The following is a 57,671-nucleotide window of genomic DNA, read 5'->3' on the forward strand; positions in this document are numbered from 1 at the left end:
GTGCCGCTCTGCCCTGCGAGCGCCGCACCTTGCCGCTCAGGAACCTGTGCAGGCGGACGGGATCGTCCTCGAGGAACTCGTACACACGCTGCAACTGCGCCTCGGTCAAAGGCTGGACGCCGCTGTTCAGGGCCTCGGGTGTGCCGGCCGCGAGCGCGGTGTCGACCAGGACGTCACCGGGTGGTGGGGTCGGCTGGCGCAGTAGGTCCAGCGCCTGGGCCACCAGGGACCTTTCCCCCGCCTCGTCCGCGAGGACGGCCGCCAGCGCGGCCGGTGTGGAACTGCGCCGGGGGTCCAGCCGTGCGTGCAGCAGGAGCAGTTCCACCGCGGCGACGGGCATGTCAGCCATCTCGCGGTCGGTGAGCAGTCCGGCATGGGCCAGCAGCTGGTCCTGGTCGGAGTACCAGACAGGTGAGACGGAGAGCAGCCTCACCGCCTCGGCGTATTCACGACGGGCGCAGGCGAGGTACACGAGGACTTCCTGTCGGTCCTGACGGGAACCGATCAGCGACGCGACCGTACGGGCCTCCTCGTCCCGCTCCGCGTTGATCAGGCAGACCGCGGCCACCGTTGAGACGCGTGCGTAGCGGGGCTTCCTGGCGACGAGCTCCAGGGCGTGATCCGAGGCGAGCTCCCATTCCTCGTTCGCGGCCGCTTCCAGCAGATCCTGCGCTTCCTCCTTCGCCCAGCCGGGAAGCTGGTTCCTCAGGGCCGTCGGGCTCGTCGGGGGCTGGAACCGTGCCAGCGCCCGTACCCGGAGGTCGTCCAGGGTGGATTTGTACTCCTTCTTCAGCCTGCGCACGGTCTGCCGCCGGTCCAGACCCTGGTCGACGATGTCCCGCACTACCCGGTCAGCGGCCCGGCCCGGTGAAGGGAGAGGACCGGCTGCTTTGCGCAGGATCGCGGCCTCGGCACAGGTCGGGTTGCTCATCAGGGCCAGTTCGGCATAGCGGCCCAGGTCCTCCCGGGCTCCCAACTGCTGGGAGAGCTTCGCCAGGGAGAGATGGAACTCGAAGTGAGCGTCGTTGGAGTGGTAGGGCTCCAAGAGGGCACGCAGCTCCTGTGCACGCCCGAGCACCCTCGCCACGCGGACCGCCGGGGCGAGCAGCTCGAAGTTCGCCTGGGTCCTCTCGATCCATTCCGTCAAGAGTTCCCAGGCGGGGCCCGGACGCTGCGCCGCCTCCAGGACCATCGCCAGGCCGGCTGCCGTGGCGGCGTCCGGCGTGAGGGAGAACAGTTCCCGCATGATCGGCACATAACGCCCGGCCTCCTGGACGTCACCCAGGCGCATCGCCTTCCGCACCGCGTCGGCCGCGTTGCGGAAGGCGCTGACACTGGGGGCGCTGCGGCATTGCGCGATCAGACGGGCCGCCTCGACCTCCGCCTCGGCGAGAGACCGGTGCTGGACGGAAGGGGACGACGAGGCCGGACGTGAGGAGGCGCTGCCCCGCGCATCGTCCGGCTGCGCGATGGTGCGCCGTCGGACAGAAACCAGTCCCGTCTGCTCGGGTACCTTACGGCCGATCTCCGTGAAGAAGTCGTCGAGGGCGGCCTGCTGGTCCGGCGACGGCTGACGGGGCAGCACGCGCAGACAGTATTCGAAGGTCGTGGCAGCGGCGTGGAGCTGGCCTGTGGCCGCATAGGCGCATCCCAGGTTCCAGGCCGCTCCCGCCGTGAGCCACAGGGTGTCGGCCCACTGGTCGTGCAGGTGCAAAGCGTCTTCCGGGCGTCCGGCCAGGACCAGGTAGCCCAGCGCGTTCGCGAGGGCGACCGGATGATCACGGACTGCAGCCGCCCACGCGTCGGCGATGTAGTCGAGGGTTGATCCGGGCGGTGGCTGCTGGGCCAGACGAATACCGGGCTCGGTGGCCACCGGGCCGCTGATGGTCGCGGTCCTGGGCTTCAGTTCTCGCCGGGCGGCCGGCTGTCGCGCTCCCGCTTCGCGCATGCGCGGTGGCCTCTTGGGCAGCAGCTCGTTCGGCATCCCGGCTTCACGCGCCGCCCGGTCACGGAGCAGCAGCATCCGGGGAAGCTTTTCCGGTGGCGTCCATGACACGCACCTCTGCAGGAGTTCGGCCGCTTCCCCCGCCCTGCCGCCGTCAAGCAGCCAGTAGGAGACCTCACGTACCAGATAGTCGTCGCCTGTCCCCTCCACGTCCTCGAGGAGAACCGCAAAGGGCAGTCCGTTCGGAATCGGTGTCTGAGTGTTGCGGAGCCCCGACACGATGTCGGAGATCGTGATACCTCCCTGTCCGGACGTGGCACGGGCCTCCCACAGTGCGTCGAGCAGACCGCCGGCGCGGAGCCTGTCCTCCAGGGTCCGGAAGACGAGGGTTTCCCCATGAGCGGTTTTCGGGTCACCGGTCCCCGTTGTCACGACCCCTGACCCAGCAGCGGGCGACGAACTACCCGAGTCGGTCATCGCGCGGAGGCGCTGCTCCAGAGGGCCGGTCCATGTGTCCGGCGCTCCCAGGGCACGCGCCTGGTTCAGCACATTTCGTGCGACGACGGTGTCGAGGCACCGCGGATCGAGCGCCGTACGGGCCAGCTCGACGTAATGCCGCCAGACGAGCGCGCCCGGCGTCTCGCCGATCCGGGTGATCACCGCCCGCGCGCGCGCCAGGTCACCCGACTCCCGGCAGATGCGCAGCATGAGAAAGGCCCCTGGCGACGAAGCGTTCTCGCCGAGCACCTGTTCCAGCAGACGGGCCGCGTCCTCCGTCCGCCCCGACTCGTACAGATGCTTGGCCAGCGACTCGCTGGTCTGGCTGCCGCCGGCCGAGTGCTGGACGGTCGGCTGCGGAGCGGCAGCCGCCAACGGCGACTGGACGCCGTGCTGGGCACAGAACGAGGTCACGGAGTCCAGCTGCTCGCGCGACATTTTCCCGGGCAGGATCCGGTACATGACCTTGAGGGACTCCACGGCGTGGCCCACTAGACCGACCGCCGCGTACGCGCAGGCGATGTTCCAGGCCGCGGACGCGTTGAGGTACTGGCGGCGCCCGTAACGGCGGTAGACGTCAAGTCCTTCAGTCGAGCGTCCGGCCAGCACATGCCATCCCACGGCCGGCCCCAGGGCCGACGTGAATCCCGCCGCCCGGGCCTCGGCGTAGGCACGGGCCGCCCGCGGCGCATCGTGAAGGGCGACGGCGTCGATCAGTTCCGCCATGGCGGGTCTTTCGGCGAATGAACGGGGTACCTTGCCCAGTCGTGGTTCCAGAGGGAGGATCCCGGCCTTGGCGGCGTACAAGGACAGGTGCTCGGGCGGCAGAGGCGGATGGCCGAGGTGGAACACCTTCTCGGCCCGGGTGTACTCGCCGCAGGACTGGAGCGCCTGTTCCAGCAGATGCCAGGTCATCGGGCGCAGCGCGGCCGCGAACCGCAGCTCGGAGCGTTCCAGCAGTTCGGCGGCTGCCCGGGGGTCGACCTGCAGCAGCTGCCGAGCAGTGCGGTGCACCGCCTCGTCGTCGCCGGACTGCGCGAGTTGGTGCAGGGCCTGCTGAGCCTCGGCCACTATCGCCGGGGTGGCGTCGAACCGCCTGCTGGCCAGGATCCGCGTCCTCAGGGCCTCGCTCGGATCGTCGACGACCGTGTCGGAGGCCCGCAGACGGGTGTCGAGAGTGCTTCCCGCAACGGTTTCGTGGTACGCGGACGTCGTCCCCGACGGAACAGAATCCTCAAGGGGTGGCGGCGGTGTTCCGGCAGGTCCGCCGGCCTGGCCCGCGGCCGGCCCCCTCTCCCGGGGCGCCGACCGGCCGAGGCGCTGCTCAACGGCGTTCAGATAGCGCGCGGCCGCACGCAAGTCCCTGTCTTTGAGGTATCTTTCGGCGGTTCGCAGATCAAGGTCTTCTTCGGTCTGATCGCTCAGCGTTTCACGGCATGTCTCGAGTCGGCGGGCGAGATCCATCTCCTCCCGGGCCTCGGCGAGCATGTCGATCCCCTGCTCGGCGTCCTCCAGATCCCCGCGTGCCAGTGCCTCCATGACGAGAGAGCGCAGGGGGAGCAGATCCTCGGAACCCGGTCCTTCGCCGGGTGACGCCAGAGCCCGCGCCTGTTCCCGGAGTCCTTCCAGAGGCGCCAACGCCTCGTTCAACACATGACGAGGGATGCCGGAATGCCGGACCACCAGGGCGACCCGGGGGCGGGCGAGCGGATCGGCCTCCTCGAGGACCCGCTGCGCCAGAAACGGCAGGAGGGAAGCTCCGTCGTCCGTACGCGGCGAGTCGATTTCGGACTGGTCCAGCGCTGCCGTGAGCACGGACGCGAGCGTCGCGTCGAGGCCGGTTCTGAACAGATCCTCCGGGCGGGGAATCCGCGGCGCTTCCCAGGGAAAGGCGTCCGCTAGTTCGAGCAACCGCTCAACCTGCGCGACCACCTCGGTCGTGGCCTTCACCAACTGCCGGTGGCGGAAGGACTGCTGGTCCTGCTGGAAACGTACGACCCCGGCGACCAAATCCTCCGGGCTGTGGGACAACAGCCCGTAGTCGTTAAGCCGACCGTCGGCCACGTCGCTGAGCAAGTTGGCAACTGGCTGGACGAACAGGCCTTGGGTGACGGCGCGGTCGGTCCCCGCCAAACTCTGGGTGAGATCGCGCAGCTTCTCGGCCTGCTTCCTCAGCAGGCCGGAACCGAGGGAGTTCAGCAGGGTCCCGGACGACGTGCCGTCAACCGTCTCCGCTAACTGGTGTGTCAAAGGCGCCGGGAGAGCCTGGACCGTACGGAACAGATCAGTACGGCCGCGCCCCTCCCACGCTTTCGACGACCAGTCCAGAAGCTGTGCCAGCGCCAGGTCGCCGGACTCGAGTGCCGCTTCCGACAGCCACGACCCGAGCTCCGCACCCGGACCTCCGTCGACGATCCTTTCCGGCCGTTCGGCGGCGGCTGACGAAAGGATGGCGATCCGGCGCTGCATCAGCACCACGAACGGAGCCGTCGCCCGGAGATGCTCGACAGGCCAGGGCGTCTCCCGCTCACGGTGGCTCGCGATGAAACGGACAAGCTGACGGGCTGTCTCCTGGGAGGTCCCGGCCACGGACGTCTCGAACGACCCGCTGCTCTGCACCGTCTTACACCCCCGTGATACCTGGCAAGTCATGCGTTACTCACGGAGTATCGAGGCTTTTCCGGGGTGCCTCCACTTCACGGGTGTCCCCGGATCCGCGTTGACACCGTTCTGTGACAAGGAGAGGACGGTCGGAGCCGTTACGGCCGGTGGTGATGGTCCCGGTGAGCCTTGCAGAGCGGCATCGATCCGGTGACGGCCTGGGTGCCCGCGACCTCCAGAGCCGCCGTTGGCGTGGTGTTCGAAGCCTCGACCTGCCGACCCAGGAGCGCCTGGATTTCCTGTCCTTCCCTCTTCTTTACAACTGCGGGCATGAAGCACCTGGCCGGCTGGCGCCCGGCCAGCTCAAGACCCAGAAACGAGGGCCCTGGACGCAACATCGCCCTGCTCTCATCGTCCCCAGGTCATCCGCCCGCACCGAGCGCGGCTGGGACGGCGTCCGGTACGAGCGTCTGTTCCCAGAGTCGCCCTAAGTCGCGCAGTTCCCTTGGACAGCGGGCATCGCCTACTCGCGGGGGCTGGCCGTCTCGGAGCACGGCGGTTTGGCCGACGAGCCGGACCGTTCGCGTAGTCGGGTGCGGGTGCGAAGCGACTCGGGCCTGCGCCATCGAGATCGGTCCTGTTGACGCTGATCTGGTCGGCCGGTGTCTCAAAGTGCTCAGCACGGGATCACCGGGTCCTAGGGTCGGATGCGTCGTGTGATCTCGGAGGAGCCGGAACAGCTGTGACTGACGGACGAGTTGTTGTCGTGACCGGTGGAGGCTCGGGCATCGGGGAGGCCACCGCTCGGCTGTTGCGCGAAGGAGGTCACCATGTGGTCGTCTCGGGCCGGCGGAGCGAGCCGTTGCGACGTCTCGAACGGGAGATCGGGGTGCTTGCGCACCCCTCCGATGTGAGGGACCCGGAGGCTGCCGACGGTCTTGTCCAGGCGGCCCTGGACGCGTACGGACGGCTCGACGGACTCGTGCTCAACGCGGGCATCGGGCGCGGTGGGACCGTGGGCGACCTGTCGTTGGAGGACTGGGACGAGGTGATGCGCACCAACGTCACCGGTCCGCTGCTGCTTCTGCGCGCTGCGATCCCGCACCTGCTGGAGGCGAGAGGGGCGGTGGTCGCCGTCGCTTCGGTGTCCGCCTTGCGCAACGGCGCGAGCAACGCCCCGTACGCCACGTCCAAGGCGGCCCTGCTTCAACTCTCCCGTTCCGTCGCCGTCGACTACGGGCGTCAGGGGGTGCGGGCCAACATCGTGTGCCCGAGCTGGGTGAGAAGCGAGATGGCCGACCGCCGCATGGCGCGCTTCGCGGCCGAGGCGGATCTGCGGGGTGAGGGCGTGGACGGCGCTTATGAGGAGGTGACCGGACTTCTTCCCCTGGGGCGTCCGGGTGAGCCTCGTGAGATCGCGGAGACCATCGGCTGGCTGCTGTCCCCGGCGGCGTCCTATGTGAACGGAGCCGTGCTCACCGTCGACGGCGGGGCGACCGCCCTGGATCCCGGGACGCTGGCGTTCGACTTCCGTGTCGCGCCCCGCCACGACGAGGCGCCTGGCACTCCTCGGTAGCGGCCCGGACCCGCGACCGCCGTGCCGCCCGCCCGTCACTCGCGGTGGGTCGGTGCTCCCGCGTCGACGGGCTCGTCGTGCCAGGGCAGCGCGTCCGTCATCGACGGCCATGTCCGGGCGATCCCCAGCGGGGTCGCGGGGCCGCCGTGCTCCACGCCTGGCAAGGGGCGGGGGACGGGGGCGCATCCACGAGCTTGGCCGTCGGGCCTGGCTCAGTGCGCCGTCCAGTGCGGCGTCGGCGAGGCGACAGGCGCCAGGTGACGCGCAGGGCGCTCCGTGACTGGAGGGGAACGGGAGCCCTCAGTGGATCAGTTGGCACCTTTTCATCCGCCGAGTACGGGGCGGCCCGGCCGTTCGTGGCCTCACGGTGCCTGAGAGTGGGTCTCCGCCAGGGCTTCCGTCTCGTGCGTGCGGCGGGTGCCGGCGGTGAACTCGTGCGTGTACGTCGCCTCGCCCATCGTCGTGCGCAGGCGGGCCGTGATGCGTTCCACGTCGCCCCGTTCCGCCGGGGGGTGCGGGGCGCCCGCGCGTTCCCGGGTCGCCGCCGCCGTGCCGAGGAGGCGGGTCGCGCGGTGCGGGGCGCCTGCCAGGGAGTAGGCACCGGCCAGGCCTTCGAGGGCCAGGGCGACCGAGCGGGGGTCCTTGGTCGTCGCGGCGGCGGCGAGGCCGTCCCGGTGGTGGGCCAGGGCCCGGTCGGCGTCGCCGCGCTGTTCGGCGATGAAGCCCAGTTCGGCCAGGACCAGCGCGAGGCCGGGGCCGTCACCGCGGCGGCGGTTCCAGGCGAGCCAGGGACGCAGCCACTCCTCGGCGGTGTCGAGGCTGCCCTGGCGGCGGGCGCTCAGCGCCAGGCCCAGCGCGGCGAACTGCTCGGCCGGCTGGTTGCCCTGCCCGACCGCGATCCGCAGGGCGCGGGTGTGCAGGTCGTCGGCCTCGTCGTAGCGCTGGGTGAGCAGGGCGATCCTGCCGAGACCCGACAGTTTCGTAGACATCTCGGGCCAGGCCTCCAGGGCCTGGGCGATCCGCAGGCTCTCCCGGTGCAGCTGGGCCGCGAGGTCGTAGTCGCCGTTGATCTCGGCGAGCCTGCCGAGCACGTCCGTCGTCTTCAACCGGCCCCATAGATCGCCCAGTTCCGCGAAGTGGGCGCGGGCCTCCTCGGCGTTGCCGCGCAGCGACTCCAGGTCACCGCGGGCCAGGGCGAAGCACGCGCGGGTGGTCAGCGCGGCGGCGGTGCCCCACGCGTCGCGCAGGGTACGGAAGCGGACCAGGACGCGCTCGACCCGCTGCTCGCCCTTGGCCAGGGCCCCCACCGTCCACTGCGCGTGCGCCAGGAACCACTGCGCTCTGGCCGACTCCACGGTGGACTCGGGCGGGTCCTCCTCCAGGACGGCGCACTCCCGCTCGTGCTCGCCGAGCAGCAGCCGGATGCCCGTGTACCAGAACTCCGCCTCCATACGCTCCTCGGGCGCGGCCTCGCCCGCCGTGTCCAGGGCCGTGGCCAGCGCCCTGCGGGCCTCGCCGAGCCGGCCGCGGACGTACCAGTACCAGGTCAGCGAGTTGACCAGGCGCAGTGCCTCCTGCGCGGCCCCGGCCCGGTCGGCCTCGGCCAGCGCGCGCTGCACATTGGCCGCCTCCAGGTCCAGGTACTGGAACCAGCGGGACTGCTCCCGTTCGTGCAGATGCGGCCGGGCCCGCTCGGCGAGGCGGACGCAGTGGCGCAGGTGACGGGCGGCGGTCGCGGCGTGCTCACCGGACTCGGCGAGCTTGTCACGCGCGTAGACCGCGACCGACTCCAGCAGCCGGTAGCGCGGGCCCTGCGGTCCCTCGGTGCGGACGGCCAGCGAGCGCTCCACGAGCAGGCTCAGCGCGTCGAGGACCTCGGCGGGGGACACGCCGCCGCCGGAGCACACCTCCTCCGCGGCCCGCGGCCCGCACCCCTCGCCGAACACCGACAGCCTGCGCAGCACGGTCCGTTCGCGCTCGTCGAGCAGCCCCCAGCTCCAGTCCAGCGTGGCCTGCAGTGTCCGGTGGCGCGACGGGGCGTCCCGGTAACCGTTGTTGAGCACTTTGAAGCGGTCGTCGAGCCGGTCGTGCAGCTCCCGGATGCCCAGCGACCGCACGCGCGTGGCGGCCAGTTCCAGAGCGAGCGGGATGCCGTCGAGACGCCGGCACACGTCGGCGACCAGGGGGGCGGTGGTGGCGTCGAGCACGAAGTCGGGGTCCGTCGCCCGGGTCCGGTCCACGAAGAGACGTACGGCGCCCGCACCCGCCAGTGCGTCCAGGTCCGGATGGCCGTCCTCCGGGGGCAGCGACAGCGGCGTCACCGGGTACACCGTCTCGTCCCGCGTGCGCAGGGGTTCCTGGCTGGTCGTCAGGATGTGCAGGTGGGGGGCCCGGCCCAGCAGCAGGCCCGCCAGCCGCGCGACGCCCTCCACGACGTGTTCGCAGTTGTCCAGCACGAGCAGCAGACGTCGCCCGGCCAGGGCGTTCGCCAGACGGTCCGCCGGGCCCCTGGCGTCGTCGTCCGAGGTGTTCTCCCGGATGCCCAGCGTCGCCATCACCTGCTCGGCCAGCGCCTCCGCACCGGCGAACCGCTCCAGGCCCCCGGCGTCCGCCAGCTCCACGAGCCAGGTGCCCCCGCCGAACGCGCCCGCCAGACTCTCCGCCGTCGCCTGAGCGAGCCGGGTCTTGCCGACGCCGCCCGGGCCGGTGAGCGTCACCAGGCGCCGCTGTAAGAGCAGGGCCCGGACCGCCCGCAGATCCTGCTCGCGGCCCACCAGAGGCGAGGCCGAACCGGCGGGACCCGGACCCGCATGCGCCCCGGCGGGTCCGGGTCCCGCACTCACCTGCGACCCGGCGGCGGACGGCGCCGGCGGCTCCGGTCTCGCCAGGAGCGGGTCGTGGCGCAGGACGGCCCGCTGCAGCGCCTCCAGGGACGGGCCGGGGGTCAGCCCCAGCTCCTCGTCGAGCCGGCGCCGCAGATCGTTGAAGCAGTCGAGTGCGTCGGAGGAACGCCCCGCCTGGTACAGCGCCCACATCAGCGCGCCCCGCAGCCCCTCGCGCAGCGGATGCTGCTCCACCAGCTCCGTCAGCTCGCCCACCAGCAGGCTGTGCTCACCCAACTCCAGCCGCACCGCGGCCTGTTCCTCCACCGCCGTCAGGCGGTCCTCCTCCAGGCTCGCCGCGGCCGGCCGCAGGGACGGCTGGTCGGCGAACTCGGCGAAGGCCGGCCCGCGCCACAGCGCCAGCGCCTCGGTGTACAGCGCCGCCCGTGTCACCGGGTCCGCGCCGGACCTGGCCCGGGTGACCAGTTCGCGGAACCGGCCGGCGTCGAGCGCCGCGGCCGGGACGTCCAGGACGTAACCGGGCGGCCGGTGCGCGATCAGTTCACGGCCGCCCGCCTGCGCGTCCTCCAACACCCGCCGTAACTGGGAGACTTTGGCCTGGAGCGACGCCGTCGGCCGGGCCGTGAACGTCGAGCCGCCCCACAGGTCCTCGATGAGCCGCGCCGCCGGGACGACCTGCCCGTGGTGGGCGAGCAGATCGGCGAGGAGCATGCGCACCTTGACTTCGGGGACCCGCACGACACGACTCCCGTCCGTGCGCACCTCCAGCGGCCCCAGCACCCCGAATTCCATGATCTCAGCGTAACCGGCCGACGACCGGCGCGACGTGGGACGAAAAGGGCTCGGCCACCGGCGCCGAAGAGCACCCCCGCAGCATGTCCGAAGTCGTCCGAAGCGAATCCGAAGGAGCGAATGCCAGGGTTCCCCGAGGAACGCGGTTCGGCGCCGGGGCGGAAGGCGGGGGCAGGTGGCCGAGAGGGAACGACTGCGGCTGGTGATCATCATCGGCAGCATCAGGAAAGGCCGGTTCGGGCACGTCGCGGCGGAATGGCCGGCCTCGCGGGCCCGGTTGCGGCCCGACTTCGGCGTGGACGTCATAGACCTCGCCACGGCCTGGCTGCCCGACGTGATGTACGCCGACCCCTCGGCGCCCCGGCCCCAGGCCGTCAAGGACCTCGCGCCCTCGCTGCGGGCGGCCGACGCGTTCGTGGTGGTCACCCACATCAGCGCCGTCTTCCTCTGAGTCGACGCCCCGGACCAGCCCTTTTCACCGGCGCGCGCCCCGCGTGCCGCCTCGCTCAGCACACCACTTTCGTACTGGAGGAACTGATTCATGGGTGACAACCACACCTCGGTGTCGGTGCTCGGCCTCGGCCTGATGGGGCAGGCCCTGGCCGCCGCCTTCCTGAAGGCGGGTCACGCCACCACCGTGTGGAACCGCTCGGCGGACAAGGCCGACGGCCTCGTCGCGGACGGCGCGGTCCTCGCGGCGAAGCCCGCCGACGCCGTCGCCGCGAGCGACCTGGTGATCGTCTGCGTGTCGACGTACGACGTGGTGCACGACGTCATCGGCTCGCTCGGCGACGCCCTGCGCGGCAAGACCGTCGTCAACCTGACCACGGGCTCCTCCGAGCAGGCCCGGCAGACCGCCGAGTGGGCGGAGAAGAACGGCGCCGGGTACCTCGACGGCGCCATCATGATCACCCCGCCCGGCATCGGCGCCGAGACCTCCGTCCTCTTCTACGCGGGCGACCAGGCCGTCTTCGACGCGCACGAGCCCGTGCTGAAGCTGCTCGGCGGCGGCACCACCTACCTCGGCACCGACCACGGCAAGCCCGCCCTGTTCGACGTGTCGCTGCTCGGCCTGATGTGGGGCGCCCTCAACAGTTTCCTGCACGGCGTGGCCATCGTGGAGACCGGCGGCGTCAAGGCGCAGGAGTTCCTGCCGTGGGCCCACATGTGGCTCGACGCCATCAAGATGTTCACCGCCGACTACGCCGCGCAGATCGACGCCGGTGACGAGAAGTTCCCGGCCGCCGACGCCACCCTGGAGACGCACCTGGGCGCGCTCAAGCACCTCGTCGAGGAGTCCGAGGCCCTCGGCGTCGACACCGGACTGCCCAAGTACTCCGAGGCGCTGATGGAGGGCATCATCGCCCAGGGCCACGCCAAGAACAGCTACGCCAGCGTCGTGAAGGCGTACCGCCGCCCGAACCAGTGAGCACCGGGCCCGGTATGCGCTTCACCCCTGCGCGACTCGGACCTGAGCAGCCGCAGCTGGGCGGCCGAGGCCCCGCAGGACCAGTGATGTCAGCCGGGCGGGAGGCCCGGGAACAGCGCCGGGACGCGCTCCGTCGTGTCCCGGTGACGGCCCCGCCCGATTGCCGTGCCCTCCGGGTATGCGGTTGGATCACCGGATCGGCTGAACGAGGCGGCGATCTTAGGAGAGTTGATGGCAGCGGAGGGGGAGCGGCCGGAGGACACGTCCTTGGGCCTGACCGGTGAATCGACCGCGCATCTCACGACCGGCGGCGCGTGGGTCCCTGTCCCCGTTCCGCCCCTGGACGAGGACACCCGTGAACTCCTCGCCGTCCTCGGGGAGGTGCGGTCCGACCTCGCGCGTCTGCAGATCACCAGCGAGATCACCGCGCTCCGGGACGAGTGCGACGTGGCCGTGGAGGAGATCTCCCGGACCGGTCGCGTCGCGCCCGACCTCGTCGCCCGGCTCCGGGACCGGCTCGCAGCGGCGGGACCGGCCCCGTCCGCCCTGGCCTCGGGCGTCGCTCTCGCCCGGTCGCTGGAGCTGATGGACGCCCGGCTGCGCACCCGGCGTCCCGCGGCGGAGTCGGCGCAGCAGGCCAGGCCCAGGCCCGCCGGCCGCGCCCGCCCCGGCGCGTCCGGAACCCCGGTCGGCCTCACCCCGCCCGGCCACACCCCGCCCGGCCCCAGCACCGGTTCCGACGACGACGAATGGCCCGACCCGGCCGATGGGTGACATCGCCAAGGGCGTGTTGGGCGGCGCCTGGACACTGCTCGTCGGCTGGATCCTGCCCACCGCGCTGAACCTGGCCGTCTTCCTGCTCGCCGTCGCCCCGAGCCTGCGCGGTCTCGGCCCGCTCGAACGGCTGCGCGGCGTGAGCGGACTGGGCACCGGTCTCACCCTGCTCACCGGGGCCCTGCTGCTCGGCCTGGTCGCCAACGCCTGCCAGAACGCCCTCTACCGGCTCCTGGAGGGGTACCTCCTGTGGCCGGCCCGGGCCTTCGAGGCGGGATGCCGGCGCAGCCGCCGGAACAGGGCGTTCCTCGCGGACCGGCTGACCGTGCTCCGCCTGGAGCGCCGGGCGGCCCAGCAGGGGCCGCTGGGGACCGGGGACGCGGAGGAACTCGCCCGGTTGCTGGCCGACCCGCGGCTCGCCCGGGCCGCCGCGCGGGACCGGCGTCGCACCGCCGTCCAACGCGGGCTGCTGCGCGAGCGGTTCGCCCGGTTCCCGATCGCCGACGACCAGATCGCCCCCACCCGGCTCGGGAACGCCATCCGCCGTTTCGAGGAGTACGGCTGGGACCGCTACCGCCTCGACACCCAGCTGCTGTGGAACGAGCTCACCGGCTGCGTCCCGGACCAGATCCGCCGCCAGAGCGAACTCGCCCGCGCCAGCGTCGACTTCTTCGTGGCCCTGCTGTCCGGCCACGTCGCCGTCGCCCTGGCGGCGGTCCTCGCCCTGGCCGCCGGCAGCCGGCCGGACCGCCTCGTCCTGGTGAGCACCCTCGTCGTCCTCACCCTGCTCGTGCCGGTCTGGTACCGCTCGGCGGTCACCGCGACCGACGAGTGGGCAGCCGCCGTCCGCGCCCTGGTCAACACCGGCCGCAAACCCCTGGCGGCCTCCCTCGGCCTCGCCCTCCCGCAGACCCTCGCCGCGGAGCGCGACATGTGGACGATGGTGTCCCGGCTCTCCCGCATCCCGTACCACGAACGCGCCGCCGCCCTGGACCCCTACCGCGCCGAACCCACCCCGGACCCGGCTCCCGCAACGTCATAATCGCGCCGAATTCGCGGACACGGCGCAGGGCGAGGTGAGCGGCGGGGTGAGCGGGCAGAACATGGTCAGAGGCGGGCGACCAGCCGCGAGCACCGGCCCGCTGCCTGTACGGGCAAGCTCCGGGATCAGGCACGCTCCCCAGATGATCGGACCGTCTTCAGACCGGCACCCACGGGCCGGAACGGAGGACAGACTCATGGCCACCCCACTCACCGCCGCCCGGCTCGTCGCCGCGCTCAAGGCCGAGGGCTGCGCCGTCCACGAGGTTCCTGGATGGCGCACGAACAACCGCAACCACAAAGGCCCTTGGGGCCCCGTGCACGGCGTGATGATCCACCACACCGTCACCGGCCCCGGCACGGACGTCGTCGGCCTGATCTTCAACGGTCACAGCGCCCTGCCCGGCCCCCTCGCGACCGGCTGCATCACCAAGGACGGCGTCGTCCACCTCACGGGCAACGGCCGCGCCAACCACGCCGGCGGCGGCGACGGCGACGTGCTCAACGCCGTCATCGGCGAGTCGTACGGCACGTATCCGCCCCCGACGCACAAGCACGACGGCTCGGCCGGCGCGGTCGACGGCAACGCCCGGTTCTACGGCTGGGAGTGCGAGAACAAGGGCGACGGCAAGGACCCGTGGCCGCCCGCCCAGTACCTCGCGATGGTCAAGGCCACCGCCGCGATCTGCCGCGCCCACGGCTGGGGCCACAAGAGCGCCATCGGCCATCTGGAATGGAGCGACTGGAAGGTCGACCCGCGCGGATTCGACATGGCCGGCTTCCGCCGTGACGTCGCCGACGCCCTGGCCCGTCCGGCGGGCCGGTGGGAAGGAGAGGACCCCATGCCCCAGTACGTCAACCTCGGTGTCGCCGCCCAGTACCGACTCGCGCCCGGCGCCTGGGACTCGGTCGAGTTCACCGCGGAGTGGACCGACGAGACCGGCGACCACGCCACCGGAGGAAGCGTCTTCGCCCGCGGCCCGGCCCGCTTCAGCGGAACCCTCGGCCTCCACCTCGACGGCCTGCCGGCGGGCGCGGTCGTCCAGGCGCGCATGTCGGAGTACGAGGGCGACCAGCACCGTACGGACCACCCGATCCACGAGATCATCGGAACCGGCGGCGGCACCTTCGCGGTCCTGCCCGTGACCAAGCGGCTCGCCTCGGGCCGCGGCATGCGGGTACGGCTGCTGAACCAGGCCGCCGTCCCGGTCACCGTGGCGAGCGCCGTCCTGACCGTGCTGGTGTGGAAGGAGACCTGAGCCGGGAGACGAACGCCCGTCCCGGCACGTATACCCGGGCATGAACCGAAGCGAGCCGCACCCGTTACGAGTTGAACGACAGGACGGCCCTGTGATTAGGGTGCGGGCGATGTTCTGCGCACCCTGATGACCCTGGCCGCCTTCGGCTGCTCCCTCGTCCTGGCCGGCTGCTTCCTCGCCTGGGTGCCCGGGCGCCGGACCTGGTTCACCGCACTGGGCGCCGGCACCCTGTCCGGCTATCTGCTGCACGGTTTCGTCGCACAGGCCGCGAAGTACGGGGGCTGGTACGAGCCGGCCTGGGTCCGCGGACCCGCCGGTGTGATCACCGCCGGCCTTCTCGCGGCCCTGGTCGTCACGGCCCTGTGCACACCGTCCGTACGGCGGGTCTTCCGCGGTGTGACGGAGCCCGGCATGGCGTGGGCCTTCGGCGACAGGGGCGGCGGCGGTCGGGCCGGTGCCCACAAGCCGTCCGCGCTCAAGAAGAAGTCGGCGTATCCCGGTCCCGGAGCGTACGGCTCACCGGTGACCCCGCCTCACGTCCGCCGTTCCGCGGGACGCACGGCCCGGTAGTACAGGTCCAGGCACATGAGCAGTTCGGTCTGTTCCACGCCCGGCAGGGTTCTGATCTCGGAGTCGATCAGCCGCATGACGGCCTGGGCGTCGCGGCAGACGGCCTCGGCGAAGATGTCGAAGCGGCCGGCGCAGGCCACGACATAGGTGATGGACGGGATCTTGGTGAGGAGCTGGGCGAGGGCCTCGATGCCTTGGCCCGGGCGGCCGCGGATGGCCACCCAGACCTGCATCCCGAAGCCGAGGCTGCGCGGGTTGGCGATGGCGGTGATGCGCAGGACGCGGTCGCCGAGCATGCGGGTGACCCGCTTGCGGACCTGGGACTCGGAGATGCCCACCGTCTCCGCGATGCCCTGGAAGGGGAGCCGGCCGTCCAGGCTGAGTTCCCCGATGATCTGCCGGTCGGTGGCGTCGAGTGAGGCGGCCTGCGTGCTGTCGCCTTCCTCCGTCCGCTCCGGCGCCGCCTTGTCCTGGGCGACGTCCCAGGCCGGTTCCTGGTAGTGGAGCTGGAGGTAGGGGAAGACCTCGGCCGATCCGACGCCCGGTGTCCGGGTCAGGGTGTCGTGGACGACGGTCAGCAGTTCCGCCGTGTCACGGCACAGCACCTCCACGAGCGCGTCGTAACGGCCCGTGGTGACGACGGCGTAGTCGACGGCGGGCAGCTCCGCGAGGGAGTTCATCAGCGGTTTGACGGCCTGTCCGCCGTCGAAACCGAGGCCGACGAGGGCCATCACCGGAAAGCCGAGGAGGCCGGGGTCGGCGACCGCCGTGATCTGGATGACGTTGTCGTCGAGGAGCTGGTTGACCTTGCGGCGGACCGTCTTCTCCGGTACGCCCAGGTCGCGGGCCATGCCGGCGAAGGAGCGACGTCCGTCCGCCTGGAGGAGGCGGATGAGCCGGCGGTCGAGTTCGGTGAGCCGGGAGTCCACCTCGTCCTGGTCGGGCAGCGGCAGCGAGCCGTCGAGAAAGCTCGAGACGAGGTGGGAGGGGCCGCGCATGGCAGTCATCGTATCGGTGCGGCTTCGTGGACGAGGCGCCCGGCGAGATACACCTCGTCGACGCGGACGTCGAGCAGTTCGTCCGCCGGGCAGGCGAAGGGGTCGCGGTCCAGGACGATGACGTCCGCGTGCTTGCCCGCCTCCAGAGAGCCGTAGCTGTCGCCCTCGCCGAGGGTCCGGGCGGCGTTGATGGTGTGCATGCGCAGGGCCTCGGCGAGGGTGATCTCCTGGTCGGCGTCGAGGATCTCGCCCAGGAACGACTGGCGGCGCAGGGTGCACCAGATGCTGAAGAACGGGTTCGTCGCGCGCTCCTCGGAGCCGATCCAGACGTCCGAGCTGCCGGTGATCGGCCAGCCCTCGTCCAGCAGGCGCCGGAACGGGAAGCGGCCGAGCCGGCCGTAGTCGCCGAGGTAGGCGGGGAAGAAGTCGCCGAAGGTGTAGAGGAAGACCGGCTGCGGGACGGGGATGATGCCCGCCTTGCGCCACAGCGCGGTCGCCGCCGGGTCCGGAAGGAAGTTGCCGGCGTGCTCGACGCGGGGGGCGGGGACTCCGGCGGGGGCACCGCCCGCGGCGGCGACGGCCTCGCAGACCTCTTCCTGGGCGCGGTCGCCGTTGGCGTGGACGGCGAGCTGGAGGCCGGCCTCCGCGGTACGACGCAGCGCCTCACCGATCTGATCGGGGCTCAGGGCCACTTCGCCGCAATGGTGGTGGCCGGCGTGGTCGTCGTTGACGTAGGGCTGCTTGACGGCGGCGCTGGCGGCGGAGTAGCCGCCGTCGGCGAACATCTTGACGCCGTGGATGCGCAGCAGCTCCTCGGGCGTGTTGAGCTCCAGCCACTCGCGGTGGGTGCACGCCTCGTCCAGGGAGACCGTGCCGGGGGCCCAGAGATAGATGCGCAGCCGGGTGCCCAGCTCGCCGTCCTGGTGCAGGCGGTCCATGACCCGCAGTCCGTCCACCGATTCGGAGATCTCGCCGATGGTGGTCACTCCGTGGGCCGTGAACAGTTCGCGCACGCCGCGCTTGAGGGCCTGGCGCAGCGCGTCGCCGGAGAGCCGGGGGAGCGGCAGGAGGTTGTCCATCTCCTTGACGACGCCGGTGGGTTCCCCGGAGTCGTCCCGCAGGACCGTGGGCAGTCCGGTGATGCTGTAGTCGGCCTCGCGGTAGTCGCGGTCGATGCCGGCCAGCTCCAGGCCGCGGCTGTTGAGGACGGTGATGTGGCCCCCGGCACGCACGGCGATGGCCACCTCCGTGCTGACCGAGTCGAGCTCGGCGCGGGTCGGCAGGCGCTTGTCGCTGAGCTTCTGGTCGAAGAAGAGGTTGGCCTGGCCGACCAGCCAGCCGTCGACCGCCTCGTCGAGGTGTGCGCGGAGGGTGGCGAGGACGTCGGCGACGGAGCCGCAGCGCGGTGCCCGGCAGTCGACGGTCTGGTAGTGCGTACGGGCGGCGACCTCCATATGGGCGTGCACGTCGACGAAGCCCGGCATGACGGGACGGTCGCCGACATCGTGCACCCGGGTATCGGGGCCGGTGTGGGCGCCGGCGTCCTCCTTGGGGCCGGTGGCGACGATGACCCCGTCCCGTACGGCGACGAAGCCGGGGCCCATCGGCTCGCCCTCGGCCATCCGGATCAACTTGTCCGAGATCAGGACGAGTTCCGCGGTGCCCGCGCTCATGTACGCCTCCTCGATGGTCTGCCCGACGGGGCTTTCGTTGAAGCGAGAACGTAATCGCGCCCTCCGCCGCATGTCAATGACTGATTCAACCCGCAGGGCCGCCGCGTATAACGAATTCAACCCTTGACAGGGCACCCGATGACTGATTCCGTTCGGGCACCGCGAAATGTGTGCCCTCTCCGCCACCGCTCGCCCTGTGATCTCCCACGGCATCGCCGTACCGGACACCGCGTCCGGACACCCGCACTCGTCACTTCTGCATGGAGGCCCCATGTCATCGCCCACCCGTCACGCCGAAATCGCCGGAGGCGGCCTCGCCGGCCTGACCACGGCGACCGCCCTGGCCCAGCGCGGCTGGAGCGTGCGCCTGCACGAGCGCGGCCGTGAGCTGCGCGAGATCGGCGCCGGCATCTTCATGTGGGAGAACGCCCTGCGCGTCCTCGAGGAGATCGGCGCCTTCGACGAAGCCGTCCACCGCGCCGAGCGCATCGACAGCTGGCGGCTCTACGACGAGCGCCGGCGCCGTCTCCAGGACGACTGGATGAAGGGCGGCGACACCCGCCTGTTCACCGTGCTGCGGCCCGACCTGCACCGGGCGCTCGCCAACGCGGCCGCCAAGGCCGGGGTCGAGGTCGTCACCGACTCGCTGGTCGCGGGCGCCAACCCCGACGGCGAGCTGATCCTGGAGAGCGGCAAGGTCCTCAAGGCCGACCTCGTCGTCGGCGCGGACGGCGTCGGCTCGCCCGTGCGCAACTCGGTCGGTCTGAACCTCGTCGTCCGCGACCTGGAGGACGGCTGCATGCGCAGCCTCATCCCCAGGCTGCCGCACGACCCCGTCGACAACGCCCTGGAGTACTGGAACGGCGGCCGGCGCGTGGGCGTCGTCCCCGTCACTCCCGAGCAGGTCTACATCTACACCTGCTGCCCCTCCAGCGACCTCCTCGGACGCGAGCGGCCGTTCAACAAGGAGTCCTGGACCGAGTCGTTCCCGCACCTGCGGAGCATCTTCGACCGCATCCCGGACATCTCCCGCTGGGCCTCGTTCTCCGATGTCCGCTGCCACCGCTGGGTCAACGGGCACGTCGCCCTCGTCGGCGACGCCGCCAGCGCCATGTCGCCCAACCTCGGACAGGCCGCCTGCCTGGCCATGACCAACGGCTACGGCCTGGCCCTGATGCTGGAGGGCCAGACCGACGTGCCCAGCGGGCTGCTCGCCTGGGAGGAGCGCCAGCGTCCGGTCACGGACGCGACCCAGCGCTACTCCCGGCTGTACGGCCGCGTCGGCACCCGCTGGCCGCGCCCCGTCGCCGACGTCCGCTCCGCCCTGGTCTGGGCGGCCGGACGGTCCAAGCGCTGGCAGGCGCGGGTCAACGTCGCCGCACACCAGGGCGCCGAGTCGGTCCGCCCGAGCCTCCGCCGGGCCGGCTGACCCACTGCAACAGACAGGGCGCCGCACCGCTCGCGGCGCCCCTCCCGTGAGGCACCACACACCCCGCTACACCAAGGACCCCTTTAGCATCATGCACAAACCAGGAGGAAACCGTTATGGCACACAACCCCTCGGGTGCCTTGAAGGACGGTGTGGAGAGACGGTCGATCGACCACGTCCCCTCCACTGAGCGCCACGGCAAGGCGTGGCACCAGGGCCCGTTCTGGCTGACCGGCGGCTTCATGCTGCCGTCCATGCTGATCGGTTTCCTCGGCCCGTCCATGGGGCTGGGCATGGGCTGGTCGCTGATCGCCGTCATCTCCGGTATGGCGTTCGGCACCCTGTTCATGGCACTGCACGCCAACCAGGGCCCCCGCCTCGGCCTCCCCCAGATGATCCAGTCGCGCGCCCAGTTCGGTTCGCGCGGAGCGATCTTCCCGCTGGCCATGGCCGTCTTCATCTACATCGGCTACAACGTCTTCCAGATGGTGCTGGCCGGCGACGCGCTGTCGATGTTCCTGCCGGGCGAGAAGATCTGGTACGTCGTCCTGGCGGTGGTGGCGGTCGTGATCGCCGTCGTCGGGCACGACCTCCTGCACACCGTGCAGCGCTACTTCAGCTACCTCACCATGACGATCTTCGCGGTCGTCACCGTCGCGGCCGTCGTGCACTACCCGATGGGCGACGCCGCTCCCGTCGCCACCGGATTCTCCGGCGCCGCCTTCCTCGCCCAGTTCGCCGCGGCGGGCGGCTACCAGATCAGCTACGGCATCTACGTCTCGGACTACTCCCGCTACCTCCCCGAGAACATCCCGGACGGCAAGCTGATCGGCTGGACGTTCCTCGGCGGATTCACCGGTGCCGCCTGGCTCGGCAGCCTCGGCGCGATCTTCGCCTCCTACGTCCCGGCGCCGGACGCGCTGCGCCAGCTGCAACTGGTCGGCGACACCGTCTTCCCCGGCTTCGGCGCGGTGGCGGTCCTGGCCACCCTGCCCGCACTGATCGGCACCTCGGGCGTCAACGCCTACGGAGCGATGCTCAGCGCCACCACGGTCCTGGACGGCATCAAGCGCGTGAACCCCACCCTGCGGCTCCGCGTCGTCGGCGTATGCGTGGTGGGCGCGGTGGGACTGGGCATCGCCCTGAGCATGCCCGCCACCTACATGCACAGCTTCCACACCTTCATCGCCGTCATGTGCTACCTGCTGGTGCCGTGGACCGCCGTCAATCTCGTGGACTTCTACGTGGTCCGGCGTGGCCGCTATGCCATCGCCGACATCACCGATCCGCACGGCGTCTACGGCCACTGGGCCTGGCGCGGACTGACCGCGTACTTCGGCGGCTTCGTGTCCATGATCCCCTTCGTCACCCTCAGCTTCTACACGGGCCCGGTGACGAAGGCCCTCGGCGGCGCCGACCTCGCGTTCATCGTCGGACTCCTCGTCTCCGGGGTGCTCTACTACTTCATCGCGCGAGGTGTCGACCAGCACGGTGCTTCCCTCCCCGCCGAGGAGGTACGTGTCCCCGCGTAGTAACGCGCCCCGCGCCCGGCCCGCTTGAGGGCCGGGCGCGGCCGTGTCCCCAGCTGCCGCTCGTCTCGGCCGTCGATGGCCGGTGTTGACGCCCCCCGGCCGTGCCGGACCTCAGCGAAGGCGCAGGAGATGCGAAACGATCACAGCTCGACCATGCCGGACCTGGGCGGGGCACCGTCCGGGAGCGTCTGCGCCAGGGGCCCGGACGATCCTCCGGGTCAGGGGGCGCCGGTCTCCTGCGGGGTCGCGGCGGCGCCGCTCAGCGCCAGGCTCATCTGGTGCTGGGTCTCCTCGGCCACCACACGGGCCTCCTCCACGACATCCCCGCGTTCGCGTATGAGGCTCTCGTAGATCGGCAGTTCTTCGGTCCGGGTCGAGTCGGGTTGCACAGCGGTCTTCCAATCGGTTTGCAGCCGGGATCAGAGGGGTCCGAGTAAGTCTGCGTCACGCCCTCCCACCACGTTACCCACCCCCAAGGTGTCCAGATTTCCATCACGTGCTTCGCAAATTCCACACGTTTGCCGCGGTAGCCGTGTCCGTGACCCGGGCACACGAAAGGGCCCCGGGAATCGCGTCCCGGGGCCCTTCGGTGTGCGGTGCGTCGTCAGAGCGACGTCGTGTGCACGCCCGCGTTTCCGCCCGCGGCAGCGCCCTCCGGCGAGAGGACCGCCTGCACCGCGCCGCAGGCCTCGCCGGTCAGCGGACCGACCAGGCCGGCGGAGAGGCCGCCCACGAGGCCCGCGGAGACACCGACGCCGCCCGCGTTGCCACCGGCCACGGTGTCCAGGTCGGCGTCGGAGAGCTCGGTGGTGTCGACCCGAGAGGTGAGGTTCATGGGGGAGTTTCCCTTCGCGTGTATGTCTCGCAGTGGCGGTGAGCGCGGGTGAGCGCCGGAATCCGGGGACGTGGACTCCGCCCCGGCAGCTCCCGCCGTGCGCAGGATCAAAGCACCCCGCGGAGTGGAGATCCAACCGCCCGCCGACGAGGCACGGCTCCGTCCGCCGGCCGCCTTCACCGCTATGACCGCGACGTCACGGGATACGCCCAATCCTTCACACAGCCCGTCGCCCGACCGGGCGCTGGAGTATTGCGCTCCGTTTCCCGAAGCGGGCACTTCACCGCCAAGTCCCCAACCCGCGAAGGCGATCCGCCGGCGTCCCGCCCCCCGCCCCGCCGCCGCGCACGCGGTGTGCAGATGTCCTGGATGTTCGGCCCCCGGCCTCGTCGGGGGCCCGCCCCTGTCGACCGGCCCCGCCCCCCCGGGGCGACTTCGACCTCCGCGAGCGGCCCCGACGGCGTCACGCGACCACCACCTCGTGGCGCCGCCACGGCGGCGTCAGACGGCCACCTCCCCGTCGGGTGGCTCCGACCTGCCCTTGCGGCCCGGCGGTGACGGGATCCGGCGCAGTGGCCCGGCGCCGTCGCCGCCCAGCGGCCCCGTCAGCGTCAGGACGACGCGGCCGGCTGCATCAGGCGGGCCAGCAGGTCGTCCAGGGTGACCAGGCCCGTGAGGCGGCCGGAGGCGTCGCGGACCACGGCCAGGGACGACCGGCGGCGGCGCAGGACCTCGATCGCTTCGGCGACCGTGGTGGTCTCCGCCAGCTCGGGCACCGGCCGGGCGAGGTCCCGCGCGGTCGTGGTCCGGCCCCGGGCCCGGGCCACCAGGGCGTCGCGGGCGTGCACCGAGCCGAGGACCATGCCGTTCTCCCGGACCAGCAGGCGGGTGCGGTCGTGCTCGGCGGCGAAACGCAGCAGCGCCTCGACGTCCGCGTCGCCCTCGACCCAGGTGATCTCGTCTGCCGGGATCCGCAGCGCGGCGACCGGAGTCTCCGGCTCGGTCAGCGAGCGGGTCAGCAGCTCCGAGTCGGTCGCGCTGATCAGGCCCAGCCGCTCCGACTCCTCCACCAGGTGCGTCAGCTGCTCCCGGTTGTGCACCGAGGCCAGCTCGTCGCGCGGGGCCACCCGGCACAGCCGTACCAGGGCGTTGCTGACCCGGTTGAGCAGCCGGATCAGCGGACGTACGGCCCGCACCACCGCCCGGAAGGGCGGCGACAGCAGCATCGCCGAACGCTCCGGGTGGGCGATCGCCCAGGACTTGGGCGCCATCTCGCCGACCACCATGTGCAGGAACACCACCACGATCATGGCCACGGCGAAGGCCACGCTGTAGCTCACGGCGCTGGGCAGGCCCAGCTTGTGCAGCAGCGGGTCGAGCTCGTGCGAGATCGCCGGCTTGGACACCGAGCCCAGGCCCAGCGTGCAGACGGTGATGCCCAGCTGGGCACCGGCCAGCATCAGCGACAGCTCGCGCATCCCGGCCAGGGCCGCCCCGGCGCCGCGCCGGCCCTCGGCCGCCGCCTTCTCCATCCGGTGCCGCTTGGCGGCGACCAGAGCGAACTCGGCCGCCACGAAGAAGCCACTGCCGATCAGCAGCAGCACGGTCACGAAGACCGCCGTCGGGAAACTCACGCCATCTCCTCGGCTTCCTCGGCCTCGACCAGCGGGCTGATCCGGACGCGGTCGGCCACGTGCCGGTCCAGCGTGAGGACGTCGATCACGGCCCGGCCGCCCCCGGCCAGCTCGACCGTGACCCGGTCACCGACCGTCGGGAAGCGGCCGAGCCGGTCCACGACCAGGCCGGCCACGGTGTCGTAGTCGTCGTCCTCCGGCAGCCGGATACCGGTCGCCTCGGCCACCTCGTCCACCCGGCGGCCGGCGTCCACCAGCCAGCCGTCGCCGTCCGGGACGGCGAGGACGGTGACCTTGTCGGACTCGTCGGCGATGTCACCGACCAGCTCCTCGGCGATGTCCTCGTACGTGACGATGCCCGCCACGCCGCCGTGCTCGTCGAGGACGACCGCGAACTCGTCGTCCTGCTCCCGCATCCGCGCCACCGCGTCGGGCAGCGTGAGCGTGTCCGGCAGCAGCAGCGGCCGACGGGCCACCTCACCCGCCCGCGCGTCGGCCAGACGCTCGGCGGGCAGCGCCATCAGCTCGCGCACGCCCAGCACGCCCACGATGTCGTCCGGATGGTCGCCGAGCACCGGGTAGTTGGAGTGGCCGTGCCGGGCGATCAGGTCGACCGCCTCCTCGGCACGGGCGTCCTTGCGGACGAACACCGCGTCGGCACGCGGCACCATCACCTCGTCCAGGGTCCGCTCGGAGAACTCCAGCGCGTGGTCCAGCAGCGCGGCCGTGTCCTCGGGCAGTTCACCCTGCTCGTGGGACTCGCCGATCAGATGGCCGAGCTCCTCCAGCGTGGCGCCGTGGTGCAGTTCCTCGACGGGTTCGATGCCGACCCTGCGCAGCAGCCGGTTGGCCGCGCTGTCGAAGATCCGTACGACCGGGCCGACGACCTTCAGATACGCCAGCGTGGACGGGGCCAGCGCCTTCGCCAGCCGTTCGGGCACCGCGATCGCGAGGTTCTTCGGGGCGAGTTCACCCAGCACCATCTGCACGAACGTGGCCAGCACGAAGGCGAGCACGACGGCGATGCCCCGTACGGCCGCGTCGGGCAGCCCCATCCCCGACAGGGCGGGCCTGAGCAGCGCGGACACCGACGGTTCGGCGATGAAGCCGACGACCAGCCCGGTGACGGTGATGCCGAGCTGCGCGCCGGACAGCATGAACGACAGCCGCTCCAGCACTCCCAGGGCACGGGCCGCCCTGCGGTCCCCGGCCTCGGCCTCACGGGCGAGCGTGAGCCGGTCGGCGGAGACGTAGGCGAATTCCTGGGCGACGAAGTAACCGGTGCCGGCGGTCAGCACGAACACGGCGAGCAGGCCCAGCAAGGCCTCTCCGGCACTCATCGAACACCACCCCGCCGTGTGCCGCGATCACTCATGTCGTAGCGGGATGGTCGGGGACTGTGCCCCGGAGGGTCCGTCGGTCTGGCGGACAAGAACGTGCTCCTTAGTTGCCGTGTGTCTCCGGTACAACGCCTGTCGCCGCGCCGGTGTTCCCGGATTCTACGACCGTGTAGATGAAGTCGCCCGGCATCGTGGGGCGACCGTGGCCGGCGCTCGGCGGCGCAGCGCCCGCACCGGCAGGGCCATCGGCCCGGCGATGTTGTCGACGGCCTTGCCGCGCACCTGGGCGAGGCGTGGGAACGGCCCGGCTCACTCGACACCGGCGTCTCCCGTCGGATCCGGCACCGGCCCCCGCATCGCCGCGCACTGCTCCGGTCCCATGAAACGCGTCAGGGACTCGGTGAGCGGCGCGCCCGTGCTCACCGCCGTGGCCGGAGTGCCGCCGCGGCCCAGCCACAGCAGCGGGGCCGTCAGCAGCGGCACCGTCCGCAGCGGGGCCGGTAAGCGGCCCGGCCCGGCGGCCCCCGGCCCCTGGCCTCAGTACACGTCCCGCACGTACCGCTTCTCCGCCGCGAGCTGTTTCACATACGCGGCGGCCTCCGCCTCGCCCAGCCCGCCGTGCGCCCTCGCGACGTCCCTCAGGGCCCGGTCCACGTCCTTCGCCATCCTCGACGCGTCACCGCACACGTAGAAGCGGGCCCCCTCGCACAGCCAGTGCCACAACTCCGGCCCGTGCTCGCGCATCCGGTCCTGCACGTACACCTTGTTGCGCTGGTCCCGGGAGAAGGCGGTGTCCAGCCGGGTGAGCGTGCCCTCGTCGAGCAGCGCCGTCAGCTCGTCCTCGTAGTAGAAGTCCGTCGCCCGGTGCTGCTCCCCGAAGAACAGCCAGTTGCGGGCCCGGTGCCCGAGCGCGCGCCGTTCCTCCAGGAAGCCGACGAAGGGCGCCACACCGGTGCCCGGGCCGACCATGACCATCGGCGTCGACGCGTCGGCCGGGGGCCGGAAGTGCGGCGAGCGCTGTACGAACACCGGCACCTCCGTGTCCGGTCCGGCGTCCGCGAGGTACGGCGAGCAGACCCCGCCGCGCGCCCGGCCGTGCAGATTCTCGTACCGCACCACCGACACCGTCAGCGCCACCCGACGGGGATCGGCCAGCGGACTGGACGATATGGAGTACAGGCGCGGCTGGAGCCTGCGCAGCACCCCGGCCCACTCCTCGGCACCCGCCCGCACCGCGTACTCGGCGAGCACGTCCACGGCCTGCCGCCCCCAGCTCCACTGCGCCAGCCCGTCCTTGTTGTCGGGCCGCAGCAGCCTGCGCAACTCGTGCTTGTCCCGCGCGCGTTCGGCGACGAAGCGCAGCAGATCGGGGGTGATCCCGGTGATGTCGAGATGCCGGTGCAGCGCCTCGCCGAACGGCACCTCACCGACACCGCCGACCGTCACGGCCGACCCGGCGTCCACCCCGGTCACCGCCAGCCACTCCGCCACGAGGGAGGGCGCGTTGACCGGCCGCACCCCGAGCGCGTCCCCGGCCTCGTACGCCAGGTCCGTCCCGCTCGTGTCGAACGTGAACCGCCGCACCTCCTTGCCCGCACCGTCCCCGCTGAGCAGCCGGTTGCCGGCCAGCCGGGCGGTGGTGACCGGCCTGGACCCGGGCCTGGGCTTCCCCGCCGGGGCGACGGCCCACTCGGCCGGAGCACCGGACCCCTCGGCCGGAGCGGCGGACCGCTCACCCAGCGCCGACAGCACCTGGTCGAGCCACTTCCCGGCCGACGGCTCGAATTCCGGCTCGCAGTCCGTGCGCGGGGCGAGCCGAACCCCGCCCAGCTCGTCGAGCCGAGCGTCCAGCCGCCGCCCGTGCCCGCAGAAGTCGTCGTACGAGGAGTCGCCGAAGGCCAGGACGGCGTACCGCACCCCGTCCAGCCGCGGGGCCCCCTCGCCGCGGAGCGCGTCCCAGAAGCCGGAGCCGTTGTCGGGCGCGTCGCCGTCCCCGAAGGTGCTGGTGATGAACAGCAGGTCGGCCGTGCGGGCGAGCGTCCCGACGTCGGCGTCGTCCATCCCGACGAGCGTCGTGCGGTGCCCGGTCGAGGTCAGCCGCTCGGCGGTGGCGGTGGCGAACTCCTGCGCGTTTCCGGTCTGCGAGGCCCACAGCACGACGATCTCCCGTCCCGCGGGCCGGTCGTCCTGCGGCGCGGGCGCCCCGGTCCGTGAGTACATGCCGGCCAGGACCCCGTTCACCCACAGCGCGTGCTCGGGCGAGAAGGGCGCGTCGGGCGGCAGCACCGGCACCCCGGGGGCGCCGGAGCCGAGCCCCGCGAGGAAGCCGGTGAGGTACCGGCGCTCCTGTGCGGAGAGCACCGGGGGAGGGGAGGGTTCGATACCGAAGGGATCGACGCCGCCCGGCGTCACGGCCGCGGGGGTCAGTGCCGGTGCCTCCGGCACGGGCGTCGGCGACGCCACCTTCCCCGATTCGACCTTCGCCTCCGGCGCGGGCGTCGGCGACGCCACCCTCGACAGCGACACGGCGCACACCTTGAACTCCGGCTGGAACGACACCGGATCCACCGCGTCGCTCGTCACCGCGTTGATGCTCAGGTACTCGCCGAACAGGTCGTTCCAGTGGAACGGCGCGAAGCAGCCGCCCGGCCGCACCCGGTCGGTCACCACCGCCGGCAGCACCGCCCGCCCGCGCCGTGAGGCCACCTCCACCAGATCGCCGTCGGCGACTCCGAGCGCCGCGGCGTCCTGGGGATGCAGCTCCACGAACGGCCCCGGATTCAGCTTGGTCAGCTTGGCGACCTTCCCGGTCTTGGTGAGCGTGTGCCACTGGTGTTGCACCCGCCCGGTGTTGAGCACGAACGGATAGTCGTCGTCCGGCATCTCGGCGGCGGGCAGATGCGGCCGCGCGAAGAACACGGCCCGCCCGGAATCCGTCGGGAAGCGCAGCCCCTCGTCCCCCACGTACCGGACCGGATTGCGCTCCGGCCCGTCCTCCCGCGCCGCCGGCCACTGCACGGGAGTCTCCCGCAGCCGTTCGTACGTGACCCCGCGCAGATCCCACCCCGTCCTGGGGTTGAAGAACCGCCGGATCTCCTCGAAGACCTGCTCGGCACTGTCGTAAGAGAACCCCTTCTCGTACCCCATCGCGCACGCCACCTCCGCGATGATCCGCCAGTCGGCCCTCGCCTCCCCGGGCGGGTCCGCGGCGGCCGGGGCCAGCGTGAGGGTGCGCTCGCTGTTGACGAAGACGCCCTCCGCCTCGGTCCACATCGCGGCGGGCAGGACGACATCGGCGTACGCGTTCGTCTCGGTGTCGGCGAACACGTCCTGCGTGACGACGAACTCGGCGGCCTCCAGCCCCTCGATGACCGTGCGGCGGTTGGCGACCGAGGCGACCGGGTTGGTGCAGATGATCCAGCAGGCCTTGATCTCGCGGTCCGCCATCCGCCGGAACATGTCGACGGTGCCCTGCCCGGACCCGTCGGGCCGCAGCGTTCCCGGCGGCAGCTCCCACACGTCCTCGGTGAACGCCCGCTCCTCCTCGACGAGCACCGACCGCTGCCCCGGCAGCCCCGGCCCCATGTAGCCCATCTCGCGCCCGCCCATGGCGTTGGGCTGCCCGGTCAGGGAGAACGGCCCGGCGCCCGGACGGCAGATCGCGCCCGTCGCCAGATGCAGGTTGACCAGGGAGTTGGTGTTCCAGGTGCCGTGCGTGGACTGGTTCAGGCCCATGGTCCAGCAGCTCATCCACCGCTGCCCGGCCGCGCCGATCAGGCGGGCGGCCTCCCGCAGATCGTCCTCCGCGATCCCGGTGATCTCCGCGACGGCGGCCGGGGCGTAGTCGTCGAGGAACCCGGGCAGCGCCTCCCAGCCCTCGGTGTGCGCGGCGACGAACGCCTCGTCCACATGCCCGCCGTCGTGCAGCAGCCGCAGCAGGCCGTTCAGCAGCGCGAGATCGGTACCCGGCCTGACCTGGAGGAACAGATCGGCCTTCGCCGCGGTCGCGGTCCGCCGTGGATCGACGACGATCAGCTTGGCGCCCGCCTTGACCCGCTCCATCATCCGCAGGAAGAGAATCGGATGGCAGTCGGCCATGTTCGACCCGATGACGAGAAAGGCGTCCGCCCGGTCGAAGTCCTCGTACGAACCGGGCGGCCCGTCCGCACCCAGGGACAGCTTGTAGCCGGTGCCCGCGCTCGCCATGCACAGCCGCGAGTTCGACTCGATGAGGTTGGTGCCCACGAACCCCTTGGCCAGCTTGTTCGCCAGATACTGCGCCTCCAGGCTCATCTGCCCGGAGACGTAGAAGGCCACCGCGTCCGGCCCGTGCTCGTCGACGATCGTCCGCAGCCGCGCCGCCGTCTCGGCGATCGCGTCGGCCACGGGCACGGGGCCCGCTTCCTCGCCGCGGTCGTCCCGGACCAGCGCGGTGGTCAGCCGCCCGGGCGCGGCCAGCATGTCGGCCGTGGTCGCGCCCTTGGTGCACAACCGTCCCGCGTTCGCCGGATGCGCCTTGTCACCGGACGCCTTCAGCACCGTGCGCCGCCCGTCCGGGCCCGCCCCCACGTCCAGCACGAGACCGCAGCCGACCCCGCAATACGAGCAGACGGTGCGCACCTGCCGCGTGTCCGGCCGGCTTCCGGGGGTCGAGTTCATGCCCCGACGGTACGAATCGCCCGTTACGCCTCTGTCACACGGCTTGATCATCGGGCGTTACGCCCGTCACACAGCCGCCTTCCGGCCGTTGTGAGGTGCATTGAGGTCGCGGAGCGTGTCGCTGTTGGGCCGAACGGGTGACTCTGCGCAAGAATTGCCCGATGCAGACAGCGAGTGCGATCCAGGACGGAGCATGCCGGTGAACAGCCACGATGTCACCGACGAACAGTGGGAGGGGCTCGCCCAGGTCGTACCGCTGCGGGGCCGGGACGCCTGGCCGTCCGCCGTCGGGCACCGGTCCATACCCGAAGCCGAGACGGAGACCCGCCGCCGTTTCGTCGTCCTGCGCGTGAACGTCTTCGCCGACGCCCGCGACGTCGCCGAGCGGCTGATGGCGGGCGTCCCCGTCCTCCTCGACCTCACCGGCGCGGAGACGGAGGTCGCCAAACGCGTCCTCGACTTCAGCACGGGTGTTGTCTTCGGCCTGGCGAGCGGGATGCACCGGGTGGACCGCAACGTGTTCCTGCTGACGCCGGCGGGCACCGAGGTGACCGGGTTGATGGAGGGAGCGGGCCTCCCCGGGGTGTGACGCAGCCGTGACCGCAGGAGTGGCCGTAGACGTGGCCGTAGGCATGACCCAGGCACGACCCAGGCCTGACCGCAGACTGGCCGTAGGCATGCCCCCAGGCATGACCGCAGACGCGCCCCCGGTCGCCCCCAGTCCGTCCCCCCAGTCATGACCGCAGCCGTGACCGTAGCTCGATCGTAGGAAGCCCCGGAGACGGAACGGTTCGTCCTGCCGGCGGAGCCCTACCGTCCGGACATGACCCAGCCCGCCCTCCCCGACCGCCCTCGCATCACCGAACTGCGCCTGTCCGCCTTCACCACCCACCGCCGCGCCGCGTTCCCGCTCGGGCCCCTCACCCTCCTCGCCGGGCCCAGTGGCTGTGGCAAGACCAGCGCGCTGCGGGCGTACGAGGCCCTCGCCCGGCTCGGCGGCGGCGCGGAGCTCGGCGAGGCGTTCCCCGACCCCGTCTCCTGCGTACCGGAACGGGCCCGGCCCGACGCGCAGCGCCGCCGCGGCTTCCGCATCGGCTGCACGGCCGACGGCCCCGCGGGCCCGGTCCGGCTCGACATGGCCGTACAGGCCGAGCCCGAACTGCGCGTCGTGGGCGAGCGGTTGTCCGCCGACGGACTGGTCCTCCTGGAGACCGCCCTGCGCGACCCGGGCAAGCGCGCCGTGCAGGCCGCCTGGCACACGGCCGGGCCGACACCGGTGACCCGCGGCCCGCTCCCGGACGACCGGCTCGGCACCGCCCTGCTGCCGCTGCGCGTGGCGGGCAGGACACCCGGGCAGCGCAGGGTGCTGGCGGCCGCCGAGCAGATGGTCGTCGCCCTGCGCTCGGCCTTCGCCTGCGACCCCGAGCCCGCCCGCATGCGCGGCCCCGTCACGGCCGGTTCCGGCCACCTGCTCGGCGGCTGCGGCAATCTCGCCGACGTGCTGTGGCGCACCCGCGCCGAGTGCGGGCGGCGGCACGCGCAGTTGGTCGCGGCGGTGCGAGCCGGCTGCGCCGGGCCGGTGGCGGATGTGCTCGCCCGGGCGGAGGAGACCACGGGGACGATCCGCGCCGTACTCGACCGGGGCGACGGTGTCGTTACGGACCTGCGCCGCCTCGGCGACGGCGAACTGCGCTACGTGGCCCTCGCGCTGGTGCTGCTCACGGGGCCGGGCGTGCTGGAGGTCGACCCGGCGGGCGAGGTGCCCGCCGCGCTCCAGACGCTCACGGTCCTCGCCGACGGCTTCGACCGGGGCCTGGACGGGCGGCAGCGGCTGGAACTGCTGCGGCTGGCGGCCCGGATGTGCGAGCGCGGGCACATCCGGCTGGTCGGCGCGGTCAGCGACGGCTCCTGGGCTGCGGGGACGCGGGGAGCCACGGTGGTACACCTGGACCGTGACTGATCCCCTGGACGTGGCCGGACTGCAACGGCGCCTGGCCGATTTCGCGGCCGCGCGGAACTGGCAGCAGTACCACAACCCCAAGAACCTGGTCTCCGCGCTCAGCGTGGAGACCTCCGAACTGGTCGAGATCTTCCAGTGGTTGACGCCCGAGGAGTCGGCCCGGGTCATGGCCGACCCGGACACCGCGCACCGCGTCACCGACGAGGTGGCCGACGTGCTCGCGTATCTGCTCCAGCTGTGCGAGGTGCTCGGCATCGACCCGCTGGCCGCGCTGAACGCGAAGATCGACCGGAACGAGCGGAGGTTCCCGATCTAGCACCATGCCCCGCCCACGGATTCCATGGCTTGGAGCGACCAAATCCGCTTGTACGCTGCGTAGTCAAATCACAGGTTGAATCCGAATCGTTGTCCGCAATTTTCCGCCTTCCTCTGGCTTTTCGTCTCACACCCCTTAACTCTGGGTAGTGAACAAGGGAGTGCGGGCAGAAGGACGCGCACAGCGCGTCGGACAAGACGGGGGCAGCGCATGGACGCGGTGCGGCTCATCGTGACGAGCAGGCGGTCCCTGGCGGCGGGCGGCGACGCGCGGGAGACCCTGGCCGAGGTGTGGCAGGCGCAGGCCCTCGCGCAGGCCATAGGCAGCCGCCTGGCCGTCGCCGGACCACCCGAACTGCGCGGCGAGGCACTGGGGTTGACGGAGCTGGCGGGCCGGGGCTGCGGCGTCCTCGACCCGCCCGAACTGGGCCCCGGTGAGCTGCGGGCGGGCCAGCTCACCGAGTTGGGCGACGCCCGCCACACCCTGATGTACCTCGGCGGTCTCCTCGGCGAGGTCGGCATCGCCCTCGTCGCCCTGGCCAGCGCCGCCGGCGACGAGGGCACGTACTGGCAGTGCATGGAGGCCATCGACGCGGCGGACGAGTCCCGCGACCGCGTCCGGGAGATGCTCCGCAGACTCGCCGACCGGGAACAGACGCTGCCGGAGAGGGAGGCGGGGTGAAGCGGGGTAAGACGGGCGGGGAGAGCCCCTGACCCGCCCGCCCCTCAGGGCCTGTCGTTTGGATCAGGTCGCAGACGCGGGGCCTGGCACGCGCATCTGCCGCGTTGTCGTCAGTCGCCGACTCCCCCACGCTCGACTGCGCTCGCGCGGGAGGGACCCCCATCGCGTCGACTCCCTCCTTCGCCTTGCAGCTCCACGCACCAGGCCCCGCTCACCGGCATCGAGGAGCACCGCCGATTCCCTGCGACCTGATCCAAACCACAGGCCCTAACCCGCCCGTTCCTCCTCGACGACCCGGCGTTCGGCATCCCCCGCCGCCTGAAGGTCCGCGTCCAACGCCGACAGGTCCGCGTTCAACGCCGCCATCAGTTCCTCCATCTGCTGCAACAGCCCTTTCGGCTGCCCGGTCCCGCTCTGCTGCGGCACGCTCTCTTCGGACATGACGGCCTCCTCGGCCCCCGGCCCCCGGGGGAGGCCGACGCGGGTGACGCCCCGGCGGTCCACCCCCCGGCGCGGAAGCCGGGGGCTCCGGCTCCGCCCGAGCCAACGATCACCGTCGGGGCCGGTCACTGGCCGGGCCGGGCGGCGGCTGCGGTATTGACGTAATTTCACCCGACCGGGGACCGGCGTGGACGGGGGGACCGATCTCGTGATCGTCCACCGGGGCGGTGCAGGATGGAGGACATGGATCTTCGCATCTTCACCGAGCCCCAGCAGGGCGCCACCTACGACACTTTGCTCGCCGTCGCCAAGGCCACCGAAGACCTCGGCTTCGACGCCTTCTTCCGCTCCGACCACTACCTCCGCATGGGCAGCGTGGACGGCCTGCCCGGCCCCACCGACGCCTGGATCACCCTGGCCGGACTCGCCCGCGAGACCAAGCGCATCCGGCTCGGCACCCTGATGACCGCCGGCACCTTCAGGCTGCCCGGCGTGCTCGCCATCCAGGTCGCCCAGGTCGACCAGATGTCCGGCGGCCGGGTCGAACTCGGCCTCGGCGCGGGCTGGTTCGAGGAGGAACACAAGGCCTACGGCATCCCCTTCCCCAAGGATAAGTTCGCCCGCCTCGAGGAGCAGCTGGAGATCGTCACCGGTCTGTGGGCGACGGACCCCGGCAAGACCTTCGACTTCCACGGCACCTACTACGACCTCACGGACTCTCCCGCCCTGCCCAAGCCGGCGCAGCGGAAGATCCCCGTGCTCGTCGGCGGCCACGGCCCGTCCCGCACCCCGCGGCTGGCCGCCAAGTACGCCGACGAGTTCAACATGCCCTTCGCCTCCGTCGAGGACAGCGCGCGCCAGTTCGGCCGGGTGCGCGCCGCCGCCGAGGAGGCCGGCCGCGGCGGCGACGACCTGACCTACTCCAACGCCCTCGTCGTCTGCGTCGGCCGGGACGAGGCGGAGATCGCCCGCCGGGCCGCCGCGATCGGCCGCGAGGTGGACGAGCTGAAGCTCAACGGCCTGGCCGGCTCCCCGTCCGAGGTCGTCGACAAGATCGGCCGCTACGCCGAGGCCGGCTCGAGCCGCATCTACCTCCAGGTCCTCGACCTTGAGGACCTCGACCACCTGGAGCTGATCTCCGCACAGGTGCAGGCTCAGCTGTCGTAGGGGCCCGCCGAGGCGCCCTCGATAAACGAAGGCGCTGGTGGGCACAGGTGTGCGAAGCTGAGGACGTCGTCCTGCCGAGCCCCCAGGATCACCGTCCTGGGGGCTCTCGCACGTACGGCACGGAAAACATCCACCCAGCCGGAGAGGCCCTCCGCATGTTCCTGACGATCACCACCACCGGCACGCCCGAACGCCCCGCCACCGACCTCGGCTACCTGCTGCACAAGCATCCCGACAAGGCGCAGGCGTTCTCCACCTCCTACGGCACGGCCCACGTCCTCTACCCCGAGGCCGAAGCCGGGCGCTGCACGGCGGCGCTGCTGCTGGAGGTCGACGCGGTGGCACTCGTCAGGCGCGGCAAGGGCAAGGGCCGCGGCGGCGCCCCGGACGCGGCCCTCGCGCAGTACGTCAACGACCGCCCCTACGCGGCCTCCTCCCTGCTCGCCGTGGCGCTCAGCAGCGTCTTCTCCAGCGCGATGAAGGGCGTCTGCAACGCCAGGCCGGAGCTGCCCGCCCAGGCCAGGCCGCTGCGCGTCGAGGTGCCCGCACTGCCCGCCCGCGGCGGCCCCGGCCTCGTACGGAAGCTCTTCGAGCCGCTCGGCTGGACCGTCACGGCGGAGCCGGTGCCGCTGGACAGCGACTTCCCCGCGTGGGGCGACTCGCGGTACGTGCGCCTCGTCCTGGAATCGGACACGCTCACCCTCGCCGAGGCTTTGCGCCATCTGTACGTCCTGCTCCCCGTCCTCGACGACGCCAAGCACTACTGGGTCGCCCCCGACGAGGTCGACAAGTTGCTGCGCGTCGGTGAGGGCTGGCTGCCCGGCCACCCGGAGCAGCGGCTGATCACCAGCCGCTACCTCTCGCGCCGCTGGGCGCTGACCCGCCAGGCCACCGAGCGCCTGGAGCTGGTGCGGCTCGCCGAGACCGACGACAGCGAGGTCGAGGAGATCGACAACGCCGTCGAGGCGGAGACCGAGGCCGAGGAGAAGCCGACCCCGCTGGCCGTGCGGCGCCGCGAGGCGATCGTCACGGCGCTGAGGCAGTCCGGAGCCGCCCGGGTCCTCGATCTCGGCTGCGGACAGGGCCAGTTGGTGCAGACGCTGCTCAAGGACCCGGCGTTCACCGAGATCGTCGGCGTGGACGTGTCCATGCGCGCGCTCACCATCGCCTCCCGGCGACTCAAACTGGACCGCATGGGCGAGCGGCAGGCCTCGCGCGTCCAGCTCTTCCAGGGCTCGCTCGCGTACACCGACGTCCGGCTCAAGGGCTACGACGCCGCCGTGCTCAGCGAGGTGATCGAGCACCTCGACCTGCCCCGGCTGCCCGCCCTGGAGTACGCGGTGTTCGGCTCGGCGCGTCCGAGGACGGTCCTCGTGACCACCCCGAACGTCGAGTACAACGTGCGCTGGGAATCCCTCCCGGCCGGCCACGTCCGGCACGGCGACCACCGCTTCGAGTGGACCCGGGCGGAGTTCCGCACCTGGGCCGGGGCGGTGGCCGAACGGCACGGATACGGCGTCGCGTTCGAGCCGATCGGCCCCGACGACCCGGAGGTGGGTCCGCCCACCCAGATGGCCGTATTCACCCTGACCACGCCGAAGGAGGCGAAGGCGGCATGACCGACGAGACGCAGGGGCGCGTGCTGCCCGTCACCGACCTGTCCCTGGTAGTGCTGATCGGGGCGTCCGGCTCCGGCAAGTCCACCTTCGCCCGCAGGCACTTCAAGCCCACCGAGGTCATCTCGTCCGACTTCTGCCGCGGCCTCGTCTCCGACGACGAGAACGACCAGGGCGCCACCAAGGACGCCTTCGACGTCCTGCACTACATCGCGGGCAAGCGCCTGGCCGCCGGCCGCCGCACGGTCGTGGACGCGACCAGCGTGCAGTCCGACGCCCGCCGTCAGCTGATCGACCTGGCCAAGCGGTACGACGTGCTGCCGATCGCGATCGTGCTCGACGTGCCCGAGGAGGTGTGCGCCGAGCGCAACGCGGCCCGCACCGACCGCGCCGACATGCCCCACCGGGTCATCCACCGCCACACCCGCGAACTGCGCCGCTCCCTCAGGCACCTGGAGCGCGAGGGCTTCCGCAAGGTGCACATCCTGCGCGGCGCCGAGGAGATCGAGCACGCCGCGGTCGTCACCGAGAAGCGCTTCAACGACCTGACCCACCTCACCGGCCCGTTCGACATCATCGGCGACATCCACGGCTGCGCCGCCGAACTGGAGGCCCTGCTCGGCAAGCTGGGCTACGTCGACGGGGTCCACCCGGAGGGCCGCACCGCCGTCTTCGTCGGCGACCTGGTCGACCGCGGCCCGGACAGCCCCGGCGTGCTGCGCCGCGTCATGGCGATGGTGAAGTCCGGCAACGCGCTGTGCGTGCCCGGCAACCACGAGAACAAGTACGGCCGGTACCTGCGCGGACGCAAGGTCCAGCACACCCACGGCCTCGCCGAGACCATCGAGCAGATGGCGGGCGAGAGCGAGGAGTTCGTCGCCGAGGTACGCGAGTTCCTCGACGGGCTCGTCAGCCACTACGTCCTCGACGGCGGCCGGCTGGTCGTCTGCCACGCCGGTCTGCCCGAGAAGTACCACGGCCGCACCTCCGGCCGGGTCCGCAGCCACGCCCTGTACGGCGACACCACCGGCGAGACCGACGAGTTCGGCCTGCCGGTGCGCTACCCGTGGGCGGAGGACTACCGGGGCCGGGCCGCGGTCGTCTACGGCCACACCCCGGTTCCCGAGGCGACCTGGCTCAACAACACCATCTGCCTGGACACCGGCGCGGTCTTCGGCGGCAAGCTCACCGCGCTGCGCTGGCCGGAGCGCGAGCTGGCCGACGTCCCGGCCGAGCAGGTCTGGTACGAGCCGGCGAAGCCGCTGCGCAGCGAGGCGCCCGGCGGGCAGGACGGCCGGCCGCTGGACCTGGCGGACGTGCGGGGCCGGCGGGTCGTCGAGACCCGGCACCAGGGCCGCGTCTCGATCCGCGAGGAGAACGCGGCGGCGGCCCTTGAGGTCATGAGCCGCTTCGCGGTGGACCCGCGGCTGCTGCCGTACCTCCCGCCGACCATGGCCCCGACGGCCACGAGTCGTGTCGAGGGCTACCTGGAGCACCCCGAGGAGGCCTTCGCCCAGTACAAGGACGACGGTGTCGCCCGGGTCGTGTGCGAGGAGAAGCACATGGGCTCGCGGGCGGTGGTCCTGGTGTGCCGCGACGCGGAGGCCGCCCGCAAGCGCTTCGGCGTCGCGGAAGGCCCCACGGGGTCCCTCTACACCCGCACCGGACGCCCCTTCCTCGACGACGACGCGCTCACCGAGGAGATCCTCGACCGGGTGCGCACGGCGGCCGGCGAGGCAGGCCTCTGGGACGAACTGGCCACGGACTGGCTGTTGCTGGACGCCGAGCTGATGCCCTGGTCGCTGAAGGCGTCCGGGCTGCTGCGGTCGCAGTACGCCGCCGTGGGCGCCGCGTCCGGCGCGGTGCTCCCGGAGGCCCTGAGCGCCCTCCAGGGCGCGGCGGCGCGCGGCGTCGACGTGGCGGGCCTGCTGGCCCGCACCGGCGAACGGGCCACCGACGCGGCCGCGTTCACCGAGGCGTACCGCCGCTACTGCTGGACCACGGACGGCCTGGAGGGCGTGCGCCTGGCACCGTTCCAGATCCTCGCGGTCCAGGGGCGCAGCCTCGCCGGCCTGCCGCACGACGAGCAGCTCGCCCTGCTCGACCGGCTCGTCGAACACGACGGCAGCGGCCTGCTCCAGACCACCCGGCGCCTCTACGTGGACACCGCCGACCCGGAGTCGGTGCGGGCCGGCGTCGACTGGTGGCTGGAGATGACCGGCCGCGGCGGCGAAGGCATGGTCGTCAAGCCGGTCGGCGCGGTCGTCCGCGACGGGCAGGGCCGCCTGGTGCAGCCCGGCATCAAGTGCCGCGGCCGCGAGTACCTGCGGATCATCTACGGCCCGGAGTACACGCGCCCGGAGAACCTCGCCCGCCTGCGCTCACGGTTCCTCAACCACAAGCGCTCCCTGGCGATCCGCGAGTACGCCCTGGGCCTGGAGGCCCTGGACCGGCTGGCCGAGGGCGAGCCGCTGTGGCGGGTGCACGAGGCGGTGTTCGGGGTGCTGGCGCTGGAGTCGGAGCCGGTCGACCCGCGGCTGTGACCCGCAGGGGCACATGATTCCGGCCAGGCTTGTCCCGCCTGGGACGCTCCTGGCCGGACGCGGCCCTTCCGTTCCCATTCGTCCCTGGTTAACCGCTGGTTGCCGTGCTAACTTCGCTGGTCGGTCAGGCAGGTGAACCGACTCAGGGGGAAAGTCGGTGCGGACAGGTACGACGCCCGGCGAGTTCGGCGGCACATCCGGACAGCAGCCGGATTTCGAGCTGCTGTTACAGCTCACCGATGTCCTCTGCGAGCTGGGCTGCGTCGAGGACGCCCCGAGCCGGGTGCAGTTCGCGAGCCTGCTCGGAGGCCAGCTCTGCCGGCAGGTGGACATCCGCGGGGTCAGGCTCCGCGAGGACGTGGTGAGTCTGGTGACCGCCGCGCTGAGCGTGGCGGGCGGCGAGCACGTACTGGTCGGGGTGGTCCGCATCCTGGAGGGAGCCCCGGCCGGAGACGAGCTCGACCGGCTGATCGCCCCTGCCCCCCTCCTGGCCGGACCGCTGTCCAAGGAGGACGAGAAGGGCGCACGCGTGGCGCTCTCCCGCGGCGACCTGCCCGCCGCACGCTTACGGGACGGTCTGGCCGAGGAACTCGCCGGCCTGGACCTCCCCGACGGACTCGCCCCCGAGCAGCTCTTCGCCCACCTGCTCGAGTGGAACGTGCAGGAGGACGGCCTGCCACCCGTCGTCCTGCTCCTCGACCACGCGGCCCTGCTCGCCAGGACCGTCGAGCACCGCCTGGCCCTGGCCGGCTGGGTCGACGACTGGACGGCACGCGCCGGACTGAGCGCCGAGCTGGCGAGGCGCCGGGAGAGACGCGCCGGGGTGCAGTGGTCGCCCGACATCCCCCGCACCCTCGTCGTCGCGATCGAACCGGCCCGGGACGGCAGCACGGACGTCGTCGTGCGGACCTGGACCAACGCGACCCCCGGCCGCTGGGACCCCCGCCCCGGCGAGCCCGACACCATCCCCCTGGACGACCTCGGCCGAGCGGTGGACCGAGCGCTCCGGCGTGGCACCCAACGCTGGCTGGTGCCGCGCGAACCGGAGGCCGGCGGACTCCAGGAGCCGCCTGCTTACATAGAGTTCCTCCTTCCGTACGATCTGATGAACCACGATGTAGCGGGGCTGACGTTCGCCGTGGGCGACGGTGAGCCCACTCCGCTCAGCCTGCGGTACGGGGTGCACCTACGCAGCCTGGAACGGATGCGTACGGACAATGCCGTGGTCCGGCAGCAGTGGCAGCGGCGTTGGGCAGCGCTGAAGCAGCACGGGATCACGGTGCACGCCTGGCGGGAAGCGGACGCCCGGCGGCTGCGCGCGTGGCAGATCGCGCTCGCCGGGGAATCCAGAAGGACGGCGGTGCTGTTGGACGCGCCGACCGGGGCGCCGGCCCTGGAGGCGCTCAAAGCAGCGATCTCGGAGGGGGTCGGGCTGGCCGTCTGGGACCGCAGAGGCGTGTTCAAAGAGGAGAGGCGCGAAGTGGTGACCGCGGTGTTCGCGGCCGTCACGATGCCCGTGCAGCTTCCGTCCGTCATTCACCGCATGCGTCTGAACGCCGAGAGCGGCGCGGAGGACGCGGTCCAGTATCTGGCCCGGAACGTCGGATTCCTGTGGGACGACCCCACACGCGTCGTCGACCTCCAGGCCACCGACCCCGGCGATCTCGCCAGCTGAGCTAGGAGGCTTCGGCATGAGCGCACAGGAACGGACGGCCGCGGACGACTGGCGTGTCTTCCACGCCACCGGACATCCGCGGGACGAGCCGCCCGTGCTGCCGGACCCGCCGCCCTGGCGGAGGTTCCGCGGCGGTCCGGCCGAGGCCACGCCCCCGGACGACGCCGAGGCCGCGCTGCGCCGCCTGGGCCCCGGCGGCCTCACCCCCCAGCTCGACCAGGAACAGATCGAGACGGTCAACGCCGCGCTGCTGCTGCGCCGCCCACTGCTGATCACCGGGCCGCCGGGCGTGGGCAAGTCGACGCTCGCCTATCTGATCTCGCGCGAGCTGGTCCTCGGCCGCGTACTCGAGTGGAACGTGGTGAGCCGGACCAGCCTGCGGGACGGCCTGTACGTGCACGACGCCATGGGCCGTGCCCAGGCCATCGCCGCCTGGCAGGCGGGACTGCGGGACACGGCACGGGCGGAGCCGGCGTTCGAAGAAGGCGAACAGAACGTCAACTCCCCGCAGCTGCCGAAAGATCGCCAACTTGCGCCGGTAATAGGCGAGTTCATTACACTGGGGCCCCTGGGTACCGCCCTGCTGCCCTACGAACGGCCCCGGGTGCTCCTCGTCGACGAACTCGACAAGAGCGACATCGACCTGCCGAACGACCTGTTGCACGTTCTGGAGAATGGAAGTTATGAGGTTCCGGAGCTGGTGCGTGACGCCGCCGACACGGCGAGCGTGCACACCAGTGACCCGGGCCGCCGGGCCGTGGTGCACGGCGGACGGGTCGAGTGCCGGGAGTTCCCGGTCGTGGTGATCACCAGCAACGGGGAGCGGGAATTCCCCGCCGCCTTCCGCCGCCGCTGTCTGCCCATGGAGATGCACACCCCCACCCGGGAGCAACTACTGGCCATGGTGGAGGGCCATCTCGGGCTCCGGCCGCAGGGCACCGAAGACCTCGTCGACCTGTTCGTTCAGCGGGTCCAGGCGGGTGGAGTCCACTCCCTCGACCAGTTGCTCAACGCTGTCCAGATGACTACTGCGGGTGGTTTTCAGGCTGACGGTGACGGGCGTAAGCTCGTCGAACTGCTGCTCCGCGACCTCGCGAAGGGCCGCTGATGACCCGGGAGCGCGCATCCGGACCCGGCGACGGGGATCCCGCATCGGGATCGTCGCCGCCTCCTTCGGTGTACCCCGAGCCGCCCGCGGGCGAGCGCGGAGACCGGGTCCCCGCCGCTCCCGATCATTTCGTGCCGCGCTGGCAGGAGTTCGCCGACGCGGTATGGCTCGCCGCACACCGGAGCCGGTACGACCGTCCCGGCGACGAGGACCGGCCGGGCCCGGCCGCGGAAGCGGAAACCGAACCCCCGCAGGACGCCGCGACCGAACACCCACCCCCCTCACCCGCGGCGGATGAGGGCGCACTCCTCGACCGGCCCGCGCCCGGCGACGAGGACACCCCGGCCGGGACGCAGCCGCCGCCGACCGGCCGCACCCCGGGGCCGATCCCGGCCGCCGGCGGGGCAGCCTCCCGTGCCACCGGCCGGGCCGCGTCCCGTGCCGCGGACCGCTTCTTACCCCACCCCGAAGGCGGCTTCACCCTGCATCTCGGGCCGCCGCTGCTGCCCCGGGCCGAACCCGACCCCTCCGGTCCCGGCCGCGTCACCGCCCTGCTCGCGCGTGCCCTGCACCACCTGGCCCGCCGCATCCCCTCGCGCAGCAGTCTGGAGCTGGACGAGGAGACCACCGCCGAACAGGGCCTCGTGGACGGGCTGTGGATGCCGTTCCTGCGGCCCGCCCGGGTCTCCGCCTTCGACCTGGTGCTGCTGCTCGACGACGCGCCCACCATGCGGATCTGGGAGGAGAGCGCCGCACGCCTCGCCCGCGCCGCCGAGCACAGCGGTGCCTTCCGGAGCGTGCGCACCATCCGGGCGAGCGTGCCGCGCACCGGCACCGCCACCCTGCGCTGGCCCACCGGCCGGGCCGTCGCCGACCCGGCAGAACTGCTCGACGGCCGGGGGAGCCGGATCTTCCTCGTCGTCACCGACGGACTCGCCCACGGCTGGGCCGCCACCGCCGCCGACGAACTCCTCGGCCGCCTCGCCCACGCCGGCCCCACCGCCCTCGTCCACCTGCTGCCGCCGCACCTGCGCCACCGGTCCTCGCTCTACCCGTACCCTGCCGTCCTGGAAGCCGGAGGCTTCGGAGCCCCGAACGACACCCTCGGGCACTGGGCGCCGCCCGGCGGCCCGGATCCGATGCGCCCGCTGCCCGAGGCGGGCGACGACTCCGTCGCCGTCCCGGTGCTCTCCCTGAAACCCGCCTCCCTCGCCGCCTGGTCCGATCTGGTCACCGGCGGGCGCGGCGTACGGCGTTCGCTTCCCGTGGTGCTGGCGGGCGCCCTGAGCAAGGGGGCGCCCGCCCCCGGTCTGCGCGCCCCGCGCCTCCCGCGCGCCGCCACCGCCGCCGTACGGCGCTTCTCCAGCCTCGCCACCCCCTCCGCCCGCCGGCTCGCCACCCAACTGGCCGCCATTCCCTTCGACTTCGACCTGGTCGAGCAGCTCCGCAGGCGGGTCATGCCGGAGACCGGACCCGATCACTTGGCCGAGATCCTCATGGGCGGGCTGATCGACTGGGAGGGCGGGGGGCAGGGGTGCCCCGAGTTCGCCGAGGGCGTCCGCGAGGCGCTGCTCGCGACCACCACCCGCAGCCAACTCGCCCGCACCGTGAGCGTGGTGGGCGAGCTGCCCGCCGCGGGGGAGCGGGGCGTCGCCCTGCGCGCGGCGCTGCACGACCCGCTGCGCACCAGGCTGCCCGACCCGGCCGAAATCGGCTGGGCGCGCAGTGAACTGGCCGTGATGCGAGCCCTGTCGGGGCCGTACTCCGAGCGGGCCAGGCGCATCGAACCGAATCTGTCCAGGAACCCGCCCCCGGTGGCCGAACAGGTGGAGAACAGCACCTCCGCCCACCCACCCCCACAGGTGAATATCCCGGGCGAAACGACTCCATCCAGCCCAGCGGGCATCAACCCGGATTCGGGAATCTCCGATCCGACTGGAGAATCCGCGCCGTCGGAGACGGCCGAGGCGCACCGACAACAACTGACCCCGGAGGCAGAGCCGCTCATGCAGCGCACCACGACCGCAACGCCGGCCCTACTGGTGAACGTCCCCATGCGTAACACCTCGTTCGTCGGCCGTCAGGCGCTGCTGAGGGCCGTGGAGGAGCAGCTCGCCGCCCAGGACACCGCGGCCGTGCTGCCCAACGCCCTGCACGGTCTCGGTGGCGTCGGCAAGTCCCAGCTGGCTCTGGAGTACATCTACACCCACCAGCGCGATTACCGGATCATCTGCTGGATCCCCGCCGAGCGCGAGAGCCTCATCCTGGCCGCGCTCTCCTCCCTCGCCTCGCAGTTGGGCGTCGCCCCGGCCGGCCAGGACAGCCTGGGCGCCGCCGCGGCCAACACCGCCGTGCCCGCCGTACTGGAGGCGCTGCGCACCGGGACGCCGTACGACAACTGGCTGCTGGTCTTCGACAACGCCGAGGACATCGAGGCGGTGCGCGGCTACTTCCCGCACAACGGTCCGGGCAAGGTCATCGTCACCTCCCGGAACCGGGGCTGGGAACGGGTCGCCACCTCGCTGCCGGTGAACGTCTTCGAACGCGACGAGTCCATCGAGCTGCTTCAGAAGCGCGCCAAGGACCTGCCCCGGGAGGACGCCCACCGGCTCGCCGAAGCGCTCGGCGACCTGCCGCTGGCCGTCGAGCAGTCGGGCGCCTGGCTCGGCGTCACCGGCATGGAAGTCGACGAGTACCTCGAACTGCTGGCCCAGCGCAGCCCGGAGATCCTCGAGATCGAGCGGAGCCCCGACTACCCGGTCTCCGTCGCCGCCGCCTGGGACATCTCCCTGGAGCGGATCCGGGAGAACAACCCGGGAGCCCGGCAGCTCCTCGACATCTGCGCCAGCATGGCCCCCGAGCCGATCCCGCGGTCGATCCTGCGCAGCAGCCGGGGCGTCAACATCACGCCCGAGATCGACCCGATGCTGCGTGAACCGATCAAGCTGAACCGGGCCATCCGCGACCTCAGCCAGTTCTCCCTGATCAAGGTCGACCCGCGGGCCGGCACCCTGCAGATGCACCGCCTGCTCCAGACCGTGCTCCTCGCCAAGCTGAGCGAGGAGCAGCGCGAGCGGATGCGGGACGCGGCGCACCAGCTGCTGTCCGCCGCCAAGCCGGGTGCCTACGGCGCCCCCCGTGAGTGGCGCGACTATCAGGCGCTCCTGCCTCACATCCTCGCGTCGCATGCGGTGACCAGCACTGATTCCTATGTGCGTGACCTGGTCTACGACACGATGTGGTTCCTCTACTACTGGGGTGACCACGAAGGCGCTGCGGCCTTCGGCCGTCAGGCGTGGAGTGCATGGCTCGCCGCCTCGGGTGAGGAGGACACCTATGTCATCCGGATGACCAAGGGGTTCGCGTTCCTGCTGCGCCAGGTCGGCCAGATCGCCGAGTCGATCCCGCTGACCGAGAAGGCGCTGGAGGTCTCCCGCCGGGTGCAGGTCGAACCCGAGGAACTGATCGACTCCCTGTGCGAGATGTCCGACGCGCGTCGTTACCAGGGCCGGTTCCAGGAAGCGCGGGACCTGGGTGAGGAGGCGACCGACCTGTCCCGTTCACTGTTCGGCCATGCCGACCCGGCCACCCTGCGAGCCAGCCACAGCTGGGGCGTGGACCTGCGGTTGTGCGGGCAGTTCAAGGAAGCGCTGCCGCTGGACGAGGAGACCGCCCGCCAGCGCGACATGCTGTTCGGCAGCACCAGCTTCTTCACCCTCAACTCCCTCGTCGGCGTCGGCATCGACACGCGCGAGACGGGGCTTTATCCCGAGGCGCGTCAAATCCAGGAGGACAACTACCGCCGGGCGCGCACCGACCTGGGTGAGGAGCATCCCCTCACACTGCGCGCCGCCCGAGACCTCGCGGTCTGCCGACGCCGGGACGGGGCCCTCGCCGAGGGCGCAAAGCTCGCCGAGGAAGCACTGCGCGGCTTCAGGGCTCGCTACGGTGACGAGCACTTCGACTCGCTGACCACAGCCACGAATGTCTCTGTCGACCGTCGCCTGGCCGGGGATCTGGAGGGCTCCCTCCGGCTTGCCGAATCCACCATGGCGAGGCAGGAGCGGCGCCTCGGCAGGAACCACGCGCACACCCTGGTCACCAAGGCGAACCTGGCCGCAACCCAGAGGGCCCTGGGAGCTCTGGACATCGCGCAGGAGCTGGAAGACGATGTGGTGCGCCGGCTCAGTGACACCGTCGGTCCGCACCATGTCATCACTCTCACTGTCGGACTCGGTCAGGCCAACACCGCTTACGCCCGGCTCGACTTCGAGAGGGCACACGCGATCGACTCCGCCAGTCTGCCGTTGCTGACCGACGTGGCGGGCGAGAACCATCCGCTCACCCTTTCCTGCACCGCCAATCTCGCTCTCGACCTGCGGGGCCTTGGGCGGGGCGACGAAGCAGACGTGATCCAGCGCAAGGCGGTGGACGGCCTCGCCGCGGTGGTGCGCACCGACCACCCCTGGCTCCAGGCAGCGCGTCAGCGGCGCCGTATCGAGTGCGACATTGCGCCCGTGCCCCTCTGACCAGGGCAGCTGGACGGTTGCCGCCGCCAACATCTCCGGCAGCCATCTCCGTGTCAGGTCCGGACTCACTACGCTCGCGACCATCACGAGTTCACGTTCAACGCCGAGGCAGGGGCATGGGGGCGCATGACGACGGTCGTCTTCGTTCATGGGACCGGGGTTCGCGAACCCGGCCTCACCGCGTTGGTGGGACGTGTGACGGCCGGACTGGCCGCGCAGCGCGACCGGATTCAGGTGGTGCCCTACTGCTGGGGAGCGACACACGGTGCCACGCTCGCGGCCGCCGGCGCCTGCCTGCCTCCCCGGTCCGGCACCACGCGCGCTCTCGGCGAAGGCCCGGGCGGGCTCGACATGGCCGACGAGACCGCGGCATGGGCGGCCCTGTACGCCGACCCGTACGCCGAACTGGTCCTGGCCGCCGGGAACGGCCGGGTCGTCGAACGCCCGCCCGGATCCGAACCGCCGCAGCAGCGGGCACGGGCACTGCTCACCGCCGTCGCCGCCCAAGGAGACGTGCTTGCAGCCGAGTTGGGCCCCGGATTGGCCGACGCCGCCACCGGGCTGGCGGCCCACCCCCTGCTCGCCCCCGCCGCCGAAGCCCTCGACCCTGCGGACCTCGCCGTGATTGCGGCCCGCTCCCTGACCGCGCGCCTCGTCGCCGACGCCCTCGACGCAGACTCCCCGCTCGTTCCGACCGGTGAGACCCGGGACGCCCTCACCGACAGGTTGGCCGAGGCCCTCGGAGCACCTGTCCGCGGTACGGAGCGAGGACTGCGCTCCTCCCTCCTGCGGGTTGCCGGTGCAGTCGCCTCGCGCGCCGTCGAGCGCCGACGGCGCGTCCTGACCGAGGCCGCGCATCCCGCCGCCGGTGACATCCTGCGCTACCTCAGCCGGGGTGCGGCCTTCCGGGACGGCCTTCGCGCCCTCGTCGCCGGCCTGGAGCCGCCCGTCGCGGTGGTCGGCCACAGTCTCGGCGGCATCATCGCCCTCGACACGCTGATCGCAGCCCCGCTGCCGCAGGTCGAGTTCCTGGTGACGGCGGGCTCCCAGGGCCCGTTCCTCTACGAGTCGGGGTCACTGCCGTCCCTCGAACACCCCGCACCCTTGCCGCCGCACGTCCCCACCTGGCTGAACCTGTACGACCCGCGCGATCTGCTCGGCTATCTCGGTGCCGGGCTCTTCCCCGGCCGCGTGAGCGATGTCGCCGTCGACAGCCGTCAGCCGTTCCCCGCCGCGCACAGCGCCTACTGGACGAACCCAGCCGTGTACCGCCACATCGTGGACCGGCTGCCGTGAGCGGGCCGGTGCCGCGCGTAGACCCCGCCCGGGTGCACGCCCTTGTCGTCGGGATCGAGGCGTACGAGGCCGGGGACCAGTGGGGGCTGCCCGGGCCGGCCCGGGACGCCGTACGGTTCTGGCGATTGCTGAGGGACGCGGGAGTCCCGGAGCCACACCTGCGGCTGCATCTGGCCCCGTTGCCGTCGTACGACCCTGGGGTCCCGTACGAACGCGCGGATCAGGCGACCTTGCGCCGGGTTCTCGTGCGAGAACTCTCCCCCGCGCACGGCGATGTGCTGTGGGTGTGGTGGGGCGGGCACGGCGTGCTGGACCGGGCCGGGCGGCTCCGGCTGTTCTGCGCGGACGCGGGCGTCGCCGACAAGGTCGGCATCGACCTGGATTCCGCCCTCGCCAGGTATGCGGGCGACGCCGTGCCCGGGCTGCGCGAGCAGATGTGGATCGTGGACGCCTGCGAGACGTTCGAGGAGGACCTCGCTTTCCGGGAGGCACTGCCTGCCGACACCCTGCCCGTGGGCCGGCCCGGCCACGCACACCGGCAGACCGTGTTACGCGCCGCCGGACGGGGCAGGGCAGCGGCCAACGACCCCGTCCGTGCCACGGGCCTGTTCTCCGATGTTCTGCTCGACCTACTGGCCGACCGGACGGCCGTTCTTCCCGGGCTGCCCGATCCGGAGGAACTATTTCCGGCCGTTCGAGCGCGCATCGCGGCCCTCAGGGAGGAAGGCCGTACTCTTCAGCATCCCGAGATCCGGCTCCAGGGCGCCGATCGCACCGAGACCATGCCCCCGGCCGGGCCGCCACCTGCGCCACGCCCCCTCTCGGCGCTCCAGCGAGCGGTGGACGCCCTGCTCGCCTACCGCCTGATGGCCGATCCCGAAGAACGCCAAACGGTCGTCGCCGCGTTGAATCCCGCTGTCACAGCAGTGCTGCGCCGTCACAGCAGGGCCCGCACCGACGTCGTCAGCCTCCTCGGAGAGCTCTCCCGGCGACACCCGGAGGCTCTGTGGGAGCTGTTCGACGTCGTGGTGTCCGCCGACGACGATCCGGAACTGAAGAGCGAACTGGCCGCGGCCCTGAATGAGTTGGCGGCATCGGCTGCGCGTCCGCGATCGTGAATGATCAGTGGCGTGATCGTACGGTTTTCGCTCCGGTGGGTAATGGCCATGATGGAAGAACACGGGGCATCGCGTGCCACCGTGCGAGAAGGGGGAGCATCTTGGACCAGCCGCCCGCTCTGCACCCAGCCGGAGCCGCCGCACCTGAACCGGTCGTCGCCGCCGCGGAGACCGACGTCTGGGAATCCGACCTGGCGGACCTCGCGGCGCTCCCCCTGAGCGCTGTGGACGGCCTCCCCGCCCTGCCCCCGACCACGCGCCTGCTGGCCGAGGTTCTTCGAGCCCGTAGCAGCATGCGGGGCAGCGGCGAAGGTGCCCGAGCCGATTAGCCGCCGACCGTCTCGTCGGCGGAGCCCCGGTGCGCCATCCGAACTCGCACCGGGGTCCTCGTATGTTCGCCCACCCGACCGGAGGTCCGCGACCATGATCAGCGAGCAGGACCACGCCCTCCTTCGCATGCCGGACCGGCTTTTCGCCGAGTTGGCCACCGGGGGCGGCTCCGCAGAGGCCGTAGCCTTCCTCGAGCGTGGGGAGAGGGCCAGGCGGTTGCTGCTCCTGCGCACCCTCCTCGGCCACCTCGACGCCCTTCCCACGCCGCTGACTCCGGCCGCCGAGGCCTGGAGGGTGCTCAAGGAAGCGGCCGAGAAGGAGCCCGAGCCGGTCGAACGCCTGCTGCTGGCCCCGACGACCGGCGGGTGGATCTCCCACATGCTGCGCCGGGTGCACGGTACGGCGACCGGTCCGGCGCTGTGGGCGGAGGCAAGCCACTTGTGCGCGTTGGCCCTTTCGGCCGCCCTGCACACGGGCACGGAGGCGTCCCTCGACGTTTCCCTCACCGGCGGGCGACTTCCCCTGCCCGGTCTTGGCATGGTTCAACTCCCCGGCGCGAAGGACGGCTTGACGGTCGGCCGGGCCGTTGTGGCCGGCGGAGAGGTGAGCGTCACGGGGCGGGCGAGTACGGGAGGGACGGTCCAGGTGACCTGTCGCCCCGGCGCCCCGGCCCCGGACACCGGGGTCTGGCTTCCGCTGCGCACCCTTACACACGCGAGCCCCCAGGGGGCAGCGCCCATCATGGTCGTACTCGAAGACCTCGACCCCTTCCGCGATCTTGATGATCACCTGCCCCCCGCCCGGCTCGACGAGGACGAGGCGCGGGAGTGGCAGCGGCTGTTCGGCGAGGCGGTGCGGATCCTCGAGAGCCCAGGCACACCGGGCCCCGGGCGGGTCGACCCCGCGACGATCCGGGCGATCGTGCCCTTCGGGCGCACGGCGGCGAGCCCACCACCGCCGTCCTTCGTCCAGGTATCGGCATCGAGCGGCGATTCCTTCGGCGGCATGCTCATCGCCCGTCCGTCCTCCCCCCTGGCCCTTGCGGAAACACTGGTCCACGAACTCCAGCACAGCAAGCTGGCCGCTCTGCTGCACCTCTTCCCTCTGCTGGAAGACGACCGGAACGAGCGGTACTACGCCCCTTGGCGTGCCGACCCCCGCCACCTCACCGGCCTGCTGCACGGCGCCTACGCCTTCACCGGTGTCGCGGGCTTCTGGCGGGACCGGCTGGCCGACGCGCAGCGCGACGACGCGCAGGGCGACGATGCCCAGGGTGCCGACGCGCACAGTGCTGACCCGAGCGCCGAGGCGGTGGAGCGCGCCGGCTACTTCTTCGCCCTGCGCCGCCTGCAGAGCCGTCTGACCGTACGCACCCTGCTGACCAGCGGCCGTCTGACCGTCGAGGGCCGCGCCCTCGTGACACGGCTCGCCCGCACCCTGGACGGCTGGCTGCGGGAGGACGTCCCGCCGGCCGCGCTGGCCCGTGCCCGCACCGCCGCCGCCCTGCACCGCACCGAGTGGCGGCTGCGCAACGTCGTGCCCGCCCCGGCCGCCGGCCCGTCCGGCCTCCGCTTCCGGCGCGACCGCACCGTCTGGCCGGACGTGCGCACCCACGCCTTCGCCACCCCGCCCGCCGTCCCGCGCACCGCCGACGAGCACCTCGCCGCCGGGGACGCGGCCGCCGCACTCACGCGGTACGCCGACGTCCTGGCCGACGCCCCGGCGGAGCCGCAGGCCCTGGCGGGCTGGGTGGTCGCGCGGACGATCCTCGAACCGGGCCGCGCCGCCCGCCGGATGCTCGCCCGGCCGGAGGAACTGCTGGAGCCGTCACCCCGGGTGTGAGCCGGTCCCGCCCCGTTTGCCGTCGGCATGACGAGAACCGGTCGTCACGGAAACGGTCGAGGAGCGCGTCAATACGCCCTCCGATGGTCAGGATGGAGGCATGGCATACCACGTCCACTCCGAGGCCGGGCGGCTGCGCCGCGTGATCCTGCACCGGCCCGATCTCGAGCTCAAAAGGCTCACCCCGAGCAACAAGACCTCGCTGCTCTTCGACGACGTGCTGTGGGTGCGCAGGGCCCGCGCCGAGCACGACGGGTTCGCCGACGTGCTGCGCGACCGCGGCGTCGACGTCCACCTCTTCGGTGACCTGCTGGCCGAGACGCTCGAGGTGCCGGCGGCCAGATCCCTCGTCCTGGAGCGGGTCTTCGACGAGAAGGAGTACGGCCCGCTGGCCACCGACCCGCTCAGAGCCGCCTTCGAGAACATGCCCGCGCCGGAGCTGGCCCAGGTTCTGATCGGCGGCATGACGAAGCGCGAGTTCCTCGATGTGCACCCGGAGCCGACCTCCGTGCGCTTCCATGTCATGGAGCTGGACGACTTCCTGCTGGGCCCGCTGCCCAATCACCTCTTCACCCGCGACACCTCGGCCTGGATCTACGACGGCGTGTCCATCAACGCCATGCGCTGGCCCGCTCGGCAGCGCGAGACCGTGCACTTCGAGGCGATCTACCGGCACCATCCGCTGTTCCGCGACGAGACCTTCCACGAGTGGTCGAAGGGGCAGAGCGACTACCCGTCCACCATCGAGGGCGGGGACGTGCTGGTCATCGGAAACGGGGCGGTGCTCATCGGCATGAGCGAGCGCACCACCCCGCAGGCCGTGGAGATGCTCGCGCACAAGCTGTTCGCCGCCGGGTCCGCCGAGACGATCGTGGCCCTCGACATGCCGAAGCGGCGTGCCTTCATGCACCTCGACACCGTGATGACGATGGTCGACGGCGACACCTTCACCCAGTACGCGGGTCTCGGCATGCTCCGCTCGTACACCATCGAGCCCGGCGTCGGCGAGAAGGAGCTGAAGGTCACCGACCATCCGCCGGAGCACATGCACCGCGCGATCGCCGCCGCCCTGGGCCTGAACCAGATCCGCGTCCTGACCGCCACCCAGGACGTGCACGCGGCCGAACGCGAGCAGTGGGACGACGGCTGTAACGTCCTCGCCGTCGAACCCGGGGTCGTGGTCGCCTATGAGCGGAACGCCACCACCAACACCCACCTGCGGAAACAGGGCATCGAGGTGATAGAGATCCCGGGTAGCGAACTGGGCCGGGGCAGGGGCGGCCCGCGGTGCATGAGCTGCCCCGTCGAACGCGATCCCGTATAGGCATGCTGAAGCTCGTATAGTATTCCAGTGTCCCGTCCCCGTATCCCTGGAGTGCCCTCATGGCGACTGTCCCGACCGCCCTCGCCGGCCGCCATCTCCTCAAGGAGCTGGACCTCACCGCGGAGGAGTTCCGCGGTCTGGTCGAGCTGGCCGCCGAGCTGAAGGCCGCCAAGAAGGGCGGGACCGAGCCCCGGTACCTCCAGGGCCGGAACATCGCGCTGATCTTCGAGAAGACCTCCACCCGCACCCGCTGCGCGTTCGAGGTCGCGGCCGTCGACCAGGGCGCCTCGACCACGTACCTCGACCCCTCCGGCTCCCAGGTGGGGCACAAGGAGTCGGTCAAGGACACCGCGCGGGTGCTGGGCCGGATGTACGACGCGATCGAGTACCGGGGCGACAGCCAGGAGAAGGTGGAGGAACTGGCGGCGCACGCCGGGGTGCCCGTCTACAACGGGCTCACCGACGGCTGGCACCCCACCCAGATGCTCGCCGATGTGCTGACCATGACCGAGCACTGTGCCAAGCCGCTGACCGAGGTCGCCTTCGCCTACCTGGGGGACGCCCGCTTCAACATGGGCAACTCCTACCTGGTCACCGGCGCCCTGCTCGGCATGGACGTACGGATCGTCGCGCCGAAGGAGTACTGGCCCGCCGAGGAGATCGTCGACCGGGCCCGGGCGCTCGCCGCCACCAGCGGCGCCCGCATCACGCTCACCGAGACCGTGGAGGAGGGCGTCCGCGGCGCCGACTTCGTCGCCACGGACGTCTGGGTCTCGATGGGCGAGCCGAAGGAGGTCTGGGCCGAGCGCATCACCGCCCTCGCCCCCTACGCGGTGACCATGGACGTCCTGCGCGCCACGGGCAACCCGGACGTGAAGTTCCTGCACTGCCTGCCCGCCTTTCACGACCTCGGCACCAAGGTCGGCCGGGAGCTCCACGCGGCCTACGGCCTGGACTATCTGGAGGTCTCCGACGAGGTCTTCGAGTCGGCCCACTCGGTCGTCTTCGACGAGGCGGAGAACCGGATGCACACCATCAAGGCGATCATGGTGGCAACCCTCGCCTGAACAGGCCTTATGCTGACCGGCGGCCCGGAACCACCCCTCCTCCGCGGCCGCCGCGCGACGAACCCGTCGCACTCCCGCACCACCAGAAACGAGCACCACCCGCATGCCCGCTCCCCGTATCAAGCCCCCCGCCCTTCTCGTGGCGGAGTCGGGCGCCGACCGTGAGGGCCACGGTCTCAAGCGCACGATGGGTCTCTTCCAGCTGGTCTGCTTCGGCGTCGGCGCGATCGTCGGCACCGGCATCTTCGTCGGACTGTCCGACTCGGTCGCCCAGGCCGGCCCGGCCGTCGTCGTGTCCTTCCTCCTCGCCGCGATCACCTGCGTCTTCACCGCGTTCGCCTTCGCCGAGCTGGGCGGCGCGATCCCGGTCTCCGGCTCCTCGTACTCCTTCGCCTACGCCGGTCTCGGCGAGGGCACGGCCTTCCTCGTCGGCTGGTGCCTGCTGCTGGAGTACGGCGTGTCGGTGTCCGCGGTGGCGGTCGGCTGGAGCCAGTACGTCAACGAGCTCCTCGACAGCGTCGTCGGACTGCACCTGCCCACGGCCCTGTCGGCCGGGCCGGGCGACGGCGGGGTCGTCAACCTCCCGGCCGTGATCGTCATCGCCATGGCCGCCGTCCTCCTGGTGCGCGGCGTGCGCGAGAGCGCCCGGGCCACGGCCGCGATGGCCGCGCTGAAGCTCGCCGTCCTGGTGGCCTTCGTCGCCATCGGCTTCACCGCGTTCGAGGACGGCAACCTGACCCCGTTCTCGCCGACCGGGCTCGCCGGCATCGGCGCGGGCACCACCGCCGCCTTCTTCTCGTACATCGGCTTCGACGCGATCACCACCGCCGGTGAGGAGGCCAAGAACCCGCGCCGGGACATCCCCGTGGCGATCCTCGTCTGCATCGGCCTGGTCACGCTGCTCTACTGCGCCGTCGCGCTCGCCGCGATCGGCGCCATCGGCGGCGACGCGGTCGGCGGCCGTCCGGCGGCCCTGTCCTACGTCGTCAACCAGGTCACCGGCTCCACCGTCGGCGGCGGTGTGATCGCCTTCGGCGCGGTCGTCGCCATCGCCTCGGTCGTGCTCGCCGTGATGTACGGCCAGACCCGGATCCTGATGTCCATGTCCCGCGACGGGCTGATCCCGCGCGTCTTCGAGAAGGTGTCGCCCAAGACCTCCACGCCGGTCGCCGGCACGCTGATCGTGGCGGGCGTCTTCGCGCTCCCCGCGGCCTTCGCCCCGCTGGACGCCGTGGTCAACCTGTGCACCATCGGCACGCTCGCCACCATGGCCGTCGTCAACATCGCGGTCATCGCCCTACGCCGCCGCGAGCCGGACCTCGCCCGCACCTTCCGGGTGCCGCTCTACCCCGTCACCCCGCTGCTCGGCGTCGGTTTCTGCCTGTACCTGATGTACGAGACGGGCGCGACGACCTGGACCCAGTTCGCTGGATTCCTGCTGGTGGGGATCGCCCTGTACCTGCTCTACGGGCGCCGGAACTCCCGGCTCGCCGCGGTCACGCCGATGAACGGCGCTGAGCGGGCACCACAGGCAGTCTGAACCAGACCGCCTTGCCGGACTCGGTCGGGCGGTGCCCGCAGGACGAGCTCAGGGCGCGGATCAGCAGCAGCCCGCGCCCGTGCTCCTGCCAGGGGTCGGGCGGCCCGCCGGCCGGGCGGGTGAGGTCGCCGGGCGGGGCCGGGTCGGTGTCGTGCACCTCGACCTGACATCCCGACGGCATCAGCTCCACGACCAGCTCTATCGGCGTCTCGCCCGTGGTGTGCTCCACGGCGTTCGCCACCAGCTCCGCCGTCAGCAGCTCCGCGGTGTCGCAGTCCGCGCCGTGCCGCACCTCGGCCAGCGCCGTACGGACCAGGGCACGGGCCACGGGCACCGCCGCTGCGGTGTGCGGCAGCGCGATGCGCCAGGAGGCGGGAGCTGAGGAGAGTTCGTACACGGCGGGTCCGTTCATGGAGCAGGACATCCTGCTTTCAACCTTATGCATGGTACGGCGCCGCTCTTCCGAAGCATCCCGGGGGCACCGCCGGAGGCGCCCTTGCCTCCGTGCCGGACGGCTTACCCAGGTCAACGCGCCGCCGCGCACAGCTGCTGCCGCCGTTACGCCGGTGTGGACGACCTGTGACGGATGTGACCGGACCAGGTCACGCCGGGCCCGCACCGGAGTCCTACCCGGACGGCCTATCGCGCACTCATGACGACAGTCACGGATGAGTGATAGCTTCGGAGGGTAGAGCTCTGTGAGGCAGTGCCCGCCCGAGGAGGCCGCACGTCATGAGTCCCTTCACCGGCTCCGCCGCCCGCACCCCAGGCTGGGAGCATCTGCGCGTCGACATCGCGGACGGCGTCGCCACCGTCACCCTGGCCCGCCCCGAGAAGCTCAACGCGCTCACCTTCGGCGCCTACGCCGACCTGCGCGACCTGCTCGCGGAGCTGTCCCGGGAGCGGTCCGTACGGGCCATGGTGCTGGCCGGGGAAGGCCGCGGCTTCTGCTCCGGCGGCGACGTCGACGAGATCATCGGCACCACCCTCGGCATGGACACCGCCCAGCTCCTGGACTTCAACCGGATGACCGGGCAGGTGGTCCGCGCGATCCGGGAGTGCCCGTTCCCCGTGATCGCGGCCCTGCACGGCGTGGCGGCGGGAGCGGGAGCGGTCCTCGCCCTGGCCGCGGACTTCCGCGTCGCCGACCCCACCGCCCGCTTCGCCTTCCTCTTCACCCGCGTCGGTCTCTCCGGCGGCGACATGGGCGCGGCCTACCTGCTGCCCCGGGTCGTCGGCCTGGGCCACGCGACCCGCCTGCTGATGCTGGGCGACCCGGTCCGGGCCATCGAGGCGGAGCGCATCGGGCTGATCAGCGAACTGACCGAGGAGGGCGCCGCCGACGAGGCCGCACAACAGCTGGCCCGCCGCCTGGCAGAGGGGCCGGCCCTGGCCTACGCCCAGACCAAGGCGCTGCTCACGTCCGAACTGGACATGCCCCTGGCGGCCTCGGTGGAACTCGACGCCTCGACCCAGGCGCTGTTGATGAACGGCGAGGACTACGCCGAGTTCCACGCGGCGTTCACGGAGAAGCGCCCTCCGAAGTGGAGCGGACGGTGAGCGCGGTGCCTTTGGGCGACACCGGCCACCCCCTCCGCGTCGCGATCATCGGCGGCGGCCCGGGAGGGCTCTACGCCGCCGCCCTCCTCAAGCGCCTGGACCCCGGACGGGAGGTCACCGTCTGGGAGCGCAACGCCCCCGACGACACCTTCGGCTTCGGCGTGGTCCTCTCCGACGAGACACTCGGCGGCATTGAACACGCCGACCCCGAGGTCTACGAGGCCCTCCAGCAGCACTTCACCCGCTGGGACGACATAGACATCGTCCACCGCACCCACCGCCACACCTCCGGCGGACACGGATTCGCGGCCCTCGGCCGCAAACGGCTGCTCGAGATCCTCCACACCCGCTGCCGCGAACTCGGCGTCGGCCTCCGCTTCCGCACCGAGGCCCCGCCCGACCTCCCGCACACCCACGACCTGGTCATCGCCGCGGACGGCATCCACAGCGCCACCCGCGCAACCCACGCGGACGTCTTCCGCCCCCGGGTGACGACCCACCGCTGCCGCTACATCTGGCTCGCCGCCGACTTCCCCTTCGACTCCTTCCGCTTCGAGATCGCCGAGACCGAACACGGCGTGATGCAGCTCCACGCCTACCCCTACGCCCCCGACGCCTCGACCGTGATCATCGAGATGCGCGAAGAGGTCTGGCACGCGGCCGGCTTCGACGAGCTGGGCGAGGCGGAGTCGATCGAGCGCTGCGGCAAGATCTTCGCGGAGGCGCTCCGCGGCCGTCCCCTGTCGTCGAACAACTCCATGTGGACGACGTTCCGCACGGTGGTCAACGACCGCTGGTCGCACGGCAACATCGTGCTCCTCGGGGACGCCGCCCACACCGCCCACTTCTCCATCGGCTCCGGCACCAAGCTCGCCGTGGAGGACGCCCTCGCCCTGGCCGCCTGTCTGGAGGAGGGGGACTCAACTTCCGAGGCCCTGACCGCCTACGAGGAGGAGCGGCGCCCCGTCGTCGCCTCCACGCAGCGCGCGGCCCGGGCCAGCCTGGAGTGGTTCGAGAACATCGCCCTGTACCTGGACCAGCCGCCCCGCCAGTTCGCCTTCAACCTCCTCACGCGCAGCCGCCGAGTCACGCACGACAATCTGCGGCTGCGCGACGCCCGCTTCACGGAGACGGTCGAGCGCGAGTTCGGCTGCCCGCCCGGCACGCCCCCGATGTTCACGCCGTTCCGGCTGCGCGGTCTGACCCTGCGCAACCGGGTCGTCGTCTCGCCCATGGACATGTACTCGGCCGTCGACGGCGTCCCCGGCGACTTCCACCTCGTCCACCTGGGCGCGCGGGCGCTGGGCGGGGCCGGGCTGGTGATGACGGAGATGGTGTGCGTCAGCGAGGAGGGCCGCATCACGCCCGGCTGCGCCGGCCTCTACACCGGCCGGCAGGCCGAGGCGTGGAAGCGGATCACCAACTTCGTCCACGACCGGGCCCCCGGCACCGCGATCGGCGTGCAGCTCGGCCACAGCGGCCGCAAGGGCTCCACGCGGCTGATGTGGGAGGGCATGGACGAGCCGCTGGAGGAGGGCAACTGGCCGCTGGTCGCCCCCTCCGCGCTGCCGTACAAGGAACGCAGCCAGACGCCGCGTGAACTGTCCCGCGCTCAACTGACCGACATCCGGGAGCAGTTCACGGCGTCCGCGGTGCGCGCCGCCCGGGCCGGCTTCGACCTGCTCGAACTGCACTGCGCGCACGGCTACCTGCTGTCCGGGTTCCTCTCCCCGCTGACCAACCGGCGCACCGACGCCTACGGCGGCTCCCTGGAGAAGCGGCTGCGCTTCCCGCTGGAGGTCTTCGACGCCGTACGGAACGTATGGCCGGGGGAGCGGCCCATGACCGTCCGTGTCTCCGCCACCGACTGGGCCGAGGGCGGCACGACCGCCGAGGACGCCGTCGAGATCGCCCGGGCCTTCGCCGCGCACGGCGCCGACGCGATCGACGTGTCGACGGGCCAGGTCGTCGCGGACGAGCGGCCGGAGTTCGGACGGTCGTACCAGACGCCGTTCGCCGACCGGATCCGCCACAGCACCGGCATCCCGGTGATCGCGGTCGGCGCGATCTCCTCCTGGGACGACGTCAACTCCCTGATCCTCGCGGGCCGCACCGACCTCTGCGCCCTGG

At 71.9% G+C, this 57,671-nt stretch carries 39 protein-coding genes and 1 pseudogene (2 of these 40 only partly in view); 28 read left to right on the forward strand and 12 right to left on the reverse strand.

Features of this window, described 5'->3' with window-relative positions:
* A protein-coding gene (locus IGS69_RS26665; protein ID WP_190903015.1) for an AAA family ATPase crosses the window boundary here: on the reverse strand, positions 1 to 4,921 show its 5' portion. It extends 3,365 nt beyond the left edge of the window; the window shows 4,921 of its 8,286 coding nt (coding positions 1-4,921); its start codon is at positions 4,919 to 4,921; its stop codon lies beyond the left edge, outside the window.
* Positions 4,922 to 5,786: 865 nt separating this feature from the next.
* Here IGS69_RS26665 and IGS69_RS26670 point away from each other — a divergent pair.
* Positions 5,787 to 6,620 carry an SDR family NAD(P)-dependent oxidoreductase gene (locus IGS69_RS26670; protein ID WP_190903016.1) on the forward strand — a complete coding sequence of 278 codons (834 nt, stop codon included), beginning with the start codon at positions 5,787 to 5,789 and terminating at the stop codon, positions 6,618 to 6,620.
* 362 nt (positions 6,621 to 6,982) lie between these two features.
* Here IGS69_RS26670 and IGS69_RS26675 read toward each other — a convergent pair whose 3' ends face one another.
* Positions 6,983 to 10,255 (reverse strand): AfsR/SARP family transcriptional regulator, encoded by a 3,273-nt coding sequence (locus IGS69_RS26675; RefSeq protein ID WP_190903017.1) that lies wholly within the window; start codon positions 10,253 to 10,255, stop codon positions 6,983 to 6,985.
* Between the two features lie 175 nt (positions 10,256 to 10,430).
* On the opposite strand from IGS69_RS26675, the gene IGS69_RS26680 reads away from it, so the two are divergent.
* From IGS69_RS26680 to IGS69_RS26705, 6 genes and pseudogenes are all read left to right on the forward strand, one after another.
* Positions 10,431 to 10,706, forward strand: a complete 276-nt coding sequence (locus IGS69_RS26680) for an NADPH-dependent FMN reductase (RefSeq protein WP_332836567.1) — start codon at positions 10,431 to 10,433, stop codon at positions 10,704 to 10,706.
* 90 nt (positions 10,707 to 10,796) lie between these two features.
* Complete coding sequence (locus IGS69_RS26685) at positions 10,797 to 11,684, forward strand: NAD(P)-dependent oxidoreductase (RefSeq protein WP_190903018.1); 888 nt, start codon at positions 10,797 to 10,799, stop codon at positions 11,682 to 11,684.
* A gap of 231 nt (positions 11,685 to 11,915) precedes the next feature.
* Complete coding sequence (locus IGS69_RS26690) at positions 11,916 to 12,458, forward strand: hypothetical protein (protein ID WP_190903019.1); 543 nt, start codon at positions 11,916 to 11,918, stop codon at positions 12,456 to 12,458.
* On the forward strand, positions 12,451 to 13,500 hold the full coding sequence (locus IGS69_RS26695; protein WP_190903020.1) for a hypothetical protein: 1,050 nt from the start codon (positions 12,451 to 12,453) through the stop codon (positions 13,498 to 13,500). The genes IGS69_RS26690 and IGS69_RS26695 overlap by 8 nt, the downstream gene beginning before the upstream one ends.
* 196 nt (positions 13,501 to 13,696) lie before the next feature.
* On the forward strand, positions 13,697 to 14,758 hold the full coding sequence (locus IGS69_RS26700) for a peptidoglycan recognition protein family protein (RefSeq protein WP_190903021.1): 1,062 nt from the start codon (positions 13,697 to 13,699) through the stop codon (positions 14,756 to 14,758).
* 123 nt (positions 14,759 to 14,881) lie between these two features.
* Positions 14,882 to 15,187: pseudogene (locus tag IGS69_RS26705) on the forward strand (acyltransferase family protein); the annotation flags it as partial.
* A gap of 104 nt (positions 15,188 to 15,291) precedes the next feature.
* Here IGS69_RS26705 and IGS69_RS26710 read toward each other — a convergent pair.
* The gene (locus IGS69_RS26710) at positions 15,292 to 16,326 is read right to left on the reverse strand and encodes an Lrp/AsnC family transcriptional regulator (protein ID WP_190903022.1); all 1,035 of its coding nucleotides are present in this window, start codon (positions 16,324 to 16,326) and stop codon (positions 15,292 to 15,294) included.
* Between the two features lie 5 nt (positions 16,327 to 16,331).
* Positions 16,332 to 17,999 carry an amidohydrolase gene (locus tag IGS69_RS26715; protein ID WP_190903023.1) on the reverse strand — a complete coding sequence of 556 codons (1,668 nt, stop codon included), beginning with the start codon at positions 17,997 to 17,999 and terminating at the stop codon, positions 16,332 to 16,334.
* Between the two features lie 271 nt (positions 18,000 to 18,270).
* On the opposite strand from IGS69_RS26715, the gene IGS69_RS26720 reads away from it, so the two are divergent.
* Complete coding sequence (locus tag IGS69_RS26720) at positions 18,271 to 19,428, forward strand: FAD-dependent oxidoreductase (protein ID WP_190903024.1); 1,158 nt, start codon at positions 18,271 to 18,273, stop codon at positions 19,426 to 19,428.
* Between the two features lie 116 nt (positions 19,429 to 19,544).
* Entirely contained in the window at positions 19,545 to 20,960 is a 1,416-nt protein-coding gene (locus IGS69_RS26725) for a purine-cytosine permease family protein (RefSeq protein WP_190903025.1), read from the forward strand.
* Positions 20,961 to 21,178: 218 nt separating this feature from the next.
* On the opposite strand, the gene IGS69_RS26730 is transcribed toward IGS69_RS26725, so the two are convergent.
* The 6 genes from IGS69_RS26730 to IGS69_RS26755 form a co-directional block, all read right to left on the reverse strand.
* Positions 21,179 to 21,349, reverse strand: a complete 171-nt coding sequence (locus IGS69_RS26730; RefSeq protein WP_190903026.1) for a hypothetical protein — start codon at positions 21,347 to 21,349, stop codon at positions 21,179 to 21,181.
* 215 nt (positions 21,350 to 21,564) lie between these two features.
* A complete protein-coding gene (locus tag IGS69_RS26735) occupies positions 21,565 to 21,795 on the reverse strand; it encodes a hypothetical protein (RefSeq protein WP_190903027.1) in 231 nt (76 codons plus the stop codon).
* 611 nt (positions 21,796 to 22,406) lie between these two features.
* Entirely contained in the window at positions 22,407 to 23,429 is a 1,023-nt protein-coding gene (locus tag IGS69_RS26740) for a hemolysin family protein (RefSeq protein ID WP_190903028.1), read from the reverse strand.
* Positions 23,426 to 24,769, reverse strand: a complete 1,344-nt coding sequence (locus tag IGS69_RS26745) for a hemolysin family protein (protein ID WP_190903029.1) — start codon at positions 24,767 to 24,769, stop codon at positions 23,426 to 23,428. Before IGS69_RS26745 ends, IGS69_RS26740 begins: the two co-directional genes overlap by 4 nt.
* Before the next feature lie 309 nt (positions 24,770 to 25,078).
* The gene (locus IGS69_RS26750) at positions 25,079 to 25,252 is read right to left on the reverse strand and encodes a hypothetical protein (RefSeq protein ID WP_190903030.1); all 174 of its coding nucleotides are present in this window, start codon (positions 25,250 to 25,252) and stop codon (positions 25,079 to 25,081) included.
* Between the two features lie 54 nt (positions 25,253 to 25,306).
* A complete protein-coding gene (locus IGS69_RS26755) occupies positions 25,307 to 29,428 on the reverse strand; it encodes a bifunctional nitrate reductase/sulfite reductase flavoprotein subunit alpha (protein WP_190903031.1) in 4,122 nt (1,373 codons plus the stop codon).
* Positions 29,429 to 29,621: 193 nt separating this feature from the next.
* Here IGS69_RS26755 and IGS69_RS26760 point away from each other — a divergent pair, with 193 nt between their 5' ends.
* The 4 genes from IGS69_RS26760 (at position 29,622) to IGS69_RS26775 (ending at position 32,385) form a co-directional block, all read left to right on the forward strand.
* Positions 29,622 to 30,017: a cell division protein SepF gene (locus IGS69_RS26760; RefSeq protein WP_030838486.1), complete on the forward strand. Its 396-nt coding sequence runs from the start codon at positions 29,622 to 29,624 to the stop codon at positions 30,015 to 30,017.
* Between the two features lie 234 nt (positions 30,018 to 30,251).
* Positions 30,252 to 31,388, forward strand: a complete 1,137-nt coding sequence (locus IGS69_RS26765) for an AAA family ATPase (RefSeq protein WP_190903032.1) — start codon at positions 30,252 to 30,254, stop codon at positions 31,386 to 31,388.
* Positions 31,381 to 31,704 carry a nucleotide pyrophosphohydrolase gene (locus IGS69_RS26770; RefSeq protein ID WP_190903033.1) on the forward strand — a complete coding sequence of 108 codons (324 nt, stop codon included), beginning with the start codon at positions 31,381 to 31,383 and terminating at the stop codon, positions 31,702 to 31,704. The genes IGS69_RS26765 and IGS69_RS26770 overlap by 8 nt, the downstream gene beginning before the upstream one ends.
* 210 nt (positions 31,705 to 31,914) lie before the next feature.
* Positions 31,915 to 32,385 (forward strand): DUF6099 family protein, encoded by a 471-nt coding sequence (locus IGS69_RS26775; protein ID WP_190903034.1) that lies wholly within the window; start codon positions 31,915 to 31,917, stop codon positions 32,383 to 32,385.
* Between the two features lie 267 nt (positions 32,386 to 32,652).
* Here IGS69_RS26775 and IGS69_RS26780 read toward each other — a convergent pair whose 3' ends face one another.
* Positions 32,653 to 32,826, reverse strand: a complete 174-nt coding sequence (locus tag IGS69_RS26780; RefSeq protein ID WP_190903035.1) for a hypothetical protein — start codon at positions 32,824 to 32,826, stop codon at positions 32,653 to 32,655.
* A 243-nt stretch (positions 32,827 to 33,069) separates the two neighbouring features.
* Between IGS69_RS26780 and IGS69_RS26785 the strand changes: the two genes are divergently transcribed.
* The 13 genes from IGS69_RS26785 to IGS69_RS26845 all read left to right on the forward strand — a co-directional run bounded on the left by IGS69_RS26785 (position 33,070) and on the right by IGS69_RS26845 (position 53,981).
* On the forward strand, positions 33,070 to 33,993 hold the full coding sequence (locus IGS69_RS26785) for an LLM class F420-dependent oxidoreductase (protein WP_190903036.1): 924 nt from the start codon (positions 33,070 to 33,072) through the stop codon (positions 33,991 to 33,993).
* Positions 33,994 to 34,148: 155 nt separating this feature from the next.
* Entirely contained in the window at positions 34,149 to 35,612 is a 1,464-nt protein-coding gene (locus IGS69_RS26790; RefSeq protein WP_190903037.1) for a 3' terminal RNA ribose 2'-O-methyltransferase Hen1, read from the forward strand.
* Positions 35,609 to 38,152, forward strand: coding sequence for a polynucleotide kinase-phosphatase (locus IGS69_RS26795; protein ID WP_190903038.1), 2,544 nt, complete (start codon positions 35,609 to 35,611; stop codon positions 38,150 to 38,152). Before IGS69_RS26790 ends, IGS69_RS26795 begins: the two co-directional genes overlap by 4 nt.
* A gap of 157 nt (positions 38,153 to 38,309) precedes the next feature.
* Entirely contained in the window at positions 38,310 to 39,827 is a 1,518-nt protein-coding gene (locus tag IGS69_RS26800) for a VMAP-C domain-containing protein (RefSeq protein WP_190903039.1), read from the forward strand.
* A 16-nt stretch (positions 39,828 to 39,843) separates the two neighbouring features.
* The gene (locus IGS69_RS26805) at positions 39,844 to 40,935 is read left to right on the forward strand and encodes an AAA family ATPase (protein ID WP_190903040.1); all 1,092 of its coding nucleotides are present in this window, start codon (positions 39,844 to 39,846) and stop codon (positions 40,933 to 40,935) included.
* Positions 40,935 to 45,464 carry an FxSxx-COOH system tetratricopeptide repeat protein gene (gene fxsT / locus IGS69_RS26810; protein ID WP_190903041.1) on the forward strand — a complete coding sequence of 1,510 codons (4,530 nt, stop codon included), beginning with the start codon at positions 40,935 to 40,937 and terminating at the stop codon, positions 45,462 to 45,464. Before IGS69_RS26805 ends, fxsT begins: the two co-directional genes overlap by 1 nt.
* A gap of 195 nt (positions 45,465 to 45,659) precedes the next feature.
* Positions 45,660 to 46,760, forward strand: a complete 1,101-nt coding sequence (locus IGS69_RS26815; protein WP_332836568.1) for an alpha/beta fold hydrolase — start codon at positions 45,660 to 45,662, stop codon at positions 46,758 to 46,760.
* Positions 46,757 to 47,878 carry an effector-associated domain 2-containing protein gene (locus tag IGS69_RS26820; RefSeq protein ID WP_190903043.1) on the forward strand — a complete coding sequence of 374 codons (1,122 nt, stop codon included), beginning with the start codon at positions 46,757 to 46,759 and terminating at the stop codon, positions 47,876 to 47,878. Before IGS69_RS26815 ends, IGS69_RS26820 begins: the two co-directional genes overlap by 4 nt.
* A gap of 101 nt (positions 47,879 to 47,979) precedes the next feature.
* Positions 47,980 to 48,207 carry a hypothetical protein gene (locus IGS69_RS26825; protein WP_190903044.1) on the forward strand — a complete coding sequence of 76 codons (228 nt, stop codon included), beginning with the start codon at positions 47,980 to 47,982 and terminating at the stop codon, positions 48,205 to 48,207.
* Between the two features lie 94 nt (positions 48,208 to 48,301).
* A complete protein-coding gene (locus IGS69_RS26830; RefSeq protein WP_190903045.1) occupies positions 48,302 to 50,050 on the forward strand; it encodes an HEXXH motif domain-containing protein in 1,749 nt (582 codons plus the stop codon).
* A 100-nt stretch (positions 50,051 to 50,150) separates the two neighbouring features.
* Entirely contained in the window at positions 50,151 to 51,374 is a 1,224-nt protein-coding gene (locus tag IGS69_RS26835) for an arginine deiminase (protein ID WP_190903046.1), read from the forward strand.
* Between the two features lie 59 nt (positions 51,375 to 51,433).
* Positions 51,434 to 52,441 (forward strand): ornithine carbamoyltransferase, encoded by a 1,008-nt coding sequence (gene argF / locus IGS69_RS26840; protein ID WP_190903047.1) that lies wholly within the window; start codon positions 51,434 to 51,436, stop codon positions 52,439 to 52,441.
* Between the two features lie 103 nt (positions 52,442 to 52,544).
* Positions 52,545 to 53,981, forward strand: coding sequence for an amino acid permease (locus tag IGS69_RS26845; protein ID WP_190903048.1), 1,437 nt, complete (start codon positions 52,545 to 52,547; stop codon positions 53,979 to 53,981).
* On the opposite strand, the gene IGS69_RS26850 is transcribed toward IGS69_RS26845, so the two are convergent.
* Positions 53,938 to 54,405, reverse strand: a complete 468-nt coding sequence (locus IGS69_RS26850) for an ATP-binding protein (protein ID WP_190903049.1) — start codon at positions 54,403 to 54,405, stop codon at positions 53,938 to 53,940. The two genes, IGS69_RS26845 and IGS69_RS26850, sit on opposite strands and share 44 nt — an antisense overlap.
* Before the next feature lie 308 nt (positions 54,406 to 54,713).
* Between IGS69_RS26850 and IGS69_RS26855 the strand changes: the two genes are divergently transcribed.
* Both IGS69_RS26855 and IGS69_RS26860 read left to right on the forward strand, forming a co-directional pair.
* Positions 54,714 to 55,541, forward strand: coding sequence for an enoyl-CoA hydratase family protein (locus IGS69_RS26855; protein ID WP_190903050.1), 828 nt, complete (start codon positions 54,714 to 54,716; stop codon positions 55,539 to 55,541).
* A protein-coding gene (locus IGS69_RS26860) for a bifunctional salicylyl-CoA 5-hydroxylase/oxidoreductase (protein ID WP_232543650.1) crosses the window boundary here: on the forward strand, positions 55,538 to 57,671 show its 5' portion. Its footprint extends 182 nt past the window's final position; 2,134 of the gene's 2,316 nt are visible here — the first part of the coding sequence; its start codon is at positions 55,538 to 55,540; its stop codon lies beyond the right edge, outside the window. Before IGS69_RS26855 ends, IGS69_RS26860 begins: the two co-directional genes overlap by 4 nt.

The organism is Streptomyces tuirus (assembly GCF_014701095.1).
Taxonomy (GTDB): Bacteria; Actinomycetota; Actinomycetes; order Streptomycetales; family Streptomycetaceae; genus Streptomyces; species Streptomyces tuirus.

What these genes read in the sequence shown, in the direction of transcription:
- IGS69_RS26675 (WP_190903017.1), bottom strand. Translation starts at nt 10,255, where the DNA reads ATGGAATTCGGGGTGCTGGGGCCGCTGGAGGTGCGCACGGACGGGAGT.
- IGS69_RS26685 (WP_190903018.1), top strand. Translation starts at nt 10,797, where the DNA reads ATGGGTGACAACCACACCTCGGTGTCGGTGCTCGGCCTCGGCCTGATG.
- IGS69_RS26690 (WP_190903019.1), top strand. Translation starts at nt 11,916, where the DNA reads ATGGCAGCGGAGGGGGAGCGGCCGGAGGACACGTCCTTGGGCCTGACC.
- IGS69_RS26695 (WP_190903020.1), top strand. Translation starts at nt 12,451, where the DNA reads ATGGGTGACATCGCCAAGGGCGTGTTGGGCGGCGCCTGGACACTGCTC.
- IGS69_RS26700 (WP_190903021.1), top strand. Translation starts at nt 13,697, where the DNA reads ATGGCCACCCCACTCACCGCCGCCCGGCTCGTCGCCGCGCTCAAGGCC.
- IGS69_RS26710 (WP_190903022.1), bottom strand. Translation starts at nt 16,326, where the DNA reads ATGCGCGGCCCCTCCCACCTCGTCTCGAGCTTTCTCGACGGCTCGCTG.
- IGS69_RS26715 (WP_190903023.1), bottom strand. Translation starts at nt 17,999, where the DNA reads ATGAGCGCGGGCACCGCGGAACTCGTCCTGATCTCGGACAAGTTGATC.
- IGS69_RS26720 (WP_190903024.1), top strand. Translation starts at nt 18,271, where the DNA reads ATGTCATCGCCCACCCGTCACGCCGAAATCGCCGGAGGCGGCCTCGCC.
- IGS69_RS26725 (WP_190903025.1), top strand. Translation starts at nt 19,545, where the DNA reads ATGGCACACAACCCCTCGGGTGCCTTGAAGGACGGTGTGGAGAGACGG.
- IGS69_RS26735 (WP_190903027.1), bottom strand. Translation starts at nt 21,795, where the DNA reads ATGAACCTCACCTCTCGGGTCGACACCACCGAGCTCTCCGACGCCGAC.
- IGS69_RS26745 (WP_190903029.1), bottom strand. Translation starts at nt 24,769, where the DNA reads ATGAGTGCCGGAGAGGCCTTGCTGGGCCTGCTCGCCGTGTTCGTGCTG.
- IGS69_RS26755 (WP_190903031.1), bottom strand. Translation starts at nt 29,428, where the DNA reads ATGAACTCGACCCCCGGAAGCCGGCCGGACACGCGGCAGGTGCGCACC.
- IGS69_RS26760 (WP_030838486.1), top strand. Translation starts at nt 29,622, where the DNA reads ATGCCGGTGAACAGCCACGATGTCACCGACGAACAGTGGGAGGGGCTC.
- IGS69_RS26765 (WP_190903032.1), top strand. Translation starts at nt 30,252, where the DNA reads ATGACCCAGCCCGCCCTCCCCGACCGCCCTCGCATCACCGAACTGCGC.
- IGS69_RS26775 (WP_190903034.1), top strand. Translation starts at nt 31,915, where the DNA reads ATGGACGCGGTGCGGCTCATCGTGACGAGCAGGCGGTCCCTGGCGGCG.
- IGS69_RS26780 (WP_190903035.1), bottom strand. Translation starts at nt 32,826, where the DNA reads ATGTCCGAAGAGAGCGTGCCGCAGCAGAGCGGGACCGGGCAGCCGAAA.
- IGS69_RS26785 (WP_190903036.1), top strand. Translation starts at nt 33,070, where the DNA reads ATGGATCTTCGCATCTTCACCGAGCCCCAGCAGGGCGCCACCTACGAC.
- IGS69_RS26790 (WP_190903037.1), top strand. Translation starts at nt 34,149, where the DNA reads ATGTTCCTGACGATCACCACCACCGGCACGCCCGAACGCCCCGCCACC.
- IGS69_RS26795 (WP_190903038.1), top strand. Translation starts at nt 35,609, where the DNA reads ATGACCGACGAGACGCAGGGGCGCGTGCTGCCCGTCACCGACCTGTCC.
- IGS69_RS26805 (WP_190903040.1), top strand. Translation starts at nt 39,844, where the DNA reads ATGAGCGCACAGGAACGGACGGCCGCGGACGACTGGCGTGTCTTCCAC.
- fxsT (WP_190903041.1), top strand. Translation starts at nt 40,935, where the DNA reads ATGACCCGGGAGCGCGCATCCGGACCCGGCGACGGGGATCCCGCATCG.
- IGS69_RS26830 (WP_190903045.1), top strand. Translation starts at nt 48,302, where the DNA reads ATGATCAGCGAGCAGGACCACGCCCTCCTTCGCATGCCGGACCGGCTT.
- IGS69_RS26835 (WP_190903046.1), top strand. Translation starts at nt 50,151, where the DNA reads ATGGCATACCACGTCCACTCCGAGGCCGGGCGGCTGCGCCGCGTGATC.
- argF (WP_190903047.1), top strand. Translation starts at nt 51,434, where the DNA reads ATGGCGACTGTCCCGACCGCCCTCGCCGGCCGCCATCTCCTCAAGGAG.
- IGS69_RS26845 (WP_190903048.1), top strand. Translation starts at nt 52,545, where the DNA reads ATGCCCGCTCCCCGTATCAAGCCCCCCGCCCTTCTCGTGGCGGAGTCG.
- IGS69_RS26850 (WP_190903049.1), bottom strand. Translation starts at nt 54,405, where the DNA reads ATGTCCTGCTCCATGAACGGACCCGCCGTGTACGAACTCTCCTCAGCT.
- IGS69_RS26855 (WP_190903050.1), top strand. Translation starts at nt 54,714, where the DNA reads ATGAGTCCCTTCACCGGCTCCGCCGCCCGCACCCCAGGCTGGGAGCAT.